Annotated in this window: 47 protein-coding genes (1 of these 47 running past the window's edge); 36 read left to right on the top strand and 11 right to left on the bottom strand. The window is 61.5% G+C overall.

Annotated elements, in window-relative coordinates; genetic code table 11:
* From ACFPB1_RS20405 to ACFPB1_RS20385, 5 genes are all read left to right on the top strand, one after another.
* A protein-coding gene (locus ACFPB1_RS20405; RefSeq protein ID WP_379227944.1) for a sensor histidine kinase crosses the window boundary here: on the top strand, positions 1-140 show its final stretch. The gene continues 1,639 nt to the left of window position 1, outside the view; the window shows 140 of its 1,779 coding nt (coding positions 1,640-1,779); its start codon lies off the left edge, out of view; the stop codon is at positions 138-140.
* Between the two features lie 114 nt (positions 141-254).
* Entirely contained in the window at positions 255-1,703 is a 1,449-nt protein-coding gene (locus ACFPB1_RS20400) for an ABC transporter substrate-binding protein (protein WP_379227943.1), read from the top strand.
* Between the two features lie 146 nt (positions 1,704-1,849).
* On the top strand, positions 1,850-2,800 hold the full coding sequence (locus tag ACFPB1_RS20395; RefSeq protein WP_379227941.1) for a carbohydrate ABC transporter permease: 951 nt from the start codon (positions 1,850-1,852) through the stop codon (positions 2,798-2,800).
* Positions 2,797-3,627 carry a carbohydrate ABC transporter permease gene (locus tag ACFPB1_RS20390; RefSeq protein ID WP_379227940.1) on the top strand — a complete coding sequence of 277 codons (831 nt, stop codon included), beginning with the start codon at positions 2,797-2,799 and terminating at the stop codon, positions 3,625-3,627. The genes ACFPB1_RS20395 and ACFPB1_RS20390 overlap by 4 nt, the downstream gene beginning before the upstream one ends.
* A gap of 58 nt (positions 3,628-3,685) precedes the next feature.
* Positions 3,686-5,536, top strand: a complete 1,851-nt coding sequence (locus ACFPB1_RS20385) for a glycoside hydrolase family 127 protein (RefSeq protein ID WP_379227939.1) — start codon at positions 3,686-3,688, stop codon at positions 5,534-5,536.
* A 131-nt stretch (positions 5,537-5,667) separates the two neighbouring features.
* On the opposite strand, the gene ACFPB1_RS20380 is transcribed toward ACFPB1_RS20385, so the two are convergent.
* Positions 5,668-7,443 carry a hypothetical protein gene (locus ACFPB1_RS20380; RefSeq protein ID WP_379227938.1) on the bottom strand — a complete coding sequence of 592 codons (1,776 nt, stop codon included), beginning with the start codon at positions 7,441-7,443 and terminating at the stop codon, positions 5,668-5,670.
* A gap of 563 nt (positions 7,444-8,006) precedes the next feature.
* On the opposite strand from ACFPB1_RS20380, the gene ACFPB1_RS20375 reads away from it, so the two are divergent.
* Positions 8,007-8,372 carry a cupin domain-containing protein gene (locus ACFPB1_RS20375; RefSeq protein WP_379227937.1) on the top strand — a complete coding sequence of 122 codons (366 nt, stop codon included), beginning with the start codon at positions 8,007-8,009 and terminating at the stop codon, positions 8,370-8,372.
* Positions 8,373-8,533: 161 nt separating this feature from the next.
* Here ACFPB1_RS20375 and ACFPB1_RS20370 read toward each other — a convergent pair whose 3' ends face one another.
* Positions 8,534-15,169 carry a S8 family serine peptidase gene (locus ACFPB1_RS20370; RefSeq protein WP_379227936.1) on the bottom strand — a complete coding sequence of 2,212 codons (6,636 nt, stop codon included), beginning with the start codon at positions 15,167-15,169 and terminating at the stop codon, positions 8,534-8,536.
* 495 nt (positions 15,170-15,664) lie between these two features.
* Here ACFPB1_RS20370 and ACFPB1_RS20365 point away from each other — a divergent pair, with 495 nt between their 5' ends.
* The 4 genes from ACFPB1_RS20365 (at position 15,665) to ACFPB1_RS20350 (ending at position 18,292) form a co-directional block, all read left to right on the top strand.
* Positions 15,665-16,081 carry a hypothetical protein gene (locus tag ACFPB1_RS20365; protein WP_379227935.1) on the top strand — a complete coding sequence of 139 codons (417 nt, stop codon included), beginning with the start codon at positions 15,665-15,667 and terminating at the stop codon, positions 16,079-16,081.
* Complete coding sequence (locus ACFPB1_RS20360; protein ID WP_379227934.1) at positions 16,078-16,509, top strand: NUDIX hydrolase; 432 nt, start codon at positions 16,078-16,080, stop codon at positions 16,507-16,509. Before ACFPB1_RS20365 ends, ACFPB1_RS20360 begins: the two co-directional genes overlap by 4 nt.
* A gap of 155 nt (positions 16,510-16,664) precedes the next feature.
* Positions 16,665-17,102: an NUDIX domain-containing protein gene (locus ACFPB1_RS20355; protein WP_379227932.1), complete on the top strand. Its 438-nt coding sequence runs from the start codon at positions 16,665-16,667 to the stop codon at positions 17,100-17,102.
* Between the two features lie 317 nt (positions 17,103-17,419).
* On the top strand, positions 17,420-18,292 hold the full coding sequence (locus ACFPB1_RS20350) for a GNAT family N-acetyltransferase (protein ID WP_379227931.1): 873 nt from the start codon (positions 17,420-17,422) through the stop codon (positions 18,290-18,292).
* An 80-nt stretch (positions 18,293-18,372) separates the two neighbouring features.
* Here the strand turns inward: ACFPB1_RS20350 and ACFPB1_RS20345 are convergent, their stop codons facing one another.
* Entirely contained in the window at positions 18,373-18,858 is a 486-nt protein-coding gene (locus tag ACFPB1_RS20345; protein ID WP_379227930.1) for a GNAT family N-acetyltransferase, read from the bottom strand.
* A gap of 195 nt (positions 18,859-19,053) precedes the next feature.
* Between ACFPB1_RS20345 and ACFPB1_RS20340 the strand changes: the two genes are divergently transcribed.
* Positions 19,054-19,737, top strand: coding sequence for a hypothetical protein (locus tag ACFPB1_RS20340; protein WP_379227928.1), 684 nt, complete (start codon positions 19,054-19,056; stop codon positions 19,735-19,737).
* A 67-nt stretch (positions 19,738-19,804) separates the two neighbouring features.
* On the opposite strand, the gene ACFPB1_RS20335 is transcribed toward ACFPB1_RS20340, so the two are convergent.
* On the bottom strand, positions 19,805-20,737 hold the full coding sequence (locus tag ACFPB1_RS20335) for a helix-turn-helix domain-containing protein (protein WP_379227927.1): 933 nt from the start codon (positions 20,735-20,737) through the stop codon (positions 19,805-19,807).
* A 175-nt stretch (positions 20,738-20,912) separates the two neighbouring features.
* Here ACFPB1_RS20335 and ACFPB1_RS20330 point away from each other — a divergent pair, with 175 nt between their 5' ends.
* From ACFPB1_RS20330 to ACFPB1_RS20295, 8 genes are all read left to right on the top strand, one after another.
* A complete protein-coding gene (locus tag ACFPB1_RS20330) occupies positions 20,913-21,650 on the top strand; it encodes a ThuA domain-containing protein (RefSeq protein ID WP_379227926.1) in 738 nt (245 codons plus the stop codon).
* 276 nt (positions 21,651-21,926) lie between these two features.
* Positions 21,927-23,258, top strand: a complete 1,332-nt coding sequence (locus tag ACFPB1_RS20325; protein WP_379227925.1) for an MDR family MFS transporter — start codon at positions 21,927-21,929, stop codon at positions 23,256-23,258.
* A 473-nt stretch (positions 23,259-23,731) separates the two neighbouring features.
* Positions 23,732-24,619 (top strand): putative RNA methyltransferase, encoded by an 888-nt coding sequence (locus ACFPB1_RS20320; protein WP_379227924.1) that lies wholly within the window; start codon positions 23,732-23,734, stop codon positions 24,617-24,619.
* Positions 24,620-24,759: 140 nt separating this feature from the next.
* Entirely contained in the window at positions 24,760-25,389 is a 630-nt protein-coding gene (locus ACFPB1_RS20315; RefSeq protein WP_379227923.1) for a M15 family metallopeptidase, read from the top strand.
* Positions 25,390-25,558: 169 nt separating this feature from the next.
* Positions 25,559-26,677 carry a sugar ABC transporter substrate-binding protein gene (locus tag ACFPB1_RS20310; protein ID WP_379227922.1) on the top strand — a complete coding sequence of 373 codons (1,119 nt, stop codon included), beginning with the start codon at positions 25,559-25,561 and terminating at the stop codon, positions 26,675-26,677.
* Positions 26,678-26,965: 288 nt separating this feature from the next.
* Positions 26,966-28,498, top strand: coding sequence for a sugar ABC transporter ATP-binding protein (locus tag ACFPB1_RS20305; protein ID WP_379227920.1), 1,533 nt, complete (start codon positions 26,966-26,968; stop codon positions 28,496-28,498).
* A complete protein-coding gene (locus ACFPB1_RS20300) occupies positions 28,495-29,481 on the top strand; it encodes an ABC transporter permease (RefSeq protein ID WP_379227919.1) in 987 nt (328 codons plus the stop codon). The genes ACFPB1_RS20305 and ACFPB1_RS20300 overlap by 4 nt, the downstream gene beginning before the upstream one ends.
* A 401-nt stretch (positions 29,482-29,882) precedes the next feature.
* Positions 29,883-30,752 (top strand): sugar phosphate isomerase/epimerase family protein, encoded by an 870-nt coding sequence (locus tag ACFPB1_RS20295; protein WP_379227918.1) that lies wholly within the window; start codon positions 29,883-29,885, stop codon positions 30,750-30,752.
* A 103-nt stretch (positions 30,753-30,855) separates the two neighbouring features.
* On the opposite strand, the gene ACFPB1_RS20290 is transcribed toward ACFPB1_RS20295, so the two are convergent.
* Entirely contained in the window at positions 30,856-31,887 is a 1,032-nt protein-coding gene (locus ACFPB1_RS20290) for a LacI family DNA-binding transcriptional regulator (RefSeq protein WP_379227917.1), read from the bottom strand.
* A 327-nt stretch (positions 31,888-32,214) separates the two neighbouring features.
* Here ACFPB1_RS20290 and ACFPB1_RS20285 point away from each other — a divergent pair, with 327 nt between their 5' ends.
* The 5 genes from ACFPB1_RS20285 (at position 32,215) to ACFPB1_RS20265 (ending at position 37,451) form a co-directional block, all read left to right on the top strand.
* Positions 32,215-33,549: a carbohydrate ABC transporter substrate-binding protein gene (locus ACFPB1_RS20285; RefSeq protein WP_379227915.1), complete on the top strand. Its 1,335-nt coding sequence runs from the start codon at positions 32,215-32,217 to the stop codon at positions 33,547-33,549.
* Positions 33,550-33,562: 13 nt separating this feature from the next.
* Positions 33,563-34,438, top strand: a complete 876-nt coding sequence (locus ACFPB1_RS20280; protein ID WP_379227914.1) for a carbohydrate ABC transporter permease — start codon at positions 33,563-33,565, stop codon at positions 34,436-34,438.
* On the top strand, positions 34,425-35,264 hold the full coding sequence (locus ACFPB1_RS20275; RefSeq protein ID WP_379227913.1) for a carbohydrate ABC transporter permease: 840 nt from the start codon (positions 34,425-34,427) through the stop codon (positions 35,262-35,264). Before ACFPB1_RS20280 ends, ACFPB1_RS20275 begins: the two co-directional genes overlap by 14 nt.
* A 28-nt stretch (positions 35,265-35,292) precedes the next feature.
* Positions 35,293-36,234, top strand: coding sequence for an MTP-1 family protein (locus tag ACFPB1_RS20270; protein ID WP_379227912.1), 942 nt, complete (start codon positions 35,293-35,295; stop codon positions 36,232-36,234).
* Positions 36,235-36,389: 155 nt separating this feature from the next.
* Entirely contained in the window at positions 36,390-37,451 is a 1,062-nt protein-coding gene (locus ACFPB1_RS20265; protein ID WP_379227911.1) for a glycoside hydrolase family 130 protein, read from the top strand.
* Between the two features lie 127 nt (positions 37,452-37,578).
* On the opposite strand, the gene ACFPB1_RS20260 is transcribed toward ACFPB1_RS20265, so the two are convergent.
* Positions 37,579-37,785 carry a hypothetical protein gene (locus tag ACFPB1_RS20260; protein WP_379227910.1) on the bottom strand — a complete coding sequence of 69 codons (207 nt, stop codon included), beginning with the start codon at positions 37,783-37,785 and terminating at the stop codon, positions 37,579-37,581.
* Between the two features lie 324 nt (positions 37,786-38,109).
* Between ACFPB1_RS20260 and ACFPB1_RS20255 the strand changes: the two genes are divergently transcribed.
* Positions 38,110-38,853, top strand: coding sequence for a pirin family protein (locus tag ACFPB1_RS20255; protein ID WP_379227909.1), 744 nt, complete (start codon positions 38,110-38,112; stop codon positions 38,851-38,853).
* Positions 38,854-39,009: 156 nt separating this feature from the next.
* On the opposite strand, the gene ACFPB1_RS20250 is transcribed toward ACFPB1_RS20255, so the two are convergent.
* Positions 39,010-39,405 carry a VOC family protein gene (locus ACFPB1_RS20250; RefSeq protein ID WP_379227908.1) on the bottom strand — a complete coding sequence of 132 codons (396 nt, stop codon included), beginning with the start codon at positions 39,403-39,405 and terminating at the stop codon, positions 39,010-39,012.
* A gap of 204 nt (positions 39,406-39,609) precedes the next feature.
* Between ACFPB1_RS20250 and ACFPB1_RS20245 the strand changes: the two genes are divergently transcribed.
* The 6 genes from ACFPB1_RS20245 to ACFPB1_RS20220 all read left to right on the top strand — a co-directional run bounded on the left by ACFPB1_RS20245 (position 39,610) and on the right by ACFPB1_RS20220 (position 47,952).
* Complete coding sequence (locus ACFPB1_RS20245; protein WP_379227907.1) at positions 39,610-40,266, top strand: M48 family metallopeptidase; 657 nt, start codon at positions 39,610-39,612, stop codon at positions 40,264-40,266.
* A 299-nt stretch (positions 40,267-40,565) separates the two neighbouring features.
* A complete protein-coding gene (locus tag ACFPB1_RS20240) occupies positions 40,566-41,459 on the top strand; it encodes an ABC transporter permease (RefSeq protein ID WP_379227906.1) in 894 nt (297 codons plus the stop codon).
* A gap of 3 nt (positions 41,460-41,462) precedes the next feature.
* A complete protein-coding gene (locus tag ACFPB1_RS20235) occupies positions 41,463-42,359 on the top strand; it encodes a carbohydrate ABC transporter permease (RefSeq protein WP_379227905.1) in 897 nt (298 codons plus the stop codon).
* A gap of 156 nt (positions 42,360-42,515) precedes the next feature.
* Positions 42,516-44,210: a hypothetical protein gene (locus tag ACFPB1_RS20230; protein ID WP_379227904.1), complete on the top strand. Its 1,695-nt coding sequence runs from the start codon at positions 42,516-42,518 to the stop codon at positions 44,208-44,210.
* Positions 44,211-44,409: 199 nt separating this feature from the next.
* Complete coding sequence (locus tag ACFPB1_RS20225) at positions 44,410-46,353, top strand: cache domain-containing sensor histidine kinase (RefSeq protein WP_379227903.1); 1,944 nt, start codon at positions 44,410-44,412, stop codon at positions 46,351-46,353.
* A complete protein-coding gene (locus ACFPB1_RS20220; protein ID WP_379227901.1) occupies positions 46,354-47,952 on the top strand; it encodes a response regulator transcription factor in 1,599 nt (532 codons plus the stop codon).
* A gap of 175 nt (positions 47,953-48,127) precedes the next feature.
* Here the strand turns inward: ACFPB1_RS20220 and ACFPB1_RS20215 are convergent, their stop codons facing one another.
* The 3 genes from ACFPB1_RS20215 to ACFPB1_RS20205 form a co-directional block, all read right to left on the bottom strand.
* Positions 48,128-48,229 carry a hypothetical protein gene (locus ACFPB1_RS20215; protein ID WP_379227900.1) on the bottom strand — a complete coding sequence of 34 codons (102 nt, stop codon included), beginning with the start codon at positions 48,227-48,229 and terminating at the stop codon, positions 48,128-48,130.
* Complete coding sequence (locus tag ACFPB1_RS20210) at positions 48,226-48,489, bottom strand: hypothetical protein (protein WP_379227899.1); 264 nt, start codon at positions 48,487-48,489, stop codon at positions 48,226-48,228. Before ACFPB1_RS20210 ends, ACFPB1_RS20215 begins: the two co-directional genes overlap by 4 nt.
* A gap of 363 nt (positions 48,490-48,852) precedes the next feature.
* A complete protein-coding gene (locus tag ACFPB1_RS20205; protein ID WP_379227898.1) occupies positions 48,853-49,944 on the bottom strand; it encodes a hypothetical protein in 1,092 nt (363 codons plus the stop codon).
* Between the two features lie 438 nt (positions 49,945-50,382).
* Between ACFPB1_RS20205 and ACFPB1_RS20200 the strand changes: the two genes are divergently transcribed.
* Both ACFPB1_RS20200 and ACFPB1_RS20195 read left to right on the top strand, forming a co-directional pair.
* Positions 50,383-50,901 (top strand): GNAT family N-acetyltransferase, encoded by a 519-nt coding sequence (locus ACFPB1_RS20200; protein ID WP_379227897.1) that lies wholly within the window; start codon positions 50,383-50,385, stop codon positions 50,899-50,901.
* Between the two features lie 13 nt (positions 50,902-50,914).
* Complete coding sequence (locus tag ACFPB1_RS20195; protein ID WP_379227896.1) at positions 50,915-52,786, top strand: heparinase II/III domain-containing protein; 1,872 nt, start codon at positions 50,915-50,917, stop codon at positions 52,784-52,786.
* A 137-nt stretch (positions 52,787-52,923) separates the two neighbouring features.
* On the opposite strand, the gene ACFPB1_RS20190 is transcribed toward ACFPB1_RS20195, so the two are convergent.
* Positions 52,924-53,823: a helix-turn-helix domain-containing protein gene (locus ACFPB1_RS20190; RefSeq protein WP_379227895.1), complete on the bottom strand. Its 900-nt coding sequence runs from the start codon at positions 53,821-53,823 to the stop codon at positions 52,924-52,926.
* Between the two features lie 163 nt (positions 53,824-53,986).
* Between ACFPB1_RS20190 and ACFPB1_RS20185 the strand changes: the two genes are divergently transcribed.
* The 3 genes from ACFPB1_RS20185 to ACFPB1_RS20175 all read left to right on the top strand — a co-directional run bounded on the left by ACFPB1_RS20185 (position 53,987) and on the right by ACFPB1_RS20175 (position 57,483).
* Positions 53,987-54,832: a sugar phosphate isomerase/epimerase family protein gene (locus tag ACFPB1_RS20185; protein WP_379227894.1), complete on the top strand. Its 846-nt coding sequence runs from the start codon at positions 53,987-53,989 to the stop codon at positions 54,830-54,832.
* Between the two features lies 1 nt (position 54,833).
* The gene (locus tag ACFPB1_RS20180; RefSeq protein ID WP_379227893.1) at positions 54,834-55,856 is read left to right on the top strand and encodes a Gfo/Idh/MocA family protein; all 1,023 of its coding nucleotides are present in this window, start codon (positions 54,834-54,836) and stop codon (positions 55,854-55,856) included.
* Between the two features lie 541 nt (positions 55,857-56,397).
* Entirely contained in the window at positions 56,398-57,483 is a 1,086-nt protein-coding gene (locus ACFPB1_RS20175) for a HupE/UreJ family protein (RefSeq protein WP_379227892.1), read from the top strand.
* The last annotated feature ends 188 nt before the right edge of the window (positions 57,484-57,671 follow it).

Below are 57,671 nucleotides of genomic sequence, written 5' to 3'. Positions count from 1 at the left end.
AATCGGCATCCGTCGGCATCAAGAACACGATCTCACGCATCAAGATGGCGTACGGGGACGACTACGGCATCCGCATCGAATCCGCACCGGGCGAAGGCACGCGGGTGATGATCCACCTGCCGCACAACACCCAATATTAGTCCACCATTCTAGGAATGCTCGGGTTTTGAAAGCGCTGTCCGTCTCTTACAATGGAACTATCATAGACTGCAGCTATGAGCCAATGAGGACGCAATCAGAGAGGGGCTCGCACTATGTCAAGCAATCGAGGGAAGCTCGTTTCCCTGCTTCTGGTACTGATTCTCGCGGTTACGGCCGTCCTGGCCGGCTGTACCAAGTCGGATGCCGGCTCGAACAACGGCGCCGCCAATAGCGGCAATAACGGCGGCAGCGCGGGCGAAGACGCCGGCGCGGGCTCGGCGGACGCCGGCAGCGGCGAGCCGATCAAGCTTCGCCTCACCGCCTGGGGCTCCCCGGACGAGATCGCGGCGTACAAGGTCGCCATCGCCCGGATCGAGAAAGCCAAGCCGAACATCAAGGTCGACTTCCAAGCTATCAGCGCGGACTACGACACGAAGCTGACGACGATGGTCGCCGGCAACGACGAGCCGGACGTGGCCATGATGGAATCCGCCACGATCGCGTTCCCGCTCGCGGAGCAGGGCAAGTTCCTGAACCTGCAGGATTATCTCGACAAGGACACGGAGCTCAACATGGACGCGCTCGTGCCGAACATCACGTATTCGGCGGAGCCCGGCAACGTGATCGGCATCGGCCCGGGTCCGGAGACGTTCGTGCTGTACTACAACGAGGACGTGTTCAAGGACGCCGGCATCGAGCCGCCGCCGGCCGATCCGTCGGAAGCGTGGACGTGGGACCAGTTCGTGGACGTCGCCAAGCGGCTGACGATCGACAGCAAGGGCCGCAATGCGACCGAGGCGGGCTTCGATCCGAAGAATATTAAGCAGTTCGGCATCAACCTGCCGACGTGGTGGGGCCTCTACAGCAACTTCATCTATTCCAACGGCGGGGACTTCCTCTCGGCCGATGGCAAGACGCTCGGCCTGAACCAGCCGGAAGCGGTGGAAGCGCTCCAGAAGCTGGCCGATCTGATCAACGTGTACCACGTCGCCCCGTCGCCGCTGCAGGCGAAGAACATTCCGGGCACGAACGTGGCGCTTCAGACCAAGAAAGTCGCCATGGCGTTCGACGGGCAGTGGGCGACGACGGGACTCGCGCAGTCCAAGTTCAACTACAATGTCGGAGCGCTGCCGGTTATGAAGGAGCCGGTCACGACGGTCGTCGCGGGCATGTTCTCCATCTTCAAGTCGACCAAGCATCCGGAGGAGTCCTGGGAGCTGCTGAAGGCGCTGATCGATCCGGACGCGTCGCTCGACATGCTGACCGCCGGTACGTGGATGCCGTCGCACAAGGACTGGTATACGGACGCCGACAAGCTGGCTAAGTGGACGCAGAATCTGCCGTCCCGCCCGTCGGGCTACAAGGGCGCGGTCATCGACATGCTGCTGAGCCACAGCCATGCGACGCCGACGGCGTACGTCAAGAACTTCAACAAGATCATGGACGTCATCAATCCCGCCCTGGATAAAGTATGGCTGGGCAAGCAGTCGGCTAAGGAAGCGCTGGACGCGGTCGCCGCGAAGGCGCAGGAGCAAGTGCAGGGCCGCCGGGACGTGAAGTAAGTTAGATGAGGTACGTGAAACAAGTAAGATGAAATACGTGAAGTAGAGTTAGTAGAGGCCCGTCCGCCGAGGCGGGTCGCGGCAAGCGGGGGACAGCCGTTCCGGACCGGAAGGCTGTCCCTTTCCCTAGACAGGAGGCATAACGCATGGAGATTTCGGCGCAAGGCGGGCAGCAGGCCCGGGCCGCGGCGCGGAAACGAAGCACCGCGAGAGAGCGCAAAGCGCTGTTTTACGGGATCTTGTTCACGGCGCCGGCCATACTCGGTTTTTTGATCTTCACCTTGGGTCCGATGGTCGCGAGCTTCTACCTCAGCCTGACGGACTATAACGTCTTCAAGGACCATACGGCCTTTATCGGGTTCGACAATTACGCGAAGCTGTTCTCGGGCGGGGACGACCTGTTCTACCAGTCGCTCGGCACGACGTTTTATTTCGTGGTGCTGCGCGTGCCGGCGGTCATCCTCCTCTCGTTCGCCCTGGCGCTTCTGCTGAATATGAACGTCAAGGGACGGTCCATGTTCCGGACGATCATCTACCTGCCGAGCATCGTGCCGGCGGTCGCCTCCTCGATGATTTGGCTGTGGCTGCTGAACCCGGACCTCGGTCTGATCAACACGGCGCTGGAATGGCTGCATTTGCCGACGAGCAGCTGGCTGTTCGGGGAGCGCAGCGTCATTCCGTCTATCGTGCTCACGACGCTGTGGGGCATCGGCGGGACTGTTATTATTTTCCTGGCAGGCTTGTCCGGCATTCCGAAGCAGTATTACGAAGCGATCGACGTTGACGGCGGCGGCTGGTACCACAAGCTGCGGCATATCACGATCCCGATGGTGACGCCGACGATCTTCTTCAACACGATCATGACGATCATCGGCTCCTTCCAGGTGTTCAGCGAGGCGTACATCCTGACCCAGGGCGGACCGAACAACAAGAGCCTGTTCTTCGTCTTTTACCTGTGGCGGACGGCGTTCCGCGACACGGAGATGGGCTACGCGTCGGCGCTCGCGTGGGTGCTGTTCGTCATCATTCTCATCTTCACGTTCATCGTCTTCAAGACGTCCAAATCCTGGGTGCATTACGAGGGGGACCGCGCATGAGAGAGTCCAGGCTGAAGCTCGCCGCAGGCTACGTTGCCCTGCTCGTCGTCTCCGTTATGTTCATCGTGCCGTTCGTCTGGCTGCTGCGCAGCTCCGTGATGGACCTGTCCCAGATCTTCGTCATGCCGCCGCAGTGGATTCCGAAGCCGTTCCACTTCGAGAACTTCAAGGAAGCGCTGACGGTCGTGCCGTTCGGCACGTTCTTCGTCAACACCTTGATTATCGTGGCCGGCGTCCTGCTCGGTACGGTCGTCTCCAGCACCGTCGCCGCGTTCGGCTTCTCGCGCATCCGGTGGAAAGGGCGGGACGCCGTGTTCGCGGTGCTCATGTCCGCGATGATGCTGCCGGGCGCCGTGACGCTGATCCCGAGCTTCATCGGCTGGAAGGAGCTCGGCTTCTACGATACGTTCTATCCGCTCATCGTGCCGGCGTACTTCGGCGGGGGGATCTTCAATATCTTCCTGCTGCGGCAGTTCTACCTGACGATTCCGCAGGATTTCGACGAGGCGGCGTTCGTGGACGGGGCGAGCTATTTTCAGATCTACTGGCGCATTCTGCTGCCGCTCAGCCGTTCGGCGGTCATCGTCGTTGCGCTGTTCACGTTCCTCGGTTCGTGGAACGACTTCATGGGCCCGCTCATCTACTTGAAGAGCGACAGCCGGTTCACGCTGGCGCTCGGCTTGCAAATGTTTCAGGGCAGCTATACCGCGCAGTGGGACCTGCTGATGGCGGCTTCGGCGGCCGTCGTGCTGCCGTGCGTCGTCGTGTTTTTGGTCGGGCAGCGGTATTTCCTGGAAGGAATTACGCTTACCGGGTTGAAAGGGTAAACGGGGATATGCGAGGTTCAAAACGAGACAAGGAACGACGAAAAGGGAGGCTGCGAGCATGACGACGACGCAACAACCGATTCGGGGCTGGCGGGGCGTGCCGTTCTCCAGCGTGCGCATCGACGATGAATTCTGGCGTCCGCGCCTCGAGGTGCTGAAGAACGTAACGATCGACGTCTGCCTGCGCAAGTGCGAGGAGACGAACCGCATCCGTAACTTCGCGCTGGCCGGTGGCTTGGCGGAGGGAGATTTCGAGGGCATGTACTACAACGATTCCGACGTGTACAAGGTGCTCGAAGGCGCCGCGTACGCGCTCAGGACGGAGCGGGACCCGGAGTTGGAGGCGGAGATCGACCGCATCGCGGAGCTGATCGCGGCCGCGCAGGAGCCGGACGGCTACTTGTCGACGTACTTCACGCTGATAGCGCCGGACTTGAAATGGACCGACATGGAGAAGCACGAAATGTACAACGGCGGCCATCTGATCGAAGCCGCGGTCGCGTATTACCAGGCGACGGGCAAGCGCCGGCTGCTGGACGTCGCCTGCCGGATGGCGGATCATTACGACGCCGTGTTCGGTCCCGGCAAGCGCCATTGGGCCGAGGGGCACGAGGAGATCGAGCTGGCGCTCGTGAAGCTGTTCGGCGCGACCGGCGAGGAGCGGTACTGGAAGCTGGCGCTCTGGCTGCTCGAGGAGCGCGGCCATGGGCACGGGGTCGGCGCGATCTGGGATAAGCCGGAGTGGGGGCCGGCCTACTGCCAGGACGACGTGCCGGTCCGGGATATCCGCGAGGTCAAGGGGCACGCGGTCCGCGCGATGTACCTGTACACCGCGATGGCGGACGTCGTGCTCGCGTCGGGCGATCCCGCCTATCTGGCGGCGCTCGACCGGGTGTGGGCGCATACGGTCGAGCGCAATCTGTACGTGACCGGCGGCATCGGGCCGTCCGTCCACAACGAAGGGTTCACCCACGATTACGACCTGCCGAACGAATCGGCGTACTGCGAGACCTGCGCCGCCATCGCGATGGCGTTCTGGAACCACCGCATGAACCTGCTTCATGGCGACGGCAAATACGCGGACCTGGTCGAGCGCGAGCTGTTCAACGGGGCGCTGTCCGGCATCTCGCTGTCCGGCGACCGGTTCTTCTACGTCAATCCGCTGGCGTCCAAGGGCGAACACCACCGGGTGGAATGGTTCCACACGTCGTGCTGCCCGACGAACCTCGCCCGGTTCCTGCCGGCTATCGGCCAGTATCTGTACGCGTCGACGGAGGATGGCCTCGCCGTGAACCAATACGCCAACGGCGAAGCGGACGTCGAGCTCGGCGACGGCGCCGGCACGGTGCGGATCGCGCAGTCCACGGCGTATCCGTGGGATGGGCGCATCGTGATCACGGTGACGCCGGAGCCTGGGGCGGCGGACGAATTCGCGATCCGGCTGCGCGTGCCGGGCTGGTGCCGGGGCTACCGGGCGTCGGCGCAGGGCGAGCGGGTCGACGGCGCGGAGGCGCTGACGGCGAAGGGCTACCTCGTCCTGAAGCGGCACTGGGCGGCGGGCGACACGATCGAGCTGACGCTCGACATGCCCGTCGAGGTTGTCCGCGCCCGGCCGGAAGCGGAAGCGAACCGGGGCCGCATCGCGCTGCAGCGCGGCCCGGTCGTGTACTGCGTCGAGCAAGCCGGCAACGCCGGGCTGCGCTACGACGACTTCGCGCTCGGGGCGCACGAGCCGTTCGCGGTGCAGCACCGCGCGGAGCTGCTCGGCGGCGTGACCGTGCTGCGCGGCCGCACGGCGGACGGCGAGCCGTGCGAGCTCATCCCGTACTACGCGTGGGACAACCGCGAGGCGGGGTTCATGCAGGTGTGGATCCGCGAGGCGGAAGACGGGCGGCTGTATCGGTTTTGAGGGTGTATCGGCCATTGGGAGAATTGCACCTATAATCCGAAGGAGAGCGGGGGGACTCCGATTATTCCTCCCAATCCAAACAACGCGCATCGACGATCGATGCGCGTTGTTTGGATTGCTTTTCAACGAGATTACTTCTTCTCGTGGAGGTTATTCTTCTTACTCATAAAGTTTCGCTCGATTTCAATCGAACCGCCTTTAGCGGTTTGATAGAGCGCGGACTCGATTACAGGCTGCACGACTAGGTTATCCAGCTGGACGGCTTCGTTTTTGCTTCCGTGTACGGTGACGGAGATCGTGTTGCTGCCCTTATGGAGCGTTGCGGTTTTGCCGAGCTTAATGAGCGTAAGATAATCCGTATCAGGCGAACCGGCTGCGGATGAGCGGCCTACGAGTTTATGGTTGACATAAACGTCCAAATAGACAGCGTTTGCAGGGAGCGCTCTTTTTTCAATCGCCGCATAGAGAAGCACGTTTTCCGTTTGTTTGCTTTGAATGGTCGTTTGCAGGCCGTCTCCCGGATGTAAACGCACAATGTCTCCGCTATACGAGGCATCTCCCGTCCACGAGCTATCCGGCTTTACGGTTTGCGGCTTTCCTTGAGCAGGCAGGAAATTCTCCGCTTCTACGACGTATTGGGTATGACGGTTAATGGTTTTGGCGGTTAAGTATTTTTGCGCATCCGGCATGGATTGAATCGCTTGAAGAGCCATCAAGGCCTCAATGGTGGATTCCGCGCCGGCATTCATGTTTACTTTTTTCGTGACGCCGTTTATTCCATCATAGCCTCTGCCTGTCTGGGGATCATACATCACGAATTGGGCGTCGTTATTTCCGGTGAACCAAGAGGCCGCGAGCCCGGCATATTTGGCATATTTCGTTTCGTGCGTTACGTTGGCAAGCTCCGCATAACCCTGTACCAGCATGTCGACGCCGTAGGCGATCTGTTCATCCTTGGCTTTCGTCGGAGCCATTTCTTTAATCATGCCGTTGACCAAGATGTGGGTGAAGAGATAATCCGCTTCCTTCCGAGCCGATTCAATCCATTGCGGCTTATGCAGCACTTGTCCGGCCTTGGCTAAGGCATAGGTTTGTGCGCTGCCCCAAGCGTGCCAGAGGGTCGTAGAGCCGCCCCAGTCCAAGTGCGCGCCGTAGGGATATTCATCGAAATCGCCATATTGAAATTTAACCAGCCCGTCACCGATCTTCGTCATGGAGTCTTTGACAGCGGGGTTGGGACTGACCGCATAATATTCGGATAACCCTAGCAGCGCATTAGACATCGCATCGAATCCATCGATCCACGCAGGGACTTGACGGCCATGAATGGCGGTATACTTCCCATAGTTCGCGTTCAATTTCTTTTGAAGCGCCTCGTTGGCCAGCAGGAAATGCTGGTTTAATTCCTGGGCGTAGGCGGGATCGAGTTTACTAAACAATTTATAGCCGTATCCAATTGCCCAAGTACCTCTGGCTGCCCACCAATCGAAGGATTTTTTGCTTGTGCCTCCGTCCTTGTTGATGGACAGATCCTTGTTGACGAAATTATAAAACTCACCGTCATCGGCTTGCATATACATCACGAAATTAAGCGCTTTCCGCGCATGCTCTAGCGAAGCCGGATTTTTGGTCCGCTCATAGTCATTTAAGTAAACCACTGCAGCGCGCGCTACATCATCGACGCACGCAATTCCTTCCCCCGATGCATCCACCCACTCGTAGTTCGGGAACTCCGAATAGATATGGGTAATCAGCATGTCCTTGTTGTCGATGACCACGTCTTGATTCAACGCATTGAGGTGAGCTAAATTAATTGGACTGCTTGCCTCCGCTGAAGCCTTGGCGGCAACCGGTGCGGTGAAACCAACGGCTAAGGCGATTGAAAGTAAAGCGCAAACTTGCTTCAAAACGATCACTCCTCGTGTTGTTAGGATTAAATGACTGCAAAAGCCAAGAGTTGTGGAACTTCCCTCCTTCATACATGGGTCGAAAGCGCTATCAGTAACGAGACTTAATCACGTTACAAAATTAGTTTTGTAACGTTAAATAAATTCATTATGAGCGCATTACTTACCATTAATAGCGTTTTCAGCCTAAGGTCGATTATAAGATTGCGGATTCGTCAAGTCAACCACTTCTCCGTATTTGTTCTGTTCACTTTACAGTAACTCATTTTGTAACGTTACATATTTTTAGGGCAGGATAGGCAAGAAACTTCTTTTATAGTAGAAGAAGCCGGTAACCTTCGAGAGTAGTTTGATCGGATGGAGCACGTTACCCAAAACATCATCGACTTCCAGGGTATGCATCCGTAAAATGGGAATGATGACAGTCGCCTATGAGCCTCATGTGCGGCGATTCGATGACGGTCTGCCGTAGCCGGCGGCGCATACCGCCATTTCAACAGGTTCAAGCAGCCATCTGCGCGAACCTCAACCCTAACCCCAACCCTAACCTAAGGAGTGTTCCTTTGAAAATTTACGCATTCGGCAAAGCCATGGGCAAAACCATCACGCAGTTCGGCAGCAAAGGCGCATCGATCTCCCGAATCATCAAGCACGACAAGCCGACGCATATCGGCTGCATCTGCCTCGAGCCCGGCGGGCACGTCGGCCGGCACGAAGCGGCGATCAACCAATTGTTCGTGGTCCTGAACGGGAAGGGCTGGGTGACGGGCAAAGAAGGGATCCCATATGAGATCGAGGCCGGTCAGGCCGCGTATTGGGAGGCCGGCGAGGAGCGCGAATCCGGCACCGAGTACGGGATGACGGTCATCGTCATCGAAAGCGAGCAGCTCGAGCCGCTGATGACCGAGGTCCCGTGGTTGAATGCGTGAAGGACGGCGAGCGTCGTCGGCGGCGTCCGGCGTATCCAAGCAAGCGTCGAGGACAACGGCGTGCTAACCGAAGCTATCTGTCTAATCCGCACGGCAACCCGCCGGCGCACGAAAAACAGACTGCAGCCTAAGCTGCAGTCTGTTTCTTCCTTACACGGCAATCAGTCGATCAAACCCGATTGCTTCAACAGATTGTAGATCGCGAGCGCTGCTTCCTCGCGCGTCGTTGGTGCCTTCGGCGCGAAGAAGGTGCTGCTGCCCGTTACCGTGCCGCTCATTAAGCCGGCTGCGGTGACGGTTTGCACGCTCTTCGTTGCGTAGCCGGAGACGTTGCCGGCATCCGCGAAGTTCAGGCTCGCGGAGCCCGAGGCTTTCAGGCCGACCAGAGCGGCGGCCCGATCCAGCATGACGGCCAGATCCTGATGCGTGATCGTGCCGTTCGGGTTGAAGCTGCCGTCGCCGAGGCCCGTGATCAGGCCGGCTTGATAAGCGGCGCCGACTTCGTCCGCGTACCACTTGTCAGCCGTCACGTCCTTGAACGGCAGTCCTGCTGCGACCGGCAGGCCGAGTGCGCGGGTCAGCAGAGCCGCGAATTCGGCGCGGGTAACGGCCGCGCTCGGCGAGAACGTCGAGGACGACGTACCGTCGATCAGGAACTTGCTTGCCAGTGCCGCGATTTGTTCCTTCGCGGTCGTACCAGCGATATCCGTGAAGGTAATCGTGCGCGTCACGGCGGCATACGTTGCGAAGCCCGGACGAGTAACCGTAACCGTCACGGTACCGTCGTTATGGCTCGCGAAGACTGCCGGTGCCGGGCTTACGGCAGGGGAACCGGCATAGAGCACGCCGGCTGCCTTGACGTCGGTGCCTTTCGGCAGCGTGAAGGCTTGCTTGACGAGATCCTTGCTCGAGAGCGCCAGCGGCTTGACGGACGTGCCTTGGACGACATTCACGCCGAAGGCTGCCGGTTTGCCGAGGACGGTCACGCCCGATGCCGCGCTTGCGAACGCACCGGATCCATCCGCTGTTGCCAGCGTCACTTGCAGGCCGGCACCCTTAGGCGCTTTGGCCAGAAGGCCGACCGGAATTGCCACGGCGCTCGTGCCGTTCGTCACGGCAAGCACGTTCGCCGGGCTCGATCCCGCGAGCAGCTCGACTTGTGCTGGCGTGAGGCTCAGCAATGCCTGAGCGCTGTTCGAATCGATAGTCACGACGATTGCGGCAGGCGAAGTCTTGAGCGCTTGCTGCAGGTCGTCATCGGCGATGACGGCCGATGCGGCCGTGCCTTCCGTTTTCACGGTCGATTTGACCGGTGCTTGCTTCAAGCCGCTGCCGAGGACGGCGTTCAGCACAGCACTTGCGTCCATGCTCGGAGGCGTGACCACGATGATGCCCGGGCCGCTGCCGCCGCCGATTGGACCGCTAGGAACAGGGGTCAAGGTGACTTTGGTCTTCACTTCGGCCTTAATGGCCGGTTTGGCGGCTGCCGCGATCGTCACGGTCAGCTCCACGTCCGTCGTTGCGTCCGGACGCTTCAGCAGGACGCCGGTATTGCTGATCAGCGTGTCGCTGCTGCTTCCCGTAACGGCATACGTGATGCCTTCCGTGTCAGGGAATGCCAGCACGGGCTTATCCAGCTCCGTCGTGTTGACGACGTCGGCTTCATAATTCGCCTTCGCCTCGTTCACGAGCTCATACGCAGGGTCGACGTTGACGAACAGCGTGCCGGCAGCGACCGCTTCCGTCTCGTTGCCCGCGTCATCCCATGCGCGGACGACGATGACGCCGCCGTCCAGGATCAGGCTGTCCGGGGTCTTATAGGTGCCTTCGTACAGCCCCGGCGTTGTCGTGCTTTCCGTCATTTCGATCTCGTTCGCTTTCGCGGAAGCGAGTGCGACCGGCAGCTCGATGCGGAATGCGGCATGGAGGCCCGGATCGCTCTTGAACGAAACGGACAGGCTGTCGCCTTGGAACAGCTTAGCGTCTTCCGCCGGCGTTACGTCGGCGATCGCCGGGCTGTCCAGATCCAGGGTAACGGTACGCGTTACCGTCGTTTCGTTGCCCGCGAGATCCTTCGCGACGACGGTTACGGTGTTAGCGCCCGGGTTCAGCAGGAGACGCTGCGAGAAGGCGCCGTCTTCTTCGATGGCTACCGCTTCGCCATTCACGGTAATGCCGCCGATATAGTCGTCGGTTACCGTACCCGTGACCGTCAGCGCACCCTGATTCGTCTTGAAGTCCACGGTCGGCGTCACGACGTTCAGGTTAGGAAGCTTCGTATCCAAGGTGATGTCGGTCGGCGCGGAGCGATCGGTCGTCTTGCCGTTGAACTCGGCTTCCGTCGACAGACTGTTCAGGCCGTCCTTCAGCTCGACCGGGATCGTGAACGTTCCATTCTCGATCGTTGCCGTGCCAACTTGCTCCTCGCCGTTATACAGCGTCACGGTCGCGCCATCGACCTGCAGCGTGCCCGTCACGTCAATCGTCGCGTCGTTGGTGTAGGCACCCGCAGCCGGAGACGTAATGACCGGGGCCGTCACTTCGGTGCTGACGGTCGCGTGGATCATGTAGTTGCCCTCTGCTTTCGGTGACGGGGACCAGCCGCCGCCGACCATCTGCCAGCTGCGCAGCGCGTTCGTGCCGTCGACGTCAGTCCCGAGGGCCGGGACGTTCGGATAAGCGCCGACTTGGATATAAGCGAGGTAGAAGTCGCCTTGCACCTCGACCGGCGTCGGGAATGTGACGTTCGTCCAATCCGTGCCGTTGCGCACTGCTTCGGCCGTGAACGGACCTGCCACCAAGCGTCCAGGAGCACCGTCGGTGCCGCTGGCGTCATACACGGCATACTTGAATGCCGTCGCGCCCGGAGTCGGGAAGGTCGTGTCCCAGAAGCGGAACGAAGCGCCCGTCACTTTCGTAAGACCGGCACCCGGCGACATGCGGACCGCCCAGCCGTTGCCGTCGTCGTAGAACGCACGGGCATCTTCCGCCGTTCCGTCGTCGTAGCCGAGGCCGCTCTGTACGCCCAAGTACGGCTTCAGCGCGACGTTCGCTTCGACGTTCCCGTTCGGCGGCGCCGTCACGGTCACGTTCTTGGCGTAATAGTCGGCGGAGGAGATGGCCAGCGTATACGTGCCTTCCAGCACGGTCAGCGTGAACGCGCCGTTCGCGTCGGTGCGCACCGGAGCGATGTTGGCATCCTCCATGACCATGACGTTCGCGTCCGCGACCGGCTGGTTCGTGCGTTCGTCGGTAATGACGCCGGTGATTTGCCCCGTCGGGATGGCCTCCAGATCGAAGTTCACCGTTGCGCTCGCGTTATCCGCGATCGTGACCGGCTTCGTCTGCGGATAGAAGCCGTACGTCTCGACCTGCAGGTGATAGTCGCCTGCGACATGCTTGAAGGTGTACTCGCCCGTGGCCGGGTTCGTCTTGACGGAACGGTTCGTCTCGAGCACCGTTACCGTCGCGTCGGCCGGCAGGCCGGACGGCTGCGGTCCTTCGGTCGGATTAGCCGCGGCGAATTGTTCTTTCGTCGTTGCCTTCGGTTCGTACATCGGCTTCGTCAGTGTCGATTTCGGCGCAGGGGCGCCGTCCGAGACATGGTTGGCCTGCGTGATCGCCGTAGGCGCGCTCATGCCGACCACCTTGAAGTTATCGATGTACCAGCCTTCCATGTTCACGGAGCTATCGGTTTGCAGGTGTAACCGGAAGCGGACCTGCTGGTGCACGTAAGGCGCCAGGTCGTAGCCGAACAGCTCCCATTGATTGTCGTAGGAGTTGCCGTTGAAGCGGGCGAGCTCGGTCCAAGTCGCGCCGCCGTCGGTCGTGATCTCGAAGAGGCCGTAATCGTAGCCACTCTCCAGTTTGTACCAGTTGCTGAAGAAGACGGTAGCGTTGTCCGACTGGCTCAAATCGATCACAGGGGAGACCAGGATATTGTCGCTGGCGTCGGAATAGGTATCGTCCAGATCGGTGCCCCAGACGTTCGGCGGGGATACCGCGTCGGACGGCCCGATGTTCACCGGCTTGCCGCGCTCCCATTCGTCGCCGGGACCGGTGTGAACCCAACCGTTGTCGTCCGCGCCGTCAAACGTATCCATGAAGATCGCGCTCATCGCCGTAAGGTCAACGGAGATCTCCTCGGACGACTCGCTTTCGTTGCCGCTGTAGTCGACCGCGACGACCTTGTAGCGGTTGATCGCGCCAGGTTCCGCGCTAGTGTCGATGATATGGTTGGCTTTGGACGTGAGGGCCGCTTCGAACGGACCGTCGCCGACGGCACGGTAGACCGTGTAGCCAGAGAGGTCTTCATCCGCCACGGGTTCCCACGCGAGCGCTACGTTGCCGCCCGGATCTGCGCTGGCCATAAAGCCTGCCGGTGCGCCCGGAGGAACTTGGTCCGGAAGCTGGACGGACAGATCGTCGATGTACCAGCCGCCAATGTTGCCGTAGTCGTTGGCGTACAGGTTAAAGAGCAGCTGGACCCGCTGGCCGGCGTACGGACGGAGGTCGATATACTCCGTTTTCCAGCCATCGCCTTTGCCGGTGAAATGCAGCCGTTGGAGGAATTCGCCGTTGCTGTCCTCGGTCGCCAGATAGACGACGGCATGATCGTCTCCGATGTCGTACCAGTTCTTGAACGACAGCACGGCGCCTTCCGGGCTCTCCGTCAGGTCGATCGGCGGGGCAAGGAAGTAGGCGTTGGTGCCAATCATGTAACCGTCGCCCAAGTTGGTGGCCGCAACCTTGCTGCCGGAATACGCTTTATCGTAGTAAGGCTCGCCGATTGCCCACGTGTTGTGGTAACCGCCGCTCTCGAAGCCGTTGACGGTCCCTTCGAAGTCCTGAACGTCGCCCGGCTTGAGGCCGCTGGACACTTCCGCGGCGTACACCGGCGTCTCGGTCTGATTATTGGCATAATCAGTGGCCCGTATGTAATACTCCAGGCCAGCGAGATCGAGCAGATAAGCCGGGATGACCGCGCGATATTCACCGGACTTGTAGTTGCCGGACGTTCTCGTCATCGGGAGGTAGACGTAGTCGTCGGTCCCCTTGACGCGCGCGAACAGTTCGACCTGCGTCACGCTGACGTTATCCGAGACGGTAGCCGTGAGCGTGACGTCCTTGCCCATGTACACAGTCGTAGCCGGCGTATGGTCGATGACCGGCGCCGCGTCGTCGTTGCCGCCGACGCGGACCTTGCCGGACACCGAGCCGATACCGGTCGTGATGGCGCCGATGGCGTCGAGCGCGTTCACGATGCCGTAGCCGTATCCCTGGTTCGGCGTTTCCGGGTATTCGGCGTCCGTGCGAGGCGTCGCCGTATCCTGCAGCACCTGTTCGATGTCATCGACGGTGAGGGAGTGGTTCGCCTGCAGCATCAGCGCCGCGATGCCGGTGGTCACCGGTCCGGCCATGGACGTGCCGTTCCAGCCGCCTTCGTAGCCTCCGCCCGGTACGGTGGAGCGGATGTTGACGCCGGGCGCGGACACTTCCGGCTTCAGCTCGCCGTACGGCGAAGGGCCGCGCAGCGAGAACGAAGCGACCATGCCGTTGATGTCCGTCGCGCCCGTGGCAAACGATTCCGGGTAGTTGGCGGGATTCGCCACCGAGCCGGGGCCGCCGGGGTTATCAGGCGTAACGTTGCCCGCCGAGAATTCCGGGAAGATGCCCGCCGCGCGCCAAGCCTGCACGATCGGACGGAAGAACTCGTCGATGCCGGCTCCGCCGCCCCACGAGTTGTTCACGACATCCGGGGCAAGCTCGGGGTGCAGGTTGCCTTCGGAGTCGACCGGCGCGAGAAGCCACTGGCCGGCGTCGAGGATGATGGCGTCCGTCGTCGACGGATTGAAGATCCGCACGGCGATCCATTTCGCTCCGGGCGCGACGCCGACCTTATTCGTGCCGTTCTCCTCGGAGCCGACCATGGTGCCCATCGTATGCGTGCCGTGGCCCACGTTGTCCTCCGGGAGCGCGGCGCCGCTGTGGGCGTCGTACCAGCTCAGCTCGGGGTCAACGATCTGGCCGTTATTGTAAGCACGCCATTTGCGCTCGAGTGCGGGATGGGTGTAGTCGACACCCGTATCGAGGTTGGCGACCACGATGCCGGTGCCGTCGATGCCTTGTTCCCACACCTGCGGGGCGTTGACATAGTCGATGTTCCATTCCACGTTCTCGGTGAGCGGCGCAACCTCTTTCGCAGCCTCGGCCGTACCTGGAGACGCGGTCTCGGGAGCGGCGACGTCCTCGGTTTTTTGCACCTTGTCGAGGTAGCGTTCGGTGTTCGGGAGAATCTTGTCAACCTCGGGACGGCGGGCGATCTGTTCCATTTCCGCCTTCGTGGAGGTGATTGCCATCGCGTTGACGATGAAGAAGCTCTTATAATCGATGATGCCTTGATGGGAAGCTTTGGCCTTCTTGAGGTAGGATTCGAGCGAGCTCTGGGTGCGGTAAGCCGTTTCGCGCAGGGAGCCGATGACCGCATTGCGCATGGAAAGTTTGGCCGCAGCCGGGGTGACCTTGTTTTTGAGCGCCTGTTGCTGGGCTTGCGAGGAGACCGCGGCGGGATCCGCCTGCTCCTTCATCTTGATTAGATAGGTTACGTATTCGTCGTCGTCGAATTGGTCGGTCACCTGGGGAGAGATCTTGGCTGCTATGCTGGTTGGGGAGACGGCGGAGACAGAGAGTTTACGGTCGCCCGAATCCGCTGCGGCCGCAGCCGGTACGGAGAGCGTCCATGCCATGAGGATCGCCATCCCGAGCGCCGGTGCTTGCCGGAATGATTTCCATTTCACAGTGCTTGTTCAACTCCTCAATAGTATAGGGTATCGAGTGGTTCATCCGCGAGTCGTAGGTGCGAGAGCGGCATTGGTTTTCCGACCACCTCCTTAATGGGAATGACATAGTTAACACCATTTGTTAAAAATATTAACTATGTTAGAATCTTAAGAAAATTTAATTGTTTAAATTATAGGTTGGTAGTTTTGAAAAGAATAGAGACTTCCTGGGTAGGCTAACGGTCTCCCATGGATGTCGATATTCATCGAATTAGGAATTTAGGACTGCCGCGTGACGAAGTCTACCGTCGATATGGGAGCTTTTCTGTCGTTAAATCAGGGCGGGGTTTATTTGAAAGCGTTATCAGTAATTACCTAAAATTTCTATAAAGTGGAAAGCAAGGGCGCGCCCGGATCGTGAACGCGTTCAAACAGCGGCATTGTGACGCTGCGGCGAATCCGGTACAATGTAGGGACCGAATCGAAAACTATTGGCAAAGCGGGGTGAACCCGATGAAACAAATCCGTCAGCTGCAGCTGTGCTTCGACGCGGACGGCCGCGAAATCGAGGTGCTCGACGTGTCCGTCATCGACCCGGACACGGTGACGATCGAAGAGAATCCGATCTTCAGCGAGCGCGTGTCCTTCGGTGACCGGATCCGGGTCCGGCGGGTAGGCGACGTGTATTATTACATCGAGACGCTCCGGAAGTCGGAGCTTGTCCGGCGCTCTTGGCTGCTGAGTCGGCGGGTCAGCCGCTCGGCGGAGCTGAGCGCCGCGAAAGCGCGCATCGCGGAAGCGGGCGGCAATTGGGAGCAGGTCTTCGGCGGCCTGCTCGTGATCAACGTGCCGCAGGCTATCGAGCGCGGCATCGCCGCGGATATCGAAACGATCATCGCGGACATCGACTGGCTTGGAGGGGAAGCGTGAGACAACCGATCTTTTACGGCGCGGTCCATCTGCTGTTCTATCGCGGGGACCGCGTCTTGCTGCTGAAGCGCATCAATACCGGCTTCGAGGATGGCAAATGGAGCGTCGTCGCGGGGCGCATCGACGGCGACGAGGAAGTGAAGGCCGCGGCGATCCGCGAAGCGAAGGAAGAGGCGGGCGTGACGATCCGGCCCGAGGATCTGGAGGTCGTCGGCGTCATGCACCGCAAGAACGTCAGCTCGGAATGGATCGATTTCTACCTGAAGGTCGAAGCCTGGAGCGGCGAAATCACGAACATGGAGCCGCACAAATGCGAGGAGCTGGCCTGGTTCTCCCTGCGCGAGCTGCCGGGGGAGATGATCGGCTATATTCGCACCGCGGTCGGGAAGGATCACGGAACGATGTGGTTCGAGAGCATGGGCTGGTAACCGCCGGCTCATCGCGCGGACGACGGGAATGCAAGCCAGCAACGATATACATAGCAAAGAACAATCTAGTTCCGTCTACGAAGCTGCCGCCATGGAAACCATCGGCGGCTTTTTTGCGTTATAGGGATATCTTGGATAATAGGGGAGTGAAGCGCATGGGAAACAAAAACATGGGCGCAGCCGCGATCATCGCGGATGCGGCCGGCCGCGTCTTGCTGGTCCAGCACAGCTACGGCAAGCTGAATTGGGATCTGCCGGGCGGCAAGTCGGAGATCGGCGAGTCGGCGCGGGAGACGGCCAGCCGGGAAACGATGGAGGAAACGGGGCTCGACGCCGCGGTCGGCGCGCTGACCGGCATTTACTACGATCCCGAGTACGATATGCACCATTTCGCGTTCCTCGCGTCGAATCAGTCCGACCGGACGCCGGAGCCCGCCTCGCCGGAAATTCTCGCCTGCGGGTATTTCGCGCCGGACGAGCTGCCCCGGCCGATGAGCGACTTCACGTACCGGCGCATTCAGGACGCGCTGGCGCCGAGCCGGGAGGAGTTGTTCCACGTCATCGGCCCGCGGGTCTGGCTGGGGGAGTCTTAGCCCCAGTTGGGGCCACGGCCTCCTGCATCAGGTCGTAGCCGCGTACGTATTCCTCGATCAGCGTTTGCGTTTGCATGAGGGTTCCTCCTTGTCAACGTGCTGGTTTCCGATTATTGTAGGATAGGCAGTTGGGCGGCCGGACTGCCGTCATAGAACATGGCTGAAGACATGATCATAGCGTAGGAGGCGATGCCAATGGCAGCCCTATATCATCGGACAGAATACAGCGGAAGGATAGCGCCTGCTCGTCCATAAACCGGTGTGTTTCCTTCCAGAATGAGGGATGAACGCATATGTGCGTATACGAGTGGCTGAAAATGAACTATTTTTCGAAGCGGGAGCTGGATCGCGTCCGCGAGCTGGAACACGTATGCCGGACGACGGACGGCTCCAGCCTGCGGGTAGGCGTGGAAAGCTTGAAAGCCGAAGGCGGGGATGAAGCCCATCTATGCCTGCTCGGCGGCCAATTGATCGGGTTCCTGAGCTGGTACACGTCGGACGGAACGGAGGCGAACGTGAACGGCATGGTCCATCCCGGTTATCGCCGGAGGGGCGTATGGCGCTCTCTGCTGCGCCATGGGGGATCCGAGATGGAAGCGCAGGGAATCCGAACTTGCCGCGTCCGGGTTCCGGCCGACTCCGAGCCGGGCACGGCGTACATGCGGCATCTCGGCGCCGAGTTCCGCGAGGCGGAATACGTGATGGCGCTGGGGAGGCTGCAGACGGCCGAAGCAAGCCGGCAGGGCTTACGGCTGCGGTTGGCCGGGGAGCGGGATTGGCCGTTTATAATCGCGTGCTCGTCGCTTGCGTTCGGAGACTCGGAGAGCTGGACGCGGGAGTATTTCGCCCGCACGCGCGAGCCCGGCCGCGACGCGTATGTTGTTTTCGATCGCGGGGATGCGCCGATAGGGCTCATTCGGGTCAATCACGTGGAACGGGGCACCGGCGTCATTCACGACTTTTGCGTGCTGCCGTCCTGCCAGGGCCGCGGCTACGGGCGCGAGATCCTGGAGCTGACCGTGCGGCGGCTGTTGGAGCAAGGCTGCGACCGGATCCGTCTGAACGTCGTGACGGACAACGGCCGCGCGCTCGGGTTGTATCGGTCCGTCGGATTCGAGGTGCAGGCGGAGTTTCATTATTACGGGATTGGCCTGGATCGGCTGGCGGGCGATAGAGCGGAGCTGGAATAGAAGGCATGGAAAGAAAAAGGCTGGAACCGCGGGGTTCCAGCCTTTTCTCGCATAGAAAAAGCAAGTCGCAAGGACTCGCCTTATACTTTGAGTACCATGCGAACTGTCTTTAGAATATGCCCATCAAAGTTGTCGTCAAACTCTTTGACAATCTCGAATTTCTTTGCTTCGTAGAATCTTCTGCCAATTTCATTATCCTTTTCAACATTAATATAGACTTCTTTTACGCCTTGTGAATTCCTTATTCCTTCTTGTAACAGTGCTGAACCTATCCCTTTTCCTTGATGTTCTGGATAAAGGTAAATGGCAGATAATTCCGCTTGCCCATCTTCTCTTACAAATGAAAAATTGGCGAATCCAACTATTTTCTCGTCAAGTTCGGCAACGAAAACATTGGAACGTTCTAAGCGTCTAAGCATCATTTCATCATTGTAAGCAGATGTTAGGAAACTTTCTTGAACCTCTAGTGGAATTATGCCTTTGTAGGTAACATTCCAGCTTGTTTTAGCAACATATTGAACTTGTTGAATATCGCTTGGTCCCATCTTACGAATCTTTAACTCCATAACAGGAACCTCCAATATATGAGATTTTTATTGATTATAACGTGAAACACGCTTTTTGTCTTGACTGAGTATAGTTCCCATCTTCTTTCATGTGAACAAGCAACAATATTTACGAAAACAGCGAAATATTAACAAGATTAGTATGGATTGTCATGATATAATATGGCGGTATTGATAGGGATAGGGGGATTTTTCGTGAATAAAAAATGGTTGATAGGCACGGCAGCCGCCGTGTTTTTGCTTGGCAATGCGACAGGGGCTTGGGCTGGGTCGGCATGGAAGGAAGTGAAGGCGTATTTCAATCCCGCGATCAAGGTGGAGGTGAACGGTCAAGAAGCGGCCGGCATCAAAGCCTTGAAATATGACGGCAGCCTGTATGTGCCGGCGAAAAGCATCGCGGATTACTTCGGATTGACCTCCAAGCTTGTATTTGACGACAAGGCGAACAAATTGACCATTGGGGGCCCCATGTACGTCTCGTTATATAACGGGGAGTCGAAGCATGACTTTCAAATCGTGATTAACGGAAATTGGAGGCCTTCGATTCTCGCGAGCGACCGGAAGATGTACAGCAATTATTACATGGGCGTCGATTTTCGCTTAGAGTCGGCTGAAGGGGTCACCTTGGACGACTACGTGCCGATCGCTCTGAAAGGACCGTTTGCCTCCCTTCCATCCAAGCGGCAAACGAAGCAAACGATCGCCGGCGCGGACGCGCTGGTCGTCGATTACGAATCCAAGGACTCGGTAGGCAAGCTCGTGTTTCTTCAGAAGGACTCCGACTTCGTAACGCTTAATTTCTTTGTCGAGAAAAACAGCTATAAACCGGCTGATCTGAAGGAGTACGACAAAATTATCGCGAGCTTGACGATCGCTTAATGGCTGATATGCAGGCTGGCCGCCGTAACCCGGCGAATATGCAGGCTGGCCGCCGTAACCCGGCGGTTTAGCTTCGTTCTCGTTCGCCCTCCGTCCGCAGCCGGTCCCGGAACTGCTTCGGCGAGCAGTCGTTCAGCCGGTTGAACTGCTGGTAGAAATGCCCGAGGTTGGACATGCCGACGGCCGCCGCCGCGTCCGCGATGCTGATGTCGCTGGTCAGGAGCAGCTGCTCCGCGCGCTTGATGCGCTTGAAGGCGACGAATTCGGTGAACGTCATGCCGAGCGCCTTTTTGAACGATTTCATGAAATGGGTGCCGCTCATGCTGAGCAGGCCGCTGACCGTCTCCACGGACAGCTTCTCGTGCAGATGCTCCTCGACGTGGTGCAGCGCCGGGCGAAGCCGTTCGTACAGCAGGTGGTCGTGGTAGTGGAGCCGCTTGCGGCTGTCGCTCCGCAGCAACGTCAGGAGAATCGTCTTGATCATGGCCGACACCGCGAGCTCGCAGCCGATCTGCGGATCGTTCATCTCCTTGTAGATGCCGCGAATGAGGGAGGCGACCTGCGCGCGGGCGGCGCGGTTCTCCCGGAAGATATAATTCAGCGCGCTGAGCGGCCGGATGATCTCCGCGAAATGCATCATGTTGTTCATCGTGCTCTGATCCCAGTACTTGCGCAGGTTCAGCTGAAACACGAGGTAGCTGAGCGGCGCGCCGTTCGCCTGCAGCGTCGTATGCGGCTCGGCCGAGCCGAACAGGGCGACGTCGCCCCGGCGCAGCGGCAGCTGCTCCTCGCCGTAGTAGGCGGTCATTTCCCCGCGGAGGATCAGCAGGAATTCGATCTCGTCGTGGTAGTTCCACGCGGGGAACGGCACCCTCCGCTGGCCGTCCTTGTCCCGGCGGTAGGCCCGATCGCGCTCCGGGTCGGAGTCGATCCGCCAGATCTTGATGGCGAGGAACGGATTTTGGTAGGCGACGTGCTCGTGATGGATTTCGGCGGTCATGGCGGCTCCTTTCCGGACATGATGGCATAAGGCCAGTGTAGCACGAATCGGCCGCCTTGCGGACGGCAAGACAGAATACCGTAAAAACTTCGCCCGATCTGCAATCGATCCGAAGCGTCCCGTTCCTTATAATAAAGGCAAACTTGAATCCCCTTACAGGAGGAACGATACGACGATGACGAACCAAGCGATCAATGTCACGATTTGGAATGAATTCCGCCACGAGAAAACGAACGCGAAAGCAGCCGAAATCTATCCGCAAGGCATGCATGCCGCGATTGCCGAAGGTCTGAACGTGCAGGGCGAAGTGCGCTTCGCGACGCTGGACGAGCCGGAGCACGGCCTGACGGAGGAGGTGCTGAACGGCACCGACGTGCTGATCTGGTGGGGCCATCTGGCGCATCACGAAGTGAGCGACGAGATCGTCGAGCGCGTCTACCAGCGCGTCCTGCACGGCATGGGGCTGATCGTGCTGCACTCCGGCCATTTCTCCAAGATCTTCCGCAAGCTGATGGGCACGTCCTGCGACCTGAAATGGCGCGAAGCCGACGAGAAGGAGCGCATCTGGGTCGTCAATCCGGCGCATCCGATCGCCGCGGGCATCGGCGAATACATCGAGCTGCCGGCCGAGGAAATGTACGGCGAGCACTTCGATATCCCGCAGCCGGACGAGCTGGTCATGGTGAGCTGGTTCGAGGGCGGCGAAGTGTTCCGCAGCGGCTGCTGCTATACGCGCGGTTCCGGCAAGGTGTTCTATTTCCGCCCGGGCCACGAGACGTATCCGACGTACCACAACCCGCAAGTGCGGAAGGTCATCGACAACGCCGTCCGCTGGGCCGCGCCGGTCGGCCGCGACTATCCGAAGTACGGCCACGCCAAGACGCCGCTCGAGCCGATCAAGGGCGCGCAGTAATCGGCGGGAACGCCGTGCCGGATCTCTGGGCAAGCCGGAGGCCGGGGAATCACCCTCAAGCTTCAAGCGAATCCGCTTGAAGCTTGTTCGCATTCGGCGCGCGCATGCGGCGGGAGAGCAGCGTGCGCCTGTTCCTTGGGCGGCGCGGTCGAAGGCCGGAAGCCCGAGGTCCGAATCGGAAGCATGAAGCCGCTGGCGGACGCTAGTCAACTAGGTCGGACTCCTATACAATTACAGACATAGGTATGTCAAAAGGGATCGGAGGAAATCGCGCTTATGAACAACCGCATCATCGTCATGGTCAGCATCGTCTTGGCCATGCTCGTGGCATCGATGGATTCGACGATCATCAATACGACCATTCCCGTCATCGTGAAGGATCTCGGCGGGACGAAGCTGTACGCGTGGGTGTTCACCGCCTATATGATCGCCTCCACCGTGCTGTCCCCGCTCGCGGGCCGGCTGTCCGACCTGTTCGGGCGCAAACGGATTTTCGCCGCCGGCATCCTGCTGTTCCTCGGCGGCTCGCTCTTGTGCGGCTTCTCGCAGACGATGGTCCAGCTCGTCGTCTTCCGCGCCGTGCAGGGCATCGGCGCCGGCTTCATGCTGCCGTTCCCTGCCATTCTCGCCGGAGACCTGTTCCCGGTTGAGCAGCGCGGCAAGATCCAGGCATTCTTCACCGCGATGTGGGGGCTGTCGGCGGTGCTCGCGCCGCTGCTCGGGTCGGTGTTCACGGAATATTTGAGCTGGCACTGGATCTTCTACGTCAACCTGCCGATCTGCGTCGTGTCGTTCCTGACCCTGCTGCCGTACAAGGAAGTGTACGTGCCGAAGAAGGCGCAGATCGACGTGCTCGGCGCCCTGCTCTTCTCGGGCGGCGTCTCGCTGCTGCTCGCGACGACGATCGTCGAGCGCGGCCTCGCGTGGTACGCGGCCGGCGGCGCCGTGCTGATCGCGGCGTTCTTCGTCTACGAGCGCCGGCACGCGTCGCCGATCGTGCCGATGTCGCTGCTGCGCAACAAGCCCGTGTCCTGGATGCTGGCGGGCTCGCTGATCTCGTACATGGCACTGTTCGGCGCCTCGAGCTTCGTGCCGCTGTTCGTGCAGAACCAGGGCCATTCGCTCCTGACCAGCGGCATCGCGCTGCTGTTCGTCGCGTTCGGCTGGATGGCCGTGTCGGTGCCGGCGGGCAAATGGGTGCTGCGCTTCGGCTACAAACGGCTGCTGATCGCGGGCAACGCGCTGCTCGTCGTCTCGGCGGTGCTGATGCTCGAATTCAAGGCCGGTACGACGCTCGGCTACGTGTTCCTGGCGATGACCGTGTACGGATTGGCTTACGGCCTGCTGTCCACGGTCTCGATTATCGGCTCGCAGCAGCTGGTGGAGGCGCACCAGAAGGGCATCTCGACCTCGCTTCAGATGTTCGCGCGCAACATCGGCACGGCCGTCGGCGTGACGGTCATGGGGGCGTTCGTGACGAAGACGGACCACTTCTACGACGGGATTCACCGGCTGTTCCTGTTCGGGCTGATCTTCAGCCTGATCGCGTTCATCCCGCCGTTCGCGCAGCGCGGGCAGGCCGGCGAGGCGGTCAAGCGGCCGGCGTAGGAGGACCCGGCGGCGCCGCTGGATGGAGCCCCGAAGAAGTGGAGCTCCGGCGGATCTGGCCGATCGCGGCTTTGACAGGACGGCCGATCGGCGGTATAGTCAAATGTATATGTGACACATGGAAGGAGGATTGCCGGAGATGCACTACGTCAGACTGCGTATCCCGACTTTGAAGGCCTAACGATAGCCATTCAAAGGCTCTGTTTGTCTGAACAGAGGTAACGGGATCCGTCTGCCCATTTCCGGCGATCACCTTGACCGCTATATGGATAATCTGTCGTCCGGAGGCTTCGCGCCGCCTGGGCGGCAGGTTCGATATGAGGATCGTCCGCCTCCCTCGCGCGAGGGAGGCGGACAGGGCGTCGGCCAAGGCTTCTCCGTTGCGCGAGCAACGGGAAGCCTGCTTCCCTTTTCCGCTGAACCGCAGGCATATGGCCTGCGGTTTTTTTGCGTACGCGAAAGGAAGAGTGACGATGACCAAAAAAACGCAAAGCGTCCGCCGCGTTCAAGCGCGCGAGGCGGAGTTCAAGTGCCCGCTCTGCGGCGGGCCTATGACGGTGCGCGAAGCGAGCAGTCTGGTTTGCGAGAATCGGCATACGTTCGATTTCGCCAAACAAGGGTATCTTAATTTCGCGCCGCATGCCCAGGCGGGCGGCTACACGAAGCCGCTGTTCGAGGCGCGGCGCCGGATCATCGCGGAGAGCGGGCTCTATGCGCCCTTGCACGACAAACTGGCGGAGGCGGTCGCGGCCTACGGGCCCGGCGCCGGCGGTCCGGCGATGATCGCGGACGTCGGCTGCGGCGAAGGCTCGCATCTCGCGATGATTCTGCGGCGGCGCGGCGATCCGGACGCCGGCGCAATCGGCGTCGACCTGGCCAGAGATGCGGTCCAGATGGCCGCCGCCGCGTACGAAGGGCCGATCTGGCTCGTGGGCGACTTGGCGAACCTGCCGTTCCGGGACGGGACGTTCGGCGTGCTGCTCAACCTCCTGTCGCCGGCCAATTACCGCGAGTTCGGGAGGGTGCTGGCGCCCGGAGGACTATTATTGAAAGCCGTTCCCCGCGCCGGGTATCTGAGGGAATTGCGCGAGGCCCTCTTCGGCGGCCGGGAGCGGGAACGGTACGCCAACGACGCGACGGTCGCGCGGTTCGAACGGCAGATGCGGCTGCTGGACGTCGTTCGCGTGCGGCATGCGCGGACGCTGGGCCGGGAGGCGCTCCGGGACTTGGCGCGGATGACGCCGCTCGCTTGGTCCGCGGACCCGGCGCGGGCCGAGGCATTTGCGGCGAGGGAGACGGCCGAGGTGACCGTCGACGTTGACCTGCTGATCGGCCGAAACGGCCCGCCGGGCCGTCCCTAGAAGAAATTAGCATCGCATATTGTTGAAAAAACGACATATTTCGACGTTAATTCTCTGTTTCGACGCGTTCATTTTCGATAGAATAGGATAGACTAATAGAATAGCCATCTCGCACAGTCACGCAGGAAGCTTCGAAGGAAGTGAGCATTCGCATGCCGGGTTGGAACGTCCCGGTTCCGGCGAGGCCGGGGCTGAGGAGGGAGAAGAAGCGGTCATGGCTGCTGCCGCTGATGCTGGTTTCGCTGGCGGGCTTGATCGTGCTGAATTCGCCGCTTAAGGACCGGCTCCTGCCGCGGACGGACGCCGTGCCCGGAGAGCCGCTGCCGCCGGTCACGTCGCTGCATCCGGTCGTCGCCGCCAAGATGATGGATCTGATCAAGCGGACGTCGGAGGCGGGCATCGTCATTATGATTACCGACGGCTTCCGCAGCAAGCTGGAGCAGGACGTCCTGTACGAGCAGGGCCGGTCCGCGAAGGGGCGGATCGTCACGAACGCCAAGGGCGGCACGTCGTACCATAATTACGGCCTCGCGATCGATTTCGCGCTGCGCACCCCGCAAGGTGACGTCATCTGGGATATGAAGTACGACGGCAACAAGAATGGCAAGGCGGACTGGCAGGAGGTCGCCGCCGCCGCCAAGTCGCTCGGCTTCGCCTGGGGCGGCGATTGGAAGAGCTTCAAGGATTACCCTCATTTGCAGATGGATTTCGGCTATTCGATCGACGAGCTGAAGCGGGGCAAGTACCCGCCGGACGATGCGAAACCATAAGGGGACATCGGAGGAAGCCGCCCGCGGCAGGGCGGTTTTCGTGCGGATTGGGCAACATTGGAAATGCCAAAATATGACTTCCATATACCCGATTGACATACTAGGATATTAGCGGTTATAGTAGGTTCCATAGCTTTAGAGAGATGAAGAATAGGGAGGCAGTCATACTATGAAAGTCAACAAACGCGCGGGCTTTGCGCTCGCACTTCTGCTTGCGTTCGTACTCGTGCTGTCCGCTTGCGGCAGCAAGACAAACAACGCGAACGACGCGGCCAATGCCGGCGGCAACGCTCCGGCGAACGCGGCGTCCGGCGGCACCAGTGTCGATTCGCTGAAAGGCAAGAAAATCGCACTCATCATGCAATTCAACCAAGGCACGTTCTCGGCGCAATACGTCGACGGCGTGACGAAGCAGGTCGAGAAGTACGGCGGCAAGGTGACGGTGCTGGCTTCCGACAACGACCTCAGCAAAATGGTGACGAACCTCGATACAGCCATCAACCAGAAATACGACGGCATCCTGCTCGACCACGGCAACGCGGACGCGCTGACGAACGGCGTCAACAAAGCGGTCGCGGCCGGCATCCCGGTCGTCGCGTTCGACTCCGGCCTGTCGGTGGAAGGCGTGACGAGCCTGGCGCAAAACGACCAGATGCTCGCGGACAAGTCGCTCGAAGCGCTGGCGAAGGACGCCGGCGGCAAGGGCAACATCGTCAAAGTATGGGTCGCGGGCTTCCCGCCGATGGAAAGCCGTCAGATCACGTACGCGAGCTTCCTGAAGAAGTACCCGGACATTAAGGAAATCGCCCAATTCGGCGACGCGAACCAACCGCAGCTCGACGCGCAAACGCGCATGGAAGCGATTCTGAAGCAGTACCCGGAGAAAGGCAGCATCACGGCGGTATGGGCGGCTTGGGACGAATTCGCGAAAGGCGTCACGAACGCGATCAAGCAAGCGGGCCGCACGGAGATCAAAGTGTATGGCATCGACATGAGCGACGAGGACTTGGCGATGATCCAAGATCCGGCCAGCCCGTGGGTAGCGGCAGCCGGCGCCGACCCGTCCTCGATCGGCCAAGTGCAAGTGCGTTACCTGTACCAGAAGCTGCACGGCGACAACACGGACGCAACGGTTCAAATCGAGCCGGTATTCGTCAGCCGCGACGCGCTGCCGAAGGACAAGAAAGTCACGACCGCCGATCTCGGCGAATACGTGCAAGGCTGGGGCAAAAGCGACCAAGGCAACACGGACTACCTCAAAGAGCTGGAGCAAGCCGTCGGCAAGTAAGCACGAAATTGCAAGCAGGCACGGCGCGGGAAATCCGCGCCGTTTCCTGCGTTTAAAGGTATAGAAGTGTTAGCGGTTTATAATGCATCATGGTGAAAAAAGTGACCGGAGGCCGGTGTAGAGTCGGAACAGCGCAAGCGGTCGCCTTTGTAGCCGTATTTCAACCTATTAATGTTTGATTTAATCAAAGAAATCCGGCTACAACAGCGAGTGGAGACCTACACCGACCGCAGGTCACGGGTTTTCACCAAGTTGATTATTTGAGCGAAGCGCGAAAGGAGAATGAGGATGGTTACTGGACAGCCAGTACGGACGGCGCGGGTGCTGCGCATGAGCGGGATCGGCAAGTCGTTCACGGGCGTGGCGGCGCTGAAGCACGTCGATTTCGAGCTGCGCGGCGGCGAGGTGCACGCGCTCCTCGGCGCGAACGGCGCGGGCAAGAGCACGCTGATGAAAATTTTATCCGGCGCCTACGAGGGTGACGAAGGCACGATCGAGATCGACGGCGAGACGCTCGCCGTGCGGTCGCCGGCGGACGCGAAGAAGAGCGGCATCCACTGCGTCTACCAGGAGGTGGACACGTCGCTCGTGCAGCACCTGAGCGTGGCGGAGAACATTATGCTGGACCGGTTGGCCGCGTCCGGGGGGAGCAAATGGATCTCGTGGGGCAAGCTTAACGACGAGGCGGCGCAGGTGCTCGCGAAGCTCGGCCTGCGCATCGACGTGCATCGCAGCGTGTCCGAGCTGACGCTGGCCGAGAAGCAGCTCGTGCTGATCGCGCGGCTGTTCGCCCAGGAAGCCAAGTTCGTCATTCTCGACGAGCCGACGGCGCCGCTCAGCATGGAGGAGGCGGAGCGGCTGTTCGGCCTCATGGACGGGCTGAAGGCGGCGGGCATCGGCATCGTCTTCATTTCCCACCGGCTGCCGGAGGTGTTCCGGGTCAGTGACCGAATCACGGTCATGCGCGACGGCGCCGTCGTCATGAACGAGTCCGCGGGCGCGACGAACGCCGGCGAAGTCATCCGCGCGATGCTCGGCAAGAGCTTCGAGGAGGAGTATCCGAAGCTGGAGGCGGCGATCGGCGGGCCGCTGCTGGAGGCTCGCGGGCTCGCGGCCGGCCGGCGCGTGCGCGGCGTCGACCTGACCGTGCGCAGCGGCGAGATCGTCGCCGTCGTCGGGCTCGTCGGGGCCGGCAAGACGGAGCTGTCCCGCCTGCTCTTCGGCGCGGACGTCGCGGAGCAGGGCACCATCGCCGTGGGCGGCAAGAGCGTTGCGCCCCGCTCGCCGGCGGACGGCGTGGCGGCGGGCATCGTGCTCGTGCCGGAGGAACGGCGCAAGGAGGGCATCCTCGTCCGGGAATCCGTGCTGCACAACCTCAGCCTCCCGATTCTGCGCTCGCTCAGCCGGCTCGGTTTCATCTCCGGCGCGAAGGAGAAGCGCCATGCCGACGACGCCATCGCGCGGCTCGGCATCAAGACGCCGAGCCCCGACGTCGCGACGGCGTTCCTGAGCGGCGGCAACCAGCAGAAGGTCGCGATCGGCAAGTGGACGAGCACGGACGCGAGCGTGTTCGTGTTCGACGAGCCGACCAAGGGCGTCGACGTCGGCGCGAAGCGCGACATTTTCCGGATCATCGGGGAGCTGGCGCAGCAAGGCAAAGGCATCTTGTATTTGACCTGCGAATTCGCCGAGGCGCTGGGCCTCGCGGACCGGATTCTCGTCCTGTGCGACGGCGAGATCGTGCGCGAGTTCGGTCGCGGCGAAGCGACGCAGGAAGATTTGCTTTATTATGCGAGTGCGGGTAAGGAGGATTTGGCGTGAACAATCGGCTGCTGCAGTTTTCGTTCAAGTACGGGGCGATCATTTTCATCGGCGTCGTCCTGCTGTTCTTTTCGCTGTATAACGAATATTTCTTCACGTATAACAACCTGGCGGATATTTTGCGGTCCATCTCCATCGTGACGTTCGTCGCGATCGGCGTGACGATCTCGCTCACAGTCGACGGGTTCGACCTGTCGGTCGGTTCGACGGTGTCGCTCGCGACCGTGCTGTCGGCGACGCTGATGGTCTGGTTCCAGCTGCCGCTGGTGCTCGTCATCGTCATTCCGCTCATCTTCGGCGCAATCGTCGGACTCATCAACGCGTTCCTGATCGTCAAGATCCGCATCCCGGATCTGCTCGCCACGCTGGCCGTCATGTACATCGTCAGCGGCGTGCACAAGACGTACACCAAGGGCTATTCCATCTACAGCAACATGCAGATGCAGGACGGCACGAAGGCGCCCGGCGTCATGACGAAGGAGTTTCTGTGGATCGGCCAAGGCAAGCTGCTCGGCGTGCCGTTCCCCGTCGTGCTGATGATCATCGCGGTCGTCGCGGCGCATCTGTTCTTCAAGTACACGCGGCTCGGCCGGCAGATGATCATGATGGGCGGCAACGAAGAAGCGGCCCGCCTGTCCGGCCTCCGCGTCAAGCGCGTCCGCACGTACGCGTACGTCGCGTCCGGCGTGCTCGCGGCCATCGGCGGCATCCTGTTCGCGGCCCGCGTCGGCAACGGCCAGGTCGACGCCGGCTCGCCGATGCTCATGGAGGCCGTCGCGGCGGTGTTCGTCGGCTACTCCGTCTTCGGCGCGGGGCGTCCGAACATCATCGGCACGTTCTTCGGCGCGATCCTGATCGGCGTGCTGGTCAACGGCATGACGATGCTGAACGTGGAATACTACACGACGGACATCATCAAGGGCGCGGTGCTCGTGCTGGCGCTCGCGGTGACGTTCATCCACCTGACCCGCAAGAAGAATTGACATTTCGCTGCGAGAACAGCCCGGACTTAGATGGTCCGGGCTGTTTTTTCGTGATAGGCCTCGGGGAGGAGAGCAGCCGCGAACGGCCGACAAGGACGTCGAAAGCCGGAGCGTCGGCAAGCGCGCCGCAGGCGGAACGTACGGCGGCCCCGCCCACGCCCCCGGCTGTGATTGTTCCAATACCGCGACAACGCTTACATAACGGCTTGGGACGCTCCTGCCTGGTCTGTCCCAAGCGGCATCACGCTTTCGGACGCTTTGTCGTTTTTTCGCAACCTGCAAGATTCCGCCAAAGCCCAATTTCGCCGCGAAAATATTTTATAATCGAGGTGTCATCGAGGAACGCACGCATCGAATCGCACGCTACGACACTTCATTATTTTCGAGGAGGAAGTTACGGCATGAATGTCAAACTGGGGATGCGAATTCCGCCGAAAATCGGCGCGGAAGGAATCGAAAATACGGCAAAATGGGCGGCCGGCGCCGGTCTGGAGGTGCTCGACATTCCGCGGCTGACGCCGGAGTGGAAGTCGGCGCTGGAAGCGAACGGACTCGGCATCGGCTCCGTCGACGCCAAGCATACGGCCAAGCTGCTGAGCCGCAACGAAGCGACCCGCGCGGACGCGGTGGAAGCGGCGAAGAAGGAAATGTCGGATATCGCCGCGCTGGGCGGACGGGTGCTGTTCATGTGCCTCGTGCCGGAAGACCACACGCTGCCGCGCAAGGAAGGCTTCGAGATCTGGAAGGAGACGTTCCCGGAGATCGTGCGCCACGCGGAGCAGCAGGGCATCTACATCGCTATCGAGGGCTGGCCGGGACCGGCGCCGCATTACGCGACGCTCGGCTGCACGCCGGAGATGTGGCGGGCGATGTTCGAAGCGATCCCGTCGAAGCATTTCGGCCTGAACTACGATCCGTCGCACCTCGTGCGCCTCGGCATCGACTATATCCGGGCGCTGCAGGAATTCGGCGAGCGCATCAACCACGTGCACGGCAAGGACACGGAAATCCTGCATGACGAGCTGTACGAGTGCGGCGTGCTGCAGTCGACGTTCGGCACGAAGTACGGCTTCTCCGAAGGCTCCTGGCGCTACACGATTCCGGGCCACGGCGACGTCGAATGGCGCAAGGTCGCCGTTCGTCTGGATCGGCTCGGCTACTCCGGCGCGGTCAGCATCGAGCTGGAAGACCAGCGCTTCTGGGGCTCGATCGAGAAGGAGCGCGAAGGCATCGTGAAAGCGGCGGCGCATCTCGCGACGTATTTCAAATAAACGGCGGCACGGCAAACAAAGGAGCGGCCCGCGGTCATCTTCGGATGATCGCGGGCCGCTCCTTTATTTGCCGTGCCTGGATCGCGCTTTGCCGCCTAGCCTGTCAGTCGTTCACCGGTGCCGGTCCGGTAGACCCCCGCACGAGCAGCGACGTCGGCAGCAGCGTCTCCGTCATCGGCTGCTCCGGGTCATCCAGCCGGCCGAACAGCCGCTCGACGGCGCATTCCGCGTAGAGCGGGAGATTGACGTCCATCGTCGTCGTCGGAGGCGTCGCGAGCCGGGACAGATAGCCGTTATCGAAGCTGACGATGGAGACGTCCTCCGGCACCCGGCGGCCGTGCTGCTGCAATGCCGAGGTGACCATGAAGCCGAAGCCGTCGTTGACGCAGAACCAGGCCGTCGGCAGCTCGGGCAGCGCCTTGATCCGGGCACGCACGTGCTCGCTGTCCTCGACGGCATCCGTGATCAGCCAGGGCTCCCGCAGCTCGAGCCCGAATTCGAACGCCGCGAGCCGCATGCCCTCGAGCCGCTCGTAATAGCTCGGCGAGAGCCGGATGTTGCCCATGAAGCCGATGTCGCGGTGGCCGAGCTCGGCCAGATGGCGGATCGCTTCGTACGCGCTGTAGCGGTTGTTGGTCAGGATCGTATCCGCATGCAGCGAGGGATGGTGATGGTCGATCAGCACCGCGGGAATGCCCGTGTTCAGGATGGCCTGAATGTAGGGCGTCGTGATGTGCGAGAGGATCAGCACGCCGTCCACGGACCGGTCCTGCAGGAAGGAAGGCAGCGTAAGCGCAGCCGCCTGCTCCGGGCTGATGGATTGAATGACGAGACGGAAGCCTCTGCGGTTCAGTTCTTTATCGATGCTCAAGTAGATATCGCCGAAAAAGCTCTTCATGGAAAAGGCATAATCCGAGGCGATGAGCGCAACGGTACGCTTCGATGCCGACCGCGGCGGGGCTTCTTCGACGGTCTGCCGCTTGGCGTACGTATAGCCCATTTCGGCCGCCGTCCGCACGACCAGACGACGCGTTTCCTCGCTGACGCCGGGTTTGCCGGTCAATGCTTGGGAAACGGAATTTTTGGACAGATTAAGCTTGTCGGCCACGTCCTGCATCGTCACTTTCGTTCTCAATCGAATAACCTCCGTTGCCGGTCCGCATCCGAAGGCTCGGACGAAACCGTTTCATTCTTCATTGTTCCCAATTTCGCAAGGAATTGTCAAGGGGGAACGATGTCCGGCGCGAAAGGGGGTCGTCGTTCAAGGTTAAATTGTAACGTTACATATTACATTATTAACATTACCATAAAATCTATGAAACGGTTACATTAAAATTTGTCACTTGACTAACTTCATGACGAGGAGCATAATAAAAGCGTTCTCACGTTACTTGTTAGGTTGCGAATCACGTGATTTTGTTTGAGCTTCATTACACAATCTCAGCATGGAGGGGCACTTAATATGAAAAAGAAAACTTCGGCACTATCGGTGGTTGCGCTTTCAGCCGTACTGCTCTCGGCCTGCTCGACAGGCCAAGGCACGGCTTCGAATAATGGCGGCAATAACGCCAATGCGGGCGGCACCACGACGATCGAGTTCTGGGCGGCGCCGAACCCGACGCAGCAAGCTTACTGGACCGAGATGGCGAAAGCCTACGAGGCGGTCAACGATAAAGTGAAAATCAACGTCAGCGCGATGAAGGAATCGCCGACGTCCGAAGCGGGCATTCAAGCGGCGATCGCGGCGAAGAGCGCGCCGACGATGTCCGAGAACATCAACCGCGGCTTCGCGGCGCAGCTGGCCGACAGCCAGGCGCTCGTGCCGCTCGATACGATCGCCGGCTTCTCCGACGTCGTCTCGAGCCGCGACATGTCGAAGACGATCGAGCCGTGGAAGTTCGCGGACGGCCATCAGTACGTGCTGCCGATCTACTCCAACGCGATGCTGTTCGGCTGGCGCCTCGACACGCTGAAGGAGCTCGGCTACGACGCGCCTCCGAAGACGTACAGCGAAGTGCTGGAAGTGACGAAGAAGCTGAAAGCCAAATACGGCGACAAGAAATACCTGTGGGCGAAGCCGGACCTCGCGGATCCGACGGCCTGGAAGCGCTGGTTCGACTTCTACATGCTGTACGACGCGGCGTCGAACGGCAACAAGTTCATTGAAGGCAGCTCCTTCACGGGCGATCAGAAAGCCGGCGAGCAAGTGCTGACCTTCGTCGACAACCTCCGCAAGGAGAAAGGCCTCCTGGCCCGTCAAGCGACGGATCCGTTCGAGACCGGCGTCGGCATCTTCACGGACGTAGGTCCTTGGACGTTCACGACATGGGCGCAGAAGTACCCGAACTTGAAATACAACGACACGTACACGCTCAGCATGCCGCCGGTACCGGACGGCGTCGATCCGGCGCAAAGCAAAACGTTCGCCGACACGAAGGGCCTCGTCGTCTACGCATCCGCGACGAAAGCGCAGCAGGAAGCCGCGATCGGCTTCATTAAATGGGTGTACAGCGATGCCGTGAACGACGCGAAATGGTTCAAGGACACGAACCTGCCGCCGGCGCGCGACGACCTGTCCACGAACGAAGCGTTCAAGCCGATTCTCGACGCGAGCCCGCAGCTGAAGCCTTACGCGGAAAACGTGCCGAACGCCATCCCGCCGATGGACAACGCCAAGTATAACGATCTGCAGACGATCATCGGATCCGAAGCGTTCAACAAGGTCGTCAAAGGCGAAATCGCCCCTGCGGAAGGATGGGCAGCGATGAAGGCTGCGCTCGAAAAAGCCCTGAAGTAAGGGGGATTCCATTATGGATCAACGAAACAACAGATTGGGCTGGCTCTTCACCAGCCCTTATCTGATCTATTCAATCGTGTTCTTCTTCATCCCGCTGATCTGGACGTTCTTCCTGTCCATCACGGACTGGAACCTGATCAAGCCGGTATTCAATTTCAGAGGCATCAGCAACTTCACCGAGGCGCTTCAGTCGCCGAGCGTTCACGCGGCGTTCTGGAACACGTACCGGTTCATGCTCATCTTCGTGCCGATCGTGACGGCGCTCGCCGTCGGCGTCGCCGTGCTCGTTCACGGCCTGACGCGGTTCAAGGGCTTGTTCCTGATCGGCTTCTTCCTGCCGTACCTGAGCTCCGGCGTCGTCTCGGCCCTGATCGTCAAGGGCCTGCTGTCGTACACGAGCCCGGTCAATACCGCGCTGCGGAGCATCGGCCTCGACATCGACTGGCTCGGCACGCCGTTCACGGCGCTCCTGATCGTCGGCCTCATCCTGGCGTGGAAGTTCACGGGCTATTACGCGCTCATCATCACGTCCGGCCTCGAGAGCATCGATAAGGAAGTGTACGAGGCGGCCGCCATCGACGGCGTCAAGGACAGCCAGCGGTTCTGGCGCATTACGCTGCCGCTGCTGTACCCGTCGCTCTACACGACGCTCATTCTGGCGTTCGGCGTGACGTTCGGGATCTTCACCGAGGTGTACCAATTGACCGGCGGCGGACCGGGCAACGCCACGAACACGTGGCAGATGGAGATTTTCAAGCAGGCGTTCTCGAACCTGCAGAGCGGGTACGCTTCGGCGGTCGCGCTGCTGGCTTCGGTCGCGACGTTCATCTCCATCTACGTGATCCGCAAATTACTGGAAGTTTGGGGGAAACGCAATGGTTGGGTCTAAACGGCACAGCGGCGCAAGGCGGGCCGTCCGTTACGCGCTCGCCATCGTGCTTCTGCTCATCATGGTCTATCCGTACCTGTATATGGTGCTCAATTCGTTCGCGGATTGGACGCAGATCGACAAGACGCTCTTTCCGACGAAATTCACGACGCGGTCGTACGATTGGCTGCTGCACGGCGGCGAAACCGGCATCACGCGCCCGTGGTTCCATGCGTTCATGAACAGCGTGATCGTGTCGCTCTGTTCGACGGTGCTCATGATGGTGTTCGGCATCATGGTCGCCTACGCGCTGGCGAAGCTGAATTTCTTCGGGCGCAAGGCGATCGACAATTTCGTGCTGTTCCATATGTTTTTTCCGGCGATCATCCTGCTGATTCCGACGTTCCTGATCATCCAGCGCGTCGGCTTGTACGATACGTACCTCGGCTTGATCCTGCCGAAGGCGGTCAGCCTGTGGGCGATCTTCATGTACACGAACTTCTTCAAGGCGGTGCCGCAGGTCTTCATCGAGGCGGCCCGGCTGGACGGCGCGACCGACCTGAAGATCATGTACCGCATCATGCTGCCGATGTCGAAGTCGATCACGACCGTCATCTTCCTGTTCCTGCTCATGGAGCGGTGGACGGAGCTGCTGTGGGACATGATCGCGGTCAAGAGCGACTCCATGCTGACGCTGAACGTCCTGCTGTCGCAGATGTTCGGGCCGTACGGCTCCTATCCGGGACCGCTCTACGCCGCGTCGACGGTGCTGACGCTGCCGATTATCATCATCTTCATTTTGTTCAGCAAGAAATTCAAGGAAGGCATGCAGTTTAACCTGAAATAAACGCCAGACGGAGTGGGGAGAGAGAACGATGACAACAGCATTTCGCGGACAGCCGCAGACATGCGGGGAATTGGCCGGAGCGTACCGGGCTTCCGGGGCCAGGGCCGAAGGCGCGGAGCGGATTCATTTCGGCGGCGTCGCCGGCAAGGACGTGTACAATATCGCGGCGCCGTTCGAGGACCGCGGCGAAGCGGTCATTCCGGGCCGCGTGGAATCGCGCGACAGCGAGCATTCCGAGGTCGTGTTCTTCGCGGAGCGCGGCGGCGAGTGGCTGCCGCTCGCGGACGCGCCGGTGCTGACGCTGCAGGATCCGTTCCATACGCGGATCGGCGGGGAGCTCGTGGTCGGCGGCGTGGAGATCTATCCGCATCCGATGAACGAGGGCGCGCTCATGTGGCGCACCGTCTTCTACCGCGGCGCGGACATTCGCAGCCTGAAGCGGTTCTTCCAAGGGCCGGACGGCATGAAGGACCTGCGGCTCGTCGAGCTCGCGGACGGTTCGATCGGCGTGTTCACGCGGCCGCAGGGCGAGAAGGGCGGACGCGGCAAGATCGGTTATACGCGCGTGAAGTCGCTGGATGACCTCTCGATCGCGGTCATCGACGACGCGCCGCTGCTTGAGGGCCAGTTCGCCGAGGGCGAATGGGGCGGCGCCAACGAAGCGCATCCGCTGAAGGACGGCCGCGTCGGCGTGCTGGGCCATGTGGCCTGCTTCGACGACGCCGGCGACCGCCATTATTACCCGATGGCGTTCGTCTTCGATACGGCCGGCCGCTCGTTCACGCCGATGAAGCTGATCGCAGAGCGCAGCCGGTTCCTGCCGGGGCCGGCCAAGCGGCCGGATCTGCAGGACGTCGTGTTCAGCGGCGGGCTCGTCCGCCGCGCGGACGGCAGCGCCGTGCTGTACGCGGGCATCAGCGACGCGGACGCGCAGCGGATCGTAATCGACGATCCGTTCCAAGGCCTGTAACGGCCTCGCCGGCCGGCCAGCCGGACGGCGAACGGCCACAGGCTGGCCGCAGGGACGGGGCTGCACCGCGCGGCGCCCGTTCAACCTGTTAACCATGAATCGCGGGGAAACCATACTGTTCAGATAAATAGAGCCATACAGAGGAGTTATACGCCATGAATATTTACCGCTATGAACAAAATCCGCTGGTCACGCCGGCGGACGTGAAGCCGCACCGGGACGATTTCGAAGTCATCGGCGCGTTCAACGCCGGCATCGCGGAATATAACGGCGAAGTCATCATGCTGCTTCGCATCGCCGAGCGCCCGATCAGTCCCGACCCCGAGGTCGTGCTGGCGCCGGTCTACAACGTGGAGACGGGCGGTCTCGATCTCATCCCGATCCGCAAGGACGACGAGCGCTACGACCTGTCGGATCCGCGCGTCATCGTGCTCAAGGAGAACGCGCCGGCGTTCCAATACTTGACGTCGCTGTCCTATCTGCGCATCGCGCGAAGCAAGGACGGCCACCACTTCACGATCGACGAGCAGCCGTTCGTGTATCCTTCCCAGCCGCTCGAGACGTTCGGCATCGAGGATCCGCGCATCACGCAGATCGGGGACACGTATTATATCTACTTCTCCGCGGTGTCGCCGGTCGGCATCGGCGAGTCGCTCGTGTCGACGAAGGATTTCGTGACGACGACGCATCACGGCATGATTTTCGGCCCGGACAACAAGGACGTGCTTATCTTCCCGGAGCGGATCGGAGGGAAGTATTACGCGCTGCACCGGCCGACGACGAAGAGCTGCGGCCGTCCGGAGATGTGGATCGCCGAGTCGGACAACCTGCTGTACTGGGGCAACCACAAGCATCTGATCGGCCTGCGCGAAGACATGTGGGACAGCGGCCGCATCGGCGGCGGCGCGGTGCCGTTCCGCACGGAGCGCGGCTGGCTGGAGCTGTACCACGGCGCGACGCAGGACCATCGTTACTGCATGGGCGCGGTGCTGCTGGACCTGAACGATCCGTCGAAGGTGCTGGCCCGTTCGGTGAAGCCGATCATGGAGCCGGAAGCGGATTACGAAGCGAACGGCTTCTTCGGCGGTGTGGTATTCTCCTGCGGCGCTCTCGTGGACGGCGACCGGGTCCGGATGTATTACGGCGCGGCGGACACGTCGATGGCGTGCGCGGAGCTGAGCCTGCAGGAAATTCTGGACAGCTTGGAAGAGGTATAAGCGGTTCGGCGCTTCCGGCGCCGGCATGATTCATAGGGAAGCACGAACAGCCTTTCGGAAACGCACCGCGTTTTCCGAAAGGCTGTTTGCATTGCTCCCATGCGGGCATCGGTACTGCGCTTGAGCGCTACGTGCGGTTCACCCGGCCGCGGAGCCGGATCGAGAGGCAAGCCAATCCGTTCACGAGCGCGAGCCCGAAGAAGATGATCGCGAGGCACATCAGCCCGTTGATCGCGGGATGGTCCTTGTCGACGCGGAGCCAATAGACGGCCATGCCGGCCGACAGCGCGAAGCCGAGGCCAAATGCGGCCGTAATCGCGGCGCGGATTCTCATGAGATGCTTCCACTCCTTCCGTTCGTGAGGCGTATCTACCTTAATCAACGACGGGGAAGCCGTCGATGGTTTCGCTTGCCGCCGATTTTTTTGGCCGGCGCGCATGCGCGCAATCAGGCAGGCAGGCTCAGGACCGTCCGTTGACAGCAAGATACCCTAGTGTTAGGATAAATATATCCTAACACTAGGATTTATAAAAATAGGGTGTATGGTTGGGCAGAAGTGGAAGGCTGTGAGCAATCGATGGCCGAGGATATGACTGCCGACTGTCGAAGAAGAACGGCCTTCGCGCCATAACCGTGAACGGAAAGGAAGGAAACTGTTATGAAAATCGGCATTTATCCGCCGGAGCAGCAGGTCAAGGAGCTGTTCGACGGAGGCAATATCGTCGTGCAGAAACCGATCGGCTTCCCGCATCAGGATTCCGTCGTCCGCCGCGTCGGCCCGCTGTTCTATTGGGGCTGGGGCTATACGAAGACGGAGGGCGGCGTCGGGCTGCACCCGCATCAAGGCTTCGAGATCATGTCGTACGTCCTGCACGGCAAATTGATTCACGGCGATACGCTCGGCACGGAGAGCGTCGTCGGCGCGGGCGGCGCGCAGGTCATGCAGACGGGCTCCGGCGTGTCCCACCGGGAACGGTCGATCGGTCCGGACGCCGAGGCGTTCCAGATCTGGCTCGAGCCGGATTTGAACGCCGCGGTGCTGCAGGAGCCGACATACGCCGATTACCGGCATGAGGATTTCCCGTCTGCGTCGCCCGCGCCGGGCGTCAGCGCGAAGACCGTGCTCGGGGACGGCTCGCCGATCCAGCTCGTGACGGACGCGAAGATGTGGGACGTCGCGATCGAGCCGGGCGCGGCGTTCGCGCGGACATTCCCGCCGGCTATTCGTGGGCGGCACTCGCGGTCCGCGGCGACGGCGCCTGGGAGACGGAGGGCGGTACGGCGCCGTTCCGCGGCCGAGACTTCAGCGTGCTCGACGCGCCGCACGGCGGCCGAGCGGTCGTCCGGCCGGCGGGCGGCGCGCCGCTGCGGCTCGTCGTCATCGAGCTGCCGATGCGCGTAGACTATCCGCTGTACCGGAAATAATCGCGTAAGCCTTCGAGATATCGCGGCGGACGGGAATAACGAAAGCAGGCAGCAGTCCGAAACAACCCGGCAGAGCAAAAGCCCGACCCGCATAGCTGCATAGGTCGAGCTTTTTTGCTTTTGTAACCACAGCTTACTTCGCATTCTCGTCGGGCTGGTGAATGCCGATGATGTTGCCTTCCGTGTCGATGTAGTAGCCTTGCCACGCCATGCCGGGCAGGGCGTGCTTCGGCAGCGCGACCTTCCCGCCGAGCGCCAGGATTTTCGCTTCCGTCGCATCGTAGTCGCTTACGCCCATCGTGCAGGCGAAGCCGTTCACGGCCTGTCCCGGCGCCGGCGGCGGTCCCATGCGCTGCATCAAAGCGCCGTTGATGCCCATCGATTCGGCATCGCCCGTCACCGCTCCGAAGTAGGGCATGCCGGCATAACTGCTCCAATCCTCGAACGTCCAGCCAAAAACTTCGCCATAGAACGTCTTGGCACGCTCCATATCATCGACATGCACCTCGAAATGAACGACTCTTCCCATGAATAGCCTCCTCGTTTTTGGCTTCCATTTTCCAGTATACACCGCAACGTCCTCAGTGTGGGCAAGCCTTGGCGGATCTATTCCCGAAGCCGCCGGAATCTCCGCGTCTCATCCGGGCCGACCCGGCTGGACGCCCCATGCGGCGCGCGTTAAAATTGAAGCACGCGCACGGCGCGACATTATCCCGGAAAGAAATGATGGAGCATGAAAATCGAACTGGAGCACCGCGTCATTGACGTCCACGTGGCCTACGGGGCTAAAAATAAGCTCTCCGTCCGCGTCGATCCGAACGGCCTCGTGACGGTGAAGGCCCCGAACGGGGCGAGCGAGGACGAGATCGCGCGGGCGGTGAGACAGCACGGCGCGCAGCTCTCGGCGCGGCTGGACGCCATCGAACGGGCGCGTTCGGCGCCGCGGGTGCGGGACTACGAAGGAGAACAAGGGAAGTTCCTGCATCTGGGCCGCTATTATAAGCTGAACGAGCTGATCGATACGGAGGGGCAGAGCGAGGAAGAACTCCGGCTGCGGCTCAAGAAATTTTATATGGCCAGCTGCAAGAAGACCGTCCTCGAGCGAATCCAAGGGTATCAGAAGCAGCTGCGGGTATCGCCGAAGTCGATCGACATCGTGGAGTCCCGCACGAAGTGGGGTAGCTGCAGCTCGACTAAGCAGCTGACCTTCAATTACCGCCTGGCCATGGCCCCGGTCGAAGTCATCGATTACGTCATTATCCACGAGCTCTGCCATCTGCTGCACATGAATCACGACCGGTCGTTCTGGCGGCGGGTCGGGAGCATCATGCCGGATTATAAGGAGAAGGAAGCGTTCCTGGACCGGTACGGATACGCGATGGAGCTGTAACCGCCGAAGAAGCCGGTGAGGGGTTCTGGTTCCGGTTCGAAGCCGGAGCGGCCCCGGGCGCCGATCCCACTCCCCGATACGACGACCACTCGAGAGCCTTCCCGCGAAGCCCGCCTTCCGGAGGCTCTTTTTCTGTTCGCTTCCCCGTTTCCGCCGCGCCGCCGCCCCGATGAAAAAGCGTTTTCAAAAACGCCCCTCGTTCCTCGACGAAATCGCTAACAATTGCGATAGAAATCCAACCGTTGTGTTCTACCTCGGCCTTCGCCCTGTCCGTATAATGAGCGTACAGAGGTGATCCCATGCTCGAAAGACTGGCAAAATACCGCGCCCAGTACGTCATGATCGCGCCGGCCATTGTGCTCTTGTTCCTGTTCAGCTACATCCCGATGGCCGGGATTCAAGTCGCGTTCAAAAACTTCCACATCGGCTACACGATCTGGAACGCCCCGTGGGTGGGGCTGGAAAATTTCTCGTTCCTGAAGGACAGCCAGTTCTGGATCGTCGTCAAGAACACGATCATCATCGCGCTGCTGAAGTTCATCTTCGGCTTCCCGGCGCCGATCATTCTCGCGCTGCTTATCAACGAGGTGCGGCACAGCGGGTTCAAGCGGTTCGTGCAGTCCGTCAGCTACCTGCCGCACTTCTTCTCCTGGATCGTCGTCGCGTACATCCTGCAGTCGCTGCTGACGCTGGACGGCGGCCTCGTCAACCAGTTCGTGACCAAGACCGGGTCCGAACCGATCTTCTTCCTCGGCTCGACGGAATGGTTCCGCCCGATGATCGTGGCGAGCGGCCTCTGGAAGGAAGTCGGCTGGAACACGATCCTGTACCTCGCGGCGATCACGACGATCGATCCGCAGCTCTACGAAGCGGCGAAGGTCGAAGGCGCCGGCAGGCTGGCAAAGATCCGGCATATCACGCTGCCCGGCATCATGCCGACGATCGCCATCGTGCTCATCCTGAGCATGCCGAGCCTCATCGCGGTCGGCATGGACCAGATCTACCCGCTCATGAACCCGGCCAACCAGCCGGTCGCGGACGTGCTCGACACGTACATTTTGCGAAGCGGGCTGCAGCAGGGCTACTTCGGCATGGCCACGGCCGTCGGCCTGCTCTCCTCGGTCATCAGCCTGATCCTCGTGCTCGTCACGAATCAGCTGTCGCGCAAATTCAACGGGGAGGGGCTCTGGTAACGCATGAAACGTTCGGCAAGCGATAAGGCGGGGCAGCTCGTCATCACGGTGCTCCTGTCACTCCTGTGCTTCTCGGTCATCTATCCGTTCCTGTATATGCTGGCCATCTCCCTGAACGTGGGGAGCGACGCGGCCAAGGGCGGCGTCTACCTGTGGCCTCGCCAATTCACGCTCGACAACTTCCGGATCGTGCTCGGCAACCAGATTATCCGGCACGCCTACTGGATCACGATCGCCCGGACGCTCGCCGGCACGGTCGCCGGCCTGCTCGTCACGCTGCTCGCGGCGTTCGGCCTGTCGTACCGGAACCTGCCGCTGCGGGGCACGCTGCTCGGCTACGTGCTCGTGACGATGCTGTTCAGCGGCGGCCTCATTCCGTTCTACATTCAGCTGCACGACCTCTCGCTGCTGAATTCGTTCTGGGTGTACATCGTGCCGAGCGCGTTCTCGGCCTGGAACATGTTCGTCATGCTGAAGTTCATCCAGGGGATTCCGGAGGCGCTGATCGAATCGGCCGAGATGGACGGCGCGCATCCGTTCCGGGTGCTCTGGTCGATCGTGCTGCCGCTCTCGAAGCCGATGCTCGCGGCGCTCGGCCTGTTCACGGGCGTCATGCATTGGAACGATTGGTTCGCCGGCGCGTTCTTCGTCTCGAACCAGAACCTGATTCCGGTGCAGACGTTCCTGCAGCAGCTGCTGTCCGCGCAGGATATGTCGGCCGTGCTCGGCTCCAACAACAATGTAGAGGCGATCGCCCGGGGGTCGAGTCTCACCAACGTAACGCTCATGTCCGTCAAGATGGCGACGGTCATGGTGAGCGCGATTCCGATCCTGTGCGTCTATCCGTTCCTGCAGCGGTATTTCGTCAAGGGCGTGCTGATCGGCTCCGTCAAAGGGTAAGCGGCCGGGGAACGGCCCGCAGGGGCCGCCCGAAGGGGCTGCCCGCGCGGCCCGGTCATGGGTTCCATTTTCAAGCGGGTGTACGGAAACACCATATATAATGGAGAGACAGAAAGGGGAAAGCAGCGCATGACAAGGCTTATGGGAAGAAAGAGTATGGCGGCCGCTCTGACGGCGCTTGTGCTCGGCCTGACGGCGTGCTCGAGCGGCGGCAATTCCGGCGGCAACGCGGCGGACGAAGCGCCGGCCGGCCAGAACGGCGGCGCAAGCGCGAACCAGACGGCGGGCGCGGCTCCGGACGCGGGCGATTCCAAGGTGTTCAAATTATGGCTTGGCTGGACCGCGACGATCAACAACGACAGCATGGTCCAGAAGTATTGGCGGGAGCACGAGCCGGGCATCGACGTCCAGCTGGAGTCGACGCAGGGCGACGCCATGACGGCGCTCAACCTGAAGCTGAACACCGGCGGCTTCGACGACGCGGCGCTGTTCGGCCGCAGCGACATCGTCAACTCCTCGATGGTCCGTTCGGGCAGCATCATGCCGGTCGAGCAGTACTTCGACATGCCGGATAAGTACCCGGGCCTTGCGTCCATTCCGAAGCTGTACCTGGACGCGATGAAGGACAAGGACGGCCACATCTGGTCGATCCCGACCTGGTTCGACCAGAATCCGTCCGATCCATGGCCTGGCTGGGCGTCGGGGGGCTGGTTCGTGCGCAAGGACGTGCTCGACAAGACCGGCATGACGATGGACGACCTGAAGACGATCGACGGCATCGAGAACTTCCTGCGCGCTGCGGCCAAGCAGAAGGACGCGTCGGGCAAGGCGCTCATCCCGCTCAGCTTCCTCTCGGACGCGAACGACGAGAACATCATTCTGAGCACGTTCGGCGTGTCGACCGCGACCGCTGGCGGCGTCATCCCGGTGCAGAAGAAGGACGACGGCAGCTACGAATTCATCTATGACAATCCGCAGTACAAGACCGCCTATCAATGGATGAACAAGATGTACCGCGAAGGCCTCATCGATGCCGAGGCGATCACGGACAAGTCGGAGCGCTACAAGGAGAAGACGAAGTCCGGCCGGATCGCGATGAACGTCGGCGGATTCTTCAACATGGACGCGCATATCTGGGAGATCCTGGACGGACCGACGGAGCCGGCTTGGTACATCGACACGATCCCGTATCCGCAAGTACCGGGCGTCAGCAAGATCGGCTCGAACCAGATCGTCAACCCGTATCCGGGCAACGACCTGTACATCAGCAAGAACACGAAGAACCTGGGTGCGATTCTGAAGTTCGTCGACTACATGCTGACGCCGAAGCCGGAGCAGCAGCAGGTCGCGAACGAAGGGCCGGCCGGCGTGTTCTGGGATTGGGTGGATAAGCCGCTCGGTCTGTGGAAATTCATCGACGAGAACTACCAGAAGCTGCACGATTCGGGCGACGCGGCGAAGATCGCGAGCACGAACCCGGCTCTGTACGCCATCTCGTCCTACAGCAACGAATGGTACCCGTGGTGGAACTACGCCCTGACCGAGCCGAAGGGCCGGCAGAAGACGATCGACTTCACGCAGGCGATCGGCAAGATGGGCGGCGTCCGCGTCGCGGAACCGTACGACATGGTGAAGGCGAAGCCGGGCGGCCTGTGGGAGAAATATTTGCCGGAGCTCGAGAACGTCCGCAAGGAGTACAAGGCGAAGCTGCTAATGGCCAAGGACGACAAGGCGTTCGAAGCGGCCTGGTCCGACTTCCAGTCCGCGCTCGAGAAGCGCGCCCACTGGAGCGAGCTCAAGCAGGAGTGGAATACGTCGCTGCAGGAGCAGACGGCCGCAGCCCAGGGCTGACGCGCCGCGATCCGCGGCGCCGGACCGGCAGTACCGGCGGGGCAATAACCGCATAGATGCGTTTGCTTCATTCAAGGGGAGCCGTCGTGACGACGGCTTCCCTTTCGGCACGATGGCGGAGGAATGCGCGGCAGGTGAGGCTTGCGGTTAACCGCTGCTTGAACGTATGCTATACTCCGTGGAGAAAGGGGAGGGAGCCTTGCGACTGCGACTCGGACTCGACAAATGGATACTGGGCTTCACCCGCAGCCTGAGCCTCCGCGGCAAGATCGTCGTGCTCTACGTGCTGATCCTGCTGCTGCCGACGCTTGTACTGAGCAGCGGAGCCGTCTATCTGGTCATCCGCAGCTTTCACCACAGCTACGTGAACACGGCGGAGGAAGCGGTGCGGCAGACGGCGCAGATCGTCGACTTCAGCAAGAAGAGCTACGACCTGCTGGCGGTCCGGACGGCGACCGACGGCGAGCTCATCGCCCGGCTCGGGCGCGAGTACGCGGACATGTCCGAGAAGGTGGACACGGTCAATTACGTGGACCGGACGTTCCTGATCACGAGCAAATATTTGCCCGGGATCGCGGATTTCCGCATCTATCATACGAACGGCACGCTGGTGGAGGACGGCCAGCTGCTGTGGCGGCCCGAAGCGGGACGGCAGCTGGCCGGCATGGACGAGCTGGCCTGGTATGAGCGCGCGCAGCGGTCGCCGAATCCGCTGTTCTGGAGCAGCGTGCCGGGCAAGCCGAGCCAGAGCGTCCTGACGCGCAAGATCATCGACAATTCGGGCGAGCTGCTCGGGATGGTGTATATTTTGCTCAATTACGACGCCGTCTTCGGCGAGCTGCTGGACCATCCGTTCAACGACGGCAGCCTCTATATCGTGGACGACAACCGGCGCATCCTGGCGGCGACGAGCCGCGCGGAAATCGGCAAGCGCTTGCAAATGAGCGATTGGCCGGAGGCCGGGACATCCGGGGCGGCCGCGGGGGCCGATGCGCTCGAGGAGCTTGGCGCGGCTGCGGGGCCGGATTCGCTCGAAGCGCCCGGCGCGGCTGAAGCGCCCAAGGCGGCACAAGGCAAAGGCGCGCAAGCACCGGCGGCTTCGGCAGCATCCAAGGGGGCCCAGGACGCCGGCACGCTCGATCTGACCGGCACGAAGGACATGCTCATGACGCAGCCGCTGTCCTCGCATTGGACGCTCGTGGCGCTCATGCGCACGAAGCATCTCGACGACCAGAACCGGCTGATCCTCATCCTGATCGTTGGCATCATCACGTTCTTCCTGCTGCTGTCGCTGTCCTTGATGACGACGATCGTCCGCAACATCGTGCGGCGGATCCGCAAGCTCGGGACGCGCATGGGCGACCTGTCGCGCGGGGAATTCGAAGCGGCGGTCCGCTACAGCGAGAACGACGAGCTCGGCGAGCTCGAGAACCGCTTCAACTTCATGTCCGAGCGGCTCGGCAAGCTGGTCGAGGACATCACGAAGTCGAGCCTCGCGGAGAAGGAGCAGGCGTTCAAGGCGCTGCAGGCGCAGATTAACCCGCACTTCATCTACAATTCGCTCGGCCTGCTGCGCTGGCGGGCGATGGACGCGAATGACGAGGAGCAGATCCGGATCATCGACGCGCTGACGACCTTTTACCGTACTACGCTGAATAACCGGATCGGCGTCATCCGCATCCGGGACGAGCTCGAGCACGTGCGGGCGTATCTGGACATCTGCCAGTTCCGGTACCCGGACAAGGTGCGCGTCGAGTGGGACATCGACGACGAGGCGCTCGATTGCTACACGATTAAGACCGTCCTGCAGCCGATCGTGGAGAACTGCTACCTGCACGGCGCGATCACGCGGCGGCCGGACGCCGTCATCCGCATCGCGGTCGTCCGGGACGGGGAGACGGTCCGGATGTCCGTCTTCGACAACGGTCAGGGCATTCCGGCTGCCGTGCTCCGGGAGATCGGGCGGGGCACCCATGCCGGCAAGGGCGGCGGCTTCGGCACGCCCAACATCAAGGAACGGCTCGCGCTGTATTTCGGCAGCGGCGCGGCGATGACGATCGAGAGCGAGGCCGGCGCGTGGACGCACGTGTCCGTCGCGTTCCCGGCCAGCGCCGAGGAGCCGGCGATCAGGAGGGAAGCATAGATGCTCAAGGTGCTTATCGTGGACGACGAGCCGTCCAATATCCAAGGCTTGGTCCGCTACGTCGACTGGCGGGGACTCGGGTACGACAAGCCGGCGACGATGGAGTCGGCCGAGGAGGCGCTGGAGGCGATGCGCGCGTCGGCCTTCGACGTGCTCATCTCCGACGTCTCGATGCCCGGCATGAACGGCATCGAGCTGGTGGCGGAGGCGAAGAAGCTGCACCCGCATCTGCAGGTGCTGATGATCAGCGGCTACAACGAATTCGAGTTCGTGCAGGACGCGATCCACGTCGGCGCGCAGGCGTATGTGCTCAAGCCGCTGAAGATGGACGAGGTGTCGGGCCGGCTCGCGGGCTTCCGCGAGACGCTCGAGAAGATGCGCAGCCTCGTCGAGCAGACGAGCGAGCTGGAGAAGAAGGTGTCCGAGAGCCTGAAGCTCGTGCGGGAGCGGTTCGTGAACGACCTGATCGCGGAGATCCCGCAGACGGACGAGATGCTCGCCTCCTGGAACGGCCTCATGGCGCTGCCGGACGTCGCGCGCGGCTTCCAGCTCGTCGTGTTCGGGCTGGACCATTTTCTGTCGTCGGGCAAGGACGCGAAGGACCGGATTCTGCTCGCGAGCGGCTTCAAGCAGATGGTCGAGGTCGGCTTGTCGGGCGCCAGCACCGAGCCGATGTTCCTCGCGCAGCTCACGCCGGACGAGATCGCCGTCCTGCTGTTCGAGCAGACGCCGGAGTCACGGGCGCGGACCGAGAAGCGGCTGCCGTTCGTCCAGAGCATGCTGCTCGAGCAGTACGGCGCCACGGCGACCGTCGGCTGCGGCCGGGCGGGCAGCCGATGGGAGGACGTGCCGCTGCATTACAAGGAGATCAAGTTCATGATGGCGAAGGCCCGGCTCGTCGCGGACGGGCAGATCGTCCGGCATGATTACGCGGACCGCAGCGAATTCCGGGATTTCCGGCTCCGAGAGGAATTCATGCCGACGATCCTGAAGCTGATGGAATCGGGCGATTCGGCCAAGGTCGGCGCGTACATGAACCGGATACTCGACGCGCTGCTGGCCCAGGAGCCGGCGTCGTTCTCGTACGTCCAGGCGTTCGGCATGAGCTTCTTGAGCGAGCTGATCCGGAACCTGAAGTGGAAGAACGACGCGGACGGCGAGATGAACATCCTCATGTGGCGGCGGATGCTCGACTGCGGCAGCACAGGGCAGATCATCCTGCTGCTGGTCGATTACGTGGAACGCTATATGACGGTCGAGAAGAAGGAGCGCCAGAACCAGCAGCACAATCTCGTCCGGCGGATCGCGGACTTCATCGAGGAGCGGCTGCAGGAGAACTGGACGGTCAAGCAGCTGGCGGAGGCGTTCAGCCTGAACGCGAGCTACCTCAGCGTCCTGTTCAAGCGCGAGATGGGCAAGACGATCTCCGAGTTCGTCCAGGAGACCCGCATCGCGCGGGCGCGCGAGCTGCTGAAGGACCCGGGGATCAAGGTGTACGAGGTGGCGGACCGGGTCGGCATCCAGACTTCCGCGTATTTCACGTATCTCTTCAAAAAGCTGGTCGGCTGCACGCCGCAGGAGTACCGGGATTATCATTGACCGGCGAGCGGTGCGCCTATGACGGCCAAGCCGCTGCCGCGCTCCGATTGCGAATCGATGCGCGGCAGCGGTTTTGCTTTTTCGGTTGTCGAGAATTCGGCGGCGTATGCACGCGAGATTGTTATGATTGCGAGAGGAGTCTGCGCAGTCTCTCGTCCCGCAGCCAGAACGCCGCCTAAAACAAAACCGCGACGTAGACCGGAAAGAGGATGTTCGACAAAAGCGGGGCATCCACTCTAATTTGGGCCGCCACCGCTCCGCCCAGATACCCTGTCAACAGCAGCCCGCCGATGAACGATGTCCGTGGAATGGCGCATAGCAGGGCCGATAGCAAGCCAAAACGCCCATTGCCGCCATATGCGTCTCCGTAAATCCAAGCGCGAGCGTACCTTCTACGGAGAACGCTTGCCCGGCGACTTTGCCGATTCCATCGAATAGCATGAACAGAATCACGATCCCGTTCAAGATCCTTGCCGTCCATAACCGGCCGCCGGCACTACCCGTCCCTAAGTTTTTCTCCCGTTCGATATTCATCATCATTTCATCCTCCTCTTCGTATGACGGGCGTCTGCATGGCAGAATCGGTCGCCCGTTTAAGCGGCTTTCACTTAGGCAACGAATAAGAAATGCCGCGATCGACATTTCGAACGGGGAATTTTTTTAAGAAGGCGATACCGGATGGAGAAGTCGCGGTTGTCCTCAGCCGGACGAGAGGCGGTCAGCGGCCCGCGCGAGCGGCGCCGAACGGCGTCAAACGGCGCCGAACGGCTGCCATTCCCTCCTGGGCGTAGAAAAGCCCAATCACGCGTAGCATGCGCGATCGCGGCGGCATTTATGACAAAAAGCGGCATCCCCGCAACGGGAATGCCGCTTTTTTGGCGCGTTCGCCGGCGCCGCCTCCTACAGGACGACGACCTCGACGTTCGCGATTTTGTTCGTGAACAGCGCGTCTTCGAGCTTCGATTTCCACTCCGCCTTCTGCTCGGCGTTCGCCGAGATGACGATCCGGCGGAGCTTGTCCGCTTCGAACGCGGCCGGGATGAATTTCTTCTGCTGGTTGAACTGCTTCTTGTTCTGCGGCAGCAGGATCGCGCGAACCTCGCGCGCCGCCTCGGACGCGTCGTCCGCGATCAGGGCGCTGCGGATATCGATCCAGGTCGCCTCGATCATGTCCGGGTTCTGCTTCAAAATCTGCTTGATCTCGAGCTTCGTCGGCGGCTTCTGGCCGGTCTCCGTACGGAACTTGGTCGTGTAGTCCTCGACGATGAAGTCGTGGATGAATTTGACCGTCTGCACCGTCTCGTCGAGCGAGTACAGGTCGAGCGCAGTGTAGCCGCCTTCGCGATTCTCTTCCATCAGCGCGGACAGCAGGTCGTGAATGACGTTGGTGTAGGCCAGCTGCTGCTTCTCGAGCTTGTCGATGTACGCGGCCAGGATGTCCGCGAACGTGGAGTCGTTCTCCTGCGCGACGCTGTCCATGAACTGCGCCATGTCGTCGCCGCTGTCCGCCTCGAGCTTCTTCAGCTTCTCGGAGTCGGTGTAATGCACTTTATTGAACAGCAGCTGGAAGCCGCGCGGCGCCGTCAGCGGGTTGCCGTCGAACTCGAAGGCGATCTCCCCGCGCGCCGGGCCGGCGAAAGCGCTCGCTTCCTCGTCGCTGAAAGTTGCCATGAAGCTGTTCTGGCTCAGGAGCCGGCCGAGGGAGCCGCCGAGCGAGACGCCGTTCTGGTACGCGACCTTGCGGAGCTGCGCCGCCATGAACGTATGCGTGAAGAATTGCTTCTGATCGAGGTTCGGCGTCTGGTTCATCAGCTTCAGCGCCTGCTTGAAGGTGGCGATCAGATCCTGCGTATAGTGCAGGCGGTTGAAGTCGGTCAAATGCTGCAATGCGTCGTTCGATTCGTCCAGGCCGCCGAGGCGCGTCATGTGCAGCTCGCCGGAGCTTATGATGCCGAGGGCGCTGGCGATATCTTTTGTGTAATGTACGATCATGGTACGTGCTCCCTTTTTCATGTCAAAAATAGTCTGGCACTCTTCTCATTATGCAGTAACGCGCTGGTTCTGTCCCCTATGAATTGATTGGGTATCACGACAGTATTCGACAGTTGTGGAAAAATTCCTGCCGGATGCCGCCAAGGCTCGCGGGATTCCCTTCGTTTACCTGAAGATTCTACCTTAAGATTCTACCACAAGATCGAACGGGGAGCACGTCGTTCGCCTTTGTGCCCGCTTCGGGTACATCGCAAGCCCGGGCGACGTACCGTCCGGGAGGGAATCGGCGGCGGCCGGCGAAAGGGTAACAATCGCCGAACCGGGCTTCGCGCCTGCCCTCGCATCGCGGCGGAGGCCCGATGCGGTCTTGCCGGATTCGCCGCCATGCAGGCTGCGCGAGAAGGTCCGGGTTCGGAAAGGAAGGGAGACAGACGGGACATGGACATCAGAAGACTGACGGTCGAGGACGCGGCGAGCTTTTGGCGGGTGCGGCTGGAGGCGCTGCGGCAGTATCCGCAGGCGTTCGGGTCGGCTTACGAGGAAGCGAAGGATACGCCGTTCGCGGACGTGAAGGCGCGGTTCTCGACGGATCCGGGCCAATTCATCCTGGGCGCGTTCACGGAAGCGGGTGAGCTCGCGGGGGTGGTCGGGTTTCGCCGGGAGAGCTCGCGGAAGGTCCGCCATAAAGGCATGATCTGGGGCATGTACGTCGACCCGGCGGTTCAGGGCCGCGGCGTCGGCCGCATGCTGATGGCGGAGCTGCTGCGGCGCGCCGGCGAACTGCCCGGACTGGAGCAGGCGCAGCTGGCGGTGGTCGAGACGAACGCGTCCGCGAAGCGGCTGTACGAGTCGCTCGGCTTCGCCGCGTACGGGCTGGAGCGGAACGCGCTGAAGCTGGGCGACGGCACGTACGCCGACGAAGTGCTGATGGCGTATCATTTCGGCGGTGGAGAATAGGGGAGGGACATGCATGCTGGCGGAGCGTTATGCGAATGAAGAGCTGGGAAACCTGCTGCTGCCGAAGGAGCGGTACAAGCCGTTTCCGGCGATCGGGGACCGCGCGGCGTGGGAGGCGCTGCCGGATAAGCTGAAGTCCTATTGGCTCGGCAGGGGCGAGCGCAGGCTCGATGAGGGCTGGGTGCCGCTGCCGGCGGCGGCGTACATGGCCTATGGCCGGACGGGGGACCGCGAGCGCTACGACCGGGCTTCCTGGGAGCGCAGGCATGCGCTGGCCGAGCTCGTCCTCGCGGAGTGCATCGAGCACCGGGGGCGCTTCACGGACGAGATCGTCAACGGCATCTGGTACATCTGCGAAGAGACGTTCTGGGGGATTCCCGCGCACGGCTATATGATGAAGCGGCAGGAGCTGCTGCCGGACGTATCGGATCCCGTGATCGAGCTCTTCGCGGCCGAGACGGCGGCCCTGCTCGCTTGGGCGCTGTACCTGCTGAAGCCGGTCTTGGACGAAACGAGCCCGATGATCGGCGAGCGCATCGAGCTGGAGGTCGGGAAGCGGATTCTGGAGCCGTATTTGGAACGCGATTTTTGGTGGATGGGCTTTCACGGGGAGCGGATGCTGAACAATTGGAATCCGTGGTGCCATTCCAACTGCCTGGCGGCCTTCCTGCTGCTGGAAGCGGACCCCGCGCGGCGGGAAGCGGCGGTCACCAAGGCGCTGCGGAGCTTGGACCGCTACCTCGAACGGCTGCATCCGGACGGCGGCTGCGAGGAAGGGCCGAAATATTGGCTGTACGCCGCCGGGGCCTTGTTCGATTGCCTGGAATTGCTGCACGGCGCCTCGGAGGGGGCGATCGACGGCTGCGAGGAGCCGCTGGTCCGGCGCATGGGCGCTTTCCTGTACGACGTATTCATCGACGAGGCATATTACGTCAACGCCGCGGACAGTCCGCCCCGGGTGGCGATTCCCGCGGAGCTGGTCTACCGGTACGGCCGGCGGACCGGCAACGACCGGCTCGCCGAACTGGGGGCGAGGGCGCAGCGGGCGCGGGGGGAAGAGGCGACCCGGCCGGAGTTCGCGAACCTGTTCCGCCTGCTGCCGGCGATTCTGCATTATGCGGAGGTCGAGCGGTATGCGGGCGCCTCGCCGTACGTCCGGGACGCCTGGCTGGACGGCATTCAGTGGATGGCGGCGCGGGAACGGGAAGGCTCCTCCGAGGGGCTCTATCTCGCCGCCAAGGGCGGTCACAACGACGAAAGCCATAATCACAACGACATCGGGCACTTCAGCGTCTATTGCGGCGGCTCGCCGATGCTCGTGGATCCCGGCGTCTTGACGTATACGTCCAAGTCGTTCTTCGCCGAGCGGTATTCGATATGGGCGATGCAGTCCGCCTACCATAACGTGCCGCTGGTGAACGGGATCCAGCAAATGAACGGCAGGGAGTACCGGGCCGGCGACGTCCGTTACGGGCAGGACGACGAGGCGGCTTCGCTCTCGATGGAGCTTGCGGGAGCTTATCTGGATGCGGCGGGGATCGCCGGCTGGACCCGGACGTTCACGCTCGTCCGCGGCGGGTCGCCGCACGTGGAGATCCGGGACGCGTATCGTCTCCGGGAGCCGTCGGATGCGATTGCGCTTCATCTGATGACGCCGCGCCTTCCCCGGAGCGAGGGGGGCGGCGGCTTCGTGCTGGAAGACGAACGCGGGAACCGGATTCGGATCGCGTATGACGGGCAGCGGTATGCCGGCGAGGCAGAGCGCCTGCCGCTGGAGGACGCCGTCATGCGGGAGGCGTGGGGCGAGCAGCTGTACCGGATTCGCCTGACGCTGCGGGCCCCGGTCGAAAGCGGCGAGAGCGTCATCCGAATCAGCCGCTGCTAGAAGACGCCGCTGTCACTCGCGGTGGAACGCAATTCCGCCTCGCCGGGGGCGGGGTTGTCGTATCGCAAGGCCCTGCACGTGTCGAGCAAACGAGACCTTTCTCGCCGAGGAGGGTCTCTTCGTCATGCGCCGAGTCCTTACAGTACCCGCGACAGCTTCCGGTACGCCCGCGGCGACACGCCTTCGAGCTTGCGGAAGACGCGGCTGAAATAATGCAGGTCCGTGTAGCCGACGAGCTCCCCGATCCGCTCGGCCGTCAGGGCGGTTTCCCGCAGCAGCCGGCGCGCTTCGCGGTGGCGGGCGGCGCGCACGAACTCGCTCGGCGCGAGGCCGGCGACGCCCTTGAACAGCTTGGCCATATGGTCCTCGTTCATCGCGAGCCGCTCCGCGAGCACCGGGTTGCTCCACCGCTCGGCAGGCCGGCGTTCGATCTCGGCCATCAGCTCCTGAATGCGGGCGGCGTGGACCGTCGCGCCGGGCCGGGGCTCGGCGTACTGCAGCCGCAGCAGCTGCGACAGGACGCCGAGCATGAGCGACTTGCAGGCCAGCTCGTAGCCGAGCGGCCGAGACGAGAATTCTTCCACGATCGCCTCCATGAGCGCGACGCAGGCCGGCGGCGGCGTCAGGACCGCGAATGCCGACAGCGGCGCGAACGGCTCCGTGTGCGCCTCCCGGCAAAATTTCGCCGCGTCCGCCGTCTCCTCGTTCACCACCAAGTCCGCGTCGGAATGGACTGCCAGCTCGTCGAAGTAATCGAAGTGGATGCCGAGAAATCGCGTGTTCGGGACGACGACGGCGTTCCGGTGCGGGACGCCCGCCGGCAGGAACGCCAGCTGGCCCGCCCGGATGGCATGGCGGCGGCCGTTCATCTCGGTCGCGGCCTCGCCCTCGTACACGTACAGCAGCTCGTAATCGTACAGGCGCCGCCACGCCAGCTCGGCCGGCTGCAGCACCTGGTATTTCGCGTAATGGATGCTCGGGCTCCACTCGCGGAACGCGGCGGTCCGGCGGAGCGGGTAGCGCGGTTCCACCTTCATCGCGGGCCTGCCTCCTTTCGTGAAACAATATGGAAAGAATTGCGCCGGAATCGTCCAACTAATGTCTCTATCGTCCAAATTCATTATACGTTCCGAGCGCTATAATGAATATACGCATAACGGAATGATGCAAAGCGGCAGCGAATCCGAAGGAGGAGCCAGGATGAAAAAAGGGATCAACAAATGGTCGTTCCCGGCCGGGACGCCGATCGCGGCCTGCCTCGATATCGCCGAGCGGGCGGGCTACGACGGCATCGAGCTGACGCTGGATGAGTCGGGCGAGCTCGGTCTGCAGACGACGGAGAAGGACGCGCGCGCCATCGCGGCGCAGGCGGAAGCGGCCGGCGTGGAGATCTGCGGATTGGCCACGGGACTCTATTGGAGCAGCAGCATGACGAGCGATTCGGAAGCCGTCCGCGTCCGTGCGATGGACATTTGCCGCAAGCAGCTGGAGCTGGCCGCCGCGCTTGGCGTGGACACGATACTGGTCGTGCCGGGCGCCGTCGGCGTGGCCTTCATCCCGGACTTCGAGGTCGTCGACTACGAATACGCGTACGACCGCGCGCTGGAGGCGATCACGCGGCTGGCGGACGACGCGCGCGCTGCCGGCGTTAACATCGGTCTCGAGAACGTGTGGAACAAGTTCCTGCTCTCGCCGCTCGAGCTGCGGGGCTTCATCGACGCCGTCGATTCGCCGTACGTCGGGGCGTACTTCGACGTGGGGAACGTGCTCGCGACGGGCTACCCGGAGCAGTGGGTCCGCATCCTCGGCAAGCGCATCAAGAAGGTGCACGTCAAGGACTACCGGCTGCAGGCCGGCGGACTTCACGGCTTCGTCGACCTGCTGGCGGGGGACGTCGATTTCCCGGCGGTCATGAACGCGCTCGTAGCCGTCGGCTACGACGGCTACCTCATCGCCGAGATGGGGACGTACAAGCATGATCCGTATCAGATGGTCTACAACACGTCGCTGGCGATGGACCGCATATTGGAAGGGAGACGAGGCTAATATGACGAACGCGAACGACAACCGGACGCTGAAGGTCGGTCTGATCGGCATCGGCGCGATGGGCGGCGTCCACCTGGACGTGTACGAGCGGCTGGCGCGGAAGGGCTATCCCGTCGAGCTGGCGGCGATCTGCGACCTGAAGATCGCGGAGCTGAAGAACGACCGGCTGGCCGCGTACGCGCTGTACGATTCGGTCGATGCGATGCTGCGCGGCGAGACGCTGGACGCTGTCGACATCACGGTGCCGACGCCGTTCCACGCGGAGCTGGCCTGCTCGCTGCTGGAGCAGGGCTATCACGTGCTGTGCGAAAAGCCGATGGCCCGCACGTCGGAGCAGGCGCTCCGGATGGCGGAGGCGGCGGCCGCGTCCGGCAGGACGCTCATGATCGGGCAATGCCTGCGCTTCTGGCCGGCCTATGAATTTTTGAAAGCCTGCGTCACGGACGGACGTTACGGCAAAGTAAGGGCAGGCTCTTTCTTCCGCGGGTCAGGCTACCCGCTGCCGTGGTATTTGAACGGCGAGCACAGCGGCGGCTGCCTGCTCGACATGCACGTCCACGACACGGACATCGTCAACTGGCTGTTCGGCCTGCCTGCGAAGGTGTCGACGTCGGGCCGGGTCGTCGCGCCGAAGGGCGGCTACGACATCGTCTCGACGAACTACTATTATCCGGAGGGCATGGTGCTGAACGCGCAGGCGGACTGGACGCTGGAAGGCGACATCAAGTTCGCGATGACCTACCGGGTGAACCTGGAAGGCGCGAGCATCGTGTTCGCGGACGGCGAAGTGAGCGTGCATCCCGTCGGCGAGCCCGCCTTCCAAGCGGAGCTGCCGGAGGACACGGGCTACTACCGCGAGATCCGCTGCTTCCTGGACGCCGCGGCGTCCGGGCAGCCGGTCGCCGTCTGTCCGCCGGAGTCGACGCTGGCCACGATGGCCATCATCGAAGCGGAGCAGCGCTCGGCGGAGCTCGGCGGCGAGCTCGTGGCGCCGCGGACGCGGACCGTCAACGCGGCGAACTGACGGCGCGGGCGCCGATTCCGGTTAGGGCTGCGTTAGAACATCGGCTGCGGCAGCTTGTCTGCCGGCCGCATTTCGTAGAAGCAAGGTCAACCAGGCTGTTCTGGTTGGCCTTTTTTTTGTTCCTTGCGGGCGAAAGGCAGTCCGGAGCCAGCCTGCTACAGCGTCCGCATCGGCATTCAACCCGGGACATGGACCTAGGGGGACCGGCGAAGCGGATGCGCGCGCGGCCTTGCCCGGCCGTCCCGCGGCGGCGCCCCGGGAGAGCTCGCCCGGCTGTGACGTTGGTCGGAGTCAGCGCGGATAGGGACGCATGAAATCAGGGAATTCTATCGGATTTGTCGAAGAAACCAGAAAAAAGAAGATAGTGATCGGTCCTGATTGCCGTCATAATTGCACGGTTCATGTTATTTCTCCTGGTTCTACAGGATTATTTTAGTAGATTTACCTGTTATTAACTGTTATTTTATCTTGCGTAAACAAACCGGCAACAAGATAAGAACCGATCCCGGATAAAGTCAAAAATGGGCGGAGGCCGTCGAAATTGCTGAGAAAATGGTCGTTTTTATGGATTGCGCTCGTGCTGTTGTGCACGGGCTGGCTGCCGGCGGCTCGGGCATGGGCGCACACGGATAACAGCGAAGGATTTTCCACGATTACTGCCGAGCAGGGCCGGCTAAGTTACGAGCTGATGCTCGATTACTTCGAGTTGGGCCGCGTCGTCACGCTCGACGCCCGCGCGGAACAGTCCGAGGGCGAGCTGCTGGAGCTGCTGCGGCAGCACAAGCAGGAAGTGGCGGATTACGTGCGGACGCATTTGCATATCTACGTCGACGGAGAAGAGGCGGCCGGCGAGCTGGGCGAGATGTCGCTCGTCTCGAAGCTTGGCCGTTATTACGCGGATCTCCGGCTGACTTACCCGAACGCCGCGCATGCCGGGGGCATCGAGGTGACGTACGCGATTTTCTTCGACGACAACGACTCCCTGCATCGCAACATAGCGGCTTATCGTTGGGGCGGCCAAGAGGGACAGTTCGTCTTTACCGGCAGCGACCGGGAGATGGAGCTCGGGAAGACGTGGGTGATCGGGCAGGCGTGGCGCTTCATCCAGCTGGGCTTTCATCATATCATGATCGGGCTCGATCATATTCTGTTCGTCGCCGCGCTCGTGCTGACGTCGCGGGATTTTCGCTCGGTGCTGAAGACCGCCACCGTATTCACGCTGGCGCACAGCGTCACGCTCGGGCTGAGCGCTTTCCGCGTCGTCGAGGTGCCGCCCGCGATCGTCGAGCCGCTTATTGCCCTCAGCATCGCGTACGTCGCGCTGGAGGCGTATTTCTTGAACGGCGGCAAAGCGCGTCCGTTCGTCGTGTTCGGCTTCGGGCTCGTGCATGGCATCGGCTTTGCCGGCGCGCTGAGCTTGACCGGGGCGTTCAAGGCGAGCTCGCTCCTGTCGCTGGGCGCCTTCAATATCGGCGTCGAGTTCGGCCAGCTGCTGATCATCGCGCTGCTGTTTCCGCTGCTCCTGCTGATCCGGAAATTCGACTGGGCACGGCCGCTGCAGGCGGCCGCGATCGCCTGCGTCTTCGTCTTCGGCATGATCTGGTACGTGGAGCGGATCATGGCGTAGCCCGGCCGCGGTCCGGCTGCCGGCCGCGAGACCCGGCCGCATGCCCCATGCGCGATTCATGAAAGGAGCCATTCCTGTAATGAATGAATTCGAGGTTTGAATGAAAAAAGCACCTTCTGTATACTGGGGAACGTTCCGACCAAAGAACAAATCCCAGCTCAGGAGGCACTCTACAATGAAGTATAAAC

The sequence above is a fragment of the Paenibacillus sp. GCM10023250 genome (assembly GCF_042653205.1).
In the GTDB taxonomy this organism is placed as follows: domain Bacteria; phylum Bacillota; class Bacilli; order Paenibacillales; family Paenibacillaceae; genus Paenibacillus_Z.
This window is presented reverse-complemented; position numbering and strand designations above follow the sequence as displayed.

Excerpts from the sequence above, each read along its gene's own strand:
- ACFPB1_RS20400 (WP_379227943.1), top strand. The coding sequence starts at position 255 with ATGTCAAGCAATCGAGGGAAGCTCGTTTCCCTGCTTCTGGTACTGATT.
- ACFPB1_RS20395 (WP_379227941.1), top strand. The coding sequence starts at position 1,850 with ATGGAGATTTCGGCGCAAGGCGGGCAGCAGGCCCGGGCCGCGGCGCGG.
- ACFPB1_RS20390 (WP_379227940.1), top strand. The coding sequence starts at position 2,797 with ATGAGAGAGTCCAGGCTGAAGCTCGCCGCAGGCTACGTTGCCCTGCTC.
- ACFPB1_RS20385 (WP_379227939.1), top strand. The coding sequence starts at position 3,686 with ATGACGACGACGCAACAACCGATTCGGGGCTGGCGGGGCGTGCCGTTC.
- ACFPB1_RS20365 (WP_379227935.1), top strand. The coding sequence starts at position 15,665 with ATGAAACAAATCCGTCAGCTGCAGCTGTGCTTCGACGCGGACGGCCGC.
- ACFPB1_RS20355 (WP_379227932.1), top strand. The coding sequence starts at position 16,665 with ATGGGAAACAAAAACATGGGCGCAGCCGCGATCATCGCGGATGCGGCC.
- ACFPB1_RS20350 (WP_379227931.1), top strand. The coding sequence starts at position 17,420 with ATGAACTATTTTTCGAAGCGGGAGCTGGATCGCGTCCGCGAGCTGGAA.
- ACFPB1_RS20345 (WP_379227930.1), bottom strand. The coding sequence starts at position 18,858 with ATGGAGTTAAAGATTCGTAAGATGGGACCAAGCGATATTCAACAAGTT.
- ACFPB1_RS20335 (WP_379227927.1), bottom strand. The coding sequence starts at position 20,737 with ATGACCGCCGAAATCCATCACGAGCACGTCGCCTACCAAAATCCGTTC.
- ACFPB1_RS20330 (WP_379227926.1), top strand. The coding sequence starts at position 20,913 with ATGACGAACCAAGCGATCAATGTCACGATTTGGAATGAATTCCGCCAC.
- ACFPB1_RS20325 (WP_379227925.1), top strand. The coding sequence starts at position 21,927 with ATGAACAACCGCATCATCGTCATGGTCAGCATCGTCTTGGCCATGCTC.
- ACFPB1_RS20320 (WP_379227924.1), top strand. The coding sequence starts at position 23,732 with ATGACCAAAAAAACGCAAAGCGTCCGCCGCGTTCAAGCGCGCGAGGCG.
- ACFPB1_RS20310 (WP_379227922.1), top strand. The coding sequence starts at position 25,559 with ATGAAAGTCAACAAACGCGCGGGCTTTGCGCTCGCACTTCTGCTTGCG.
- ACFPB1_RS20305 (WP_379227920.1), top strand. The coding sequence starts at position 26,966 with ATGGTTACTGGACAGCCAGTACGGACGGCGCGGGTGCTGCGCATGAGC.
- ACFPB1_RS20295 (WP_379227918.1), top strand. The coding sequence starts at position 29,883 with ATGAATGTCAAACTGGGGATGCGAATTCCGCCGAAAATCGGCGCGGAA.
- ACFPB1_RS20285 (WP_379227915.1), top strand. The coding sequence starts at position 32,215 with ATGAAAAAGAAAACTTCGGCACTATCGGTGGTTGCGCTTTCAGCCGTA.
- ACFPB1_RS20280 (WP_379227914.1), top strand. The coding sequence starts at position 33,563 with ATGGATCAACGAAACAACAGATTGGGCTGGCTCTTCACCAGCCCTTAT.
- ACFPB1_RS20275 (WP_379227913.1), top strand. The coding sequence starts at position 34,425 with ATGGTTGGGTCTAAACGGCACAGCGGCGCAAGGCGGGCCGTCCGTTAC.
- ACFPB1_RS20270 (WP_379227912.1), top strand. The coding sequence starts at position 35,293 with ATGACAACAGCATTTCGCGGACAGCCGCAGACATGCGGGGAATTGGCC.
- ACFPB1_RS20265 (WP_379227911.1), top strand. The coding sequence starts at position 36,390 with ATGAATATTTACCGCTATGAACAAAATCCGCTGGTCACGCCGGCGGAC.
- ACFPB1_RS20260 (WP_379227910.1), bottom strand. The coding sequence starts at position 37,785 with ATGAGAATCCGCGCCGCGATTACGGCCGCATTTGGCCTCGGCTTCGCG.
- ACFPB1_RS20255 (WP_379227909.1), top strand. The coding sequence starts at position 38,110 with ATGAAAATCGGCATTTATCCGCCGGAGCAGCAGGTCAAGGAGCTGTTC.
- ACFPB1_RS20250 (WP_379227908.1), bottom strand. The coding sequence starts at position 39,405 with ATGGGAAGAGTCGTTCATTTCGAGGTGCATGTCGATGATATGGAGCGT.
- ACFPB1_RS20245 (WP_379227907.1), top strand. The coding sequence starts at position 39,610 with ATGAAAATCGAACTGGAGCACCGCGTCATTGACGTCCACGTGGCCTAC.
- ACFPB1_RS20240 (WP_379227906.1), top strand. The coding sequence starts at position 40,566 with ATGCTCGAAAGACTGGCAAAATACCGCGCCCAGTACGTCATGATCGCG.
- ACFPB1_RS20235 (WP_379227905.1), top strand. The coding sequence starts at position 41,463 with ATGAAACGTTCGGCAAGCGATAAGGCGGGGCAGCTCGTCATCACGGTG.
- ACFPB1_RS20230 (WP_379227904.1), top strand. The coding sequence starts at position 42,516 with ATGGCGGCCGCTCTGACGGCGCTTGTGCTCGGCCTGACGGCGTGCTCG.
- ACFPB1_RS20220 (WP_379227901.1), top strand. The coding sequence starts at position 46,354 with ATGCTCAAGGTGCTTATCGTGGACGACGAGCCGTCCAATATCCAAGGC.
- ACFPB1_RS20210 (WP_379227899.1), bottom strand. The coding sequence starts at position 48,489 with ATGATGAATATCGAACGGGAGAAAAACTTAGGGACGGGTAGTGCCGGC.
- ACFPB1_RS20205 (WP_379227898.1), bottom strand. The coding sequence starts at position 49,944 with ATGATCGTACATTACACAAAAGATATCGCCAGCGCCCTCGGCATCATA.
- ACFPB1_RS20200 (WP_379227897.1), top strand. The coding sequence starts at position 50,383 with ATGGACATCAGAAGACTGACGGTCGAGGACGCGGCGAGCTTTTGGCGG.
- ACFPB1_RS20195 (WP_379227896.1), top strand. The coding sequence starts at position 50,915 with ATGCTGGCGGAGCGTTATGCGAATGAAGAGCTGGGAAACCTGCTGCTG.
- ACFPB1_RS20190 (WP_379227895.1), bottom strand. The coding sequence starts at position 53,823 with ATGAAGGTGGAACCGCGCTACCCGCTCCGCCGGACCGCCGCGTTCCGC.
- ACFPB1_RS20185 (WP_379227894.1), top strand. The coding sequence starts at position 53,987 with ATGAAAAAAGGGATCAACAAATGGTCGTTCCCGGCCGGGACGCCGATC.
- ACFPB1_RS20180 (WP_379227893.1), top strand. The coding sequence starts at position 54,834 with ATGACGAACGCGAACGACAACCGGACGCTGAAGGTCGGTCTGATCGGC.